52 protein-coding genes and 2 pseudogenes are annotated in these 56870 nt (G+C 57.7%); 31 read left to right on the top strand and 23 right to left on the bottom strand.

The window, feature by feature from the left end; all coding sequences use genetic code 11:
- The first annotated feature begins 135 nt into the window (after positions 1-135).
- Positions 136-939 carry a type 1 glutamine amidotransferase domain-containing protein gene (locus ACEN8E_RS17530; RefSeq protein WP_495589191.1) on the top strand — a complete coding sequence of 268 codons (804 nt, stop codon included), beginning with the start codon at positions 136-138 and terminating at the stop codon, positions 937-939.
- A gap of 233 nt (positions 940-1172) precedes the next feature.
- Positions 1173-2177 carry an acetoacetate decarboxylase (ADC) gene (locus tag ACEN8E_RS17525; protein ID WP_495589190.1) on the top strand — a complete coding sequence of 335 codons (1005 nt, stop codon included), beginning with the start codon at positions 1173-1175 and terminating at the stop codon, positions 2175-2177.
- A gap of 54 nt (positions 2178-2231) precedes the next feature.
- On the opposite strand, the gene ACEN8E_RS17520 is transcribed toward ACEN8E_RS17525, so the two are convergent.
- Positions 2232-2681, bottom strand: a complete 450-nt coding sequence (locus ACEN8E_RS17520; RefSeq protein WP_495589189.1) for a MerR family transcriptional regulator — start codon at positions 2679-2681, stop codon at positions 2232-2234.
- A 236-nt stretch (positions 2682-2917) separates the two neighbouring features.
- On the opposite strand from ACEN8E_RS17520, the gene ACEN8E_RS17515 reads away from it, so the two are divergent.
- From ACEN8E_RS17515 to ACEN8E_RS17495, 5 genes and pseudogenes are all read left to right on the top strand, one after another.
- Entirely contained in the window at positions 2918-3748 is an 831-nt protein-coding gene (locus tag ACEN8E_RS17515) for an alpha/beta fold hydrolase (RefSeq protein ID WP_495589188.1), read from the top strand.
- A gap of 178 nt (positions 3749-3926) precedes the next feature.
- Positions 3927-4237: pseudogene (locus ACEN8E_RS17510) on the top strand (helix-turn-helix domain-containing protein); the annotation flags it as partial.
- A 398-nt stretch (positions 4238-4635) separates the two neighbouring features.
- A complete protein-coding gene (locus ACEN8E_RS17505; RefSeq protein WP_495589187.1) occupies positions 4636-6000 on the top strand; it encodes an OprD family porin in 1365 nt (454 codons plus the stop codon).
- A gap of 80 nt (positions 6001-6080) precedes the next feature.
- Entirely contained in the window at positions 6081-6623 is a 543-nt protein-coding gene (locus tag ACEN8E_RS17500; RefSeq protein ID WP_495589186.1) for a molybdopterin-dependent oxidoreductase, read from the top strand.
- Between the two features lie 33 nt (positions 6624-6656).
- A complete protein-coding gene (locus tag ACEN8E_RS17495) occupies positions 6657-6953 on the top strand; it encodes a hypothetical protein (protein ID WP_495589185.1) in 297 nt (98 codons plus the stop codon).
- A 15-nt stretch (positions 6954-6968) separates the two neighbouring features.
- Here ACEN8E_RS17495 and ACEN8E_RS17490 read toward each other — a convergent pair whose 3' ends face one another.
- On the bottom strand, positions 6969-7727 hold the full coding sequence (locus ACEN8E_RS17490; RefSeq protein ID WP_495589184.1) for a DUF899 domain-containing protein: 759 nt from the start codon (positions 7725-7727) through the stop codon (positions 6969-6971).
- Positions 7728-7811: 84 nt separating this feature from the next.
- Here ACEN8E_RS17490 and ACEN8E_RS17485 point away from each other — a divergent pair, with 84 nt between their 5' ends.
- From ACEN8E_RS17485 to aac(6'), 4 genes are all read left to right on the top strand, one after another.
- Positions 7812-9032 (top strand): helix-turn-helix domain-containing protein, encoded by a 1221-nt coding sequence (locus tag ACEN8E_RS17485; RefSeq protein ID WP_495589183.1) that lies wholly within the window; start codon positions 7812-7814, stop codon positions 9030-9032.
- Positions 9033-9066: 34 nt separating this feature from the next.
- Positions 9067-9699 (top strand): Vgb family protein, encoded by a 633-nt coding sequence (locus ACEN8E_RS17480; RefSeq protein ID WP_495589182.1) that lies wholly within the window; start codon positions 9067-9069, stop codon positions 9697-9699.
- Positions 9700-10055: 356 nt separating this feature from the next.
- Entirely contained in the window at positions 10056-10604 is a 549-nt protein-coding gene (locus ACEN8E_RS17475; protein ID WP_007982140.1) for a cupin domain-containing protein, read from the top strand.
- Between the two features lie 243 nt (positions 10605-10847).
- The gene (aac(6'), locus tag ACEN8E_RS17470) at positions 10848-11306 is read left to right on the top strand and encodes an aminoglycoside 6'-N-acetyltransferase (RefSeq protein ID WP_495589181.1); all 459 of its coding nucleotides are present in this window, start codon (positions 10848-10850) and stop codon (positions 11304-11306) included.
- A gap of 75 nt (positions 11307-11381) precedes the next feature.
- Here the strand turns inward: aac(6') and ACEN8E_RS17465 are convergent, their stop codons facing one another.
- Positions 11382-12290, bottom strand: coding sequence for an alpha/beta fold hydrolase (locus ACEN8E_RS17465; RefSeq protein ID WP_495589180.1), 909 nt, complete (start codon positions 12288-12290; stop codon positions 11382-11384).
- 182 nt (positions 12291-12472) lie between these two features.
- Between ACEN8E_RS17465 and ACEN8E_RS17460 the strand changes: the two genes are divergently transcribed.
- The 3 genes from ACEN8E_RS17460 (at position 12473) to ACEN8E_RS17450 (ending at position 15727) form a co-directional block, all read left to right on the top strand.
- Positions 12473-12901 carry an anti-virulence regulator CigR family protein gene (locus ACEN8E_RS17460; protein WP_495589179.1) on the top strand — a complete coding sequence of 143 codons (429 nt, stop codon included), beginning with the start codon at positions 12473-12475 and terminating at the stop codon, positions 12899-12901.
- Between the two features lie 121 nt (positions 12902-13022).
- Positions 13023-13523 carry a hypothetical protein gene (locus tag ACEN8E_RS17455; protein WP_495589178.1) on the top strand — a complete coding sequence of 167 codons (501 nt, stop codon included), beginning with the start codon at positions 13023-13025 and terminating at the stop codon, positions 13521-13523.
- Between the two features lie 284 nt (positions 13524-13807).
- Positions 13808-15727, top strand: coding sequence for a tyrosine-protein phosphatase (locus tag ACEN8E_RS17450; protein WP_495589177.1), 1920 nt, complete (start codon positions 13808-13810; stop codon positions 15725-15727).
- Positions 15728-16618: 891 nt separating this feature from the next.
- Here the strand turns inward: ACEN8E_RS17450 and ACEN8E_RS17445 are convergent.
- On the bottom strand, positions 16619-17566 hold the full coding sequence (locus ACEN8E_RS17445; RefSeq protein WP_495589176.1) for an AraC family transcriptional regulator: 948 nt from the start codon (positions 17564-17566) through the stop codon (positions 16619-16621).
- A gap of 258 nt (positions 17567-17824) precedes the next feature.
- Positions 17825-18277: a hypothetical protein gene (locus tag ACEN8E_RS17440; RefSeq protein ID WP_495589175.1), complete on the bottom strand. Its 453-nt coding sequence runs from the start codon at positions 18275-18277 to the stop codon at positions 17825-17827.
- 320 nt (positions 18278-18597) lie between these two features.
- On the opposite strand from ACEN8E_RS17440, the gene ACEN8E_RS17435 reads away from it, so the two are divergent.
- A complete protein-coding gene (locus ACEN8E_RS17435; RefSeq protein WP_495589174.1) occupies positions 18598-20319 on the top strand; it encodes a SulP family inorganic anion transporter in 1722 nt (573 codons plus the stop codon).
- A 58-nt stretch (positions 20320-20377) separates the two neighbouring features.
- On the top strand, positions 20378-21196 hold the full coding sequence (ppk2, locus tag ACEN8E_RS17430) for a polyphosphate kinase 2 (RefSeq protein ID WP_495589173.1): 819 nt from the start codon (positions 20378-20380) through the stop codon (positions 21194-21196).
- Between the two features lie 49 nt (positions 21197-21245).
- Here ppk2 and speF read toward each other — a convergent pair whose 3' ends face one another.
- A complete protein-coding gene (gene speF / locus ACEN8E_RS17425) occupies positions 21246-23429 on the bottom strand; it encodes an ornithine decarboxylase SpeF (protein ID WP_495589172.1) in 2184 nt (727 codons plus the stop codon).
- A 442-nt stretch (positions 23430-23871) separates the two neighbouring features.
- On the opposite strand from speF, the gene ACEN8E_RS17420 reads away from it, so the two are divergent.
- Positions 23872-24654: a DeoR/GlpR family DNA-binding transcription regulator gene (locus tag ACEN8E_RS17420; RefSeq protein WP_495589171.1), complete on the top strand. Its 783-nt coding sequence runs from the start codon at positions 23872-23874 to the stop codon at positions 24652-24654.
- A gap of 159 nt (positions 24655-24813) precedes the next feature.
- Here the strand turns inward: ACEN8E_RS17420 and ACEN8E_RS17415 are convergent, their stop codons facing one another.
- The 7 genes from ACEN8E_RS17415 to ACEN8E_RS17385 all read right to left on the bottom strand — a co-directional run bounded on the left by ACEN8E_RS17415 (position 24814) and on the right by ACEN8E_RS17385 (position 31134).
- Positions 24814-26109, bottom strand: coding sequence for an NAD(P)/FAD-dependent oxidoreductase (locus ACEN8E_RS17415; protein WP_495589170.1), 1296 nt, complete (start codon positions 26107-26109; stop codon positions 24814-24816).
- A 470-nt stretch (positions 26110-26579) separates the two neighbouring features.
- Complete coding sequence (chrA, locus tag ACEN8E_RS17410; RefSeq protein ID WP_495589169.1) at positions 26580-27935, bottom strand: chromate efflux transporter; 1356 nt, start codon at positions 27933-27935, stop codon at positions 26580-26582.
- 44 nt (positions 27936-27979) lie between these two features.
- Positions 27980-28468, bottom strand: a complete 489-nt coding sequence (gene moaE / locus ACEN8E_RS17405) for a molybdopterin synthase catalytic subunit MoaE (protein WP_495589168.1) — start codon at positions 28466-28468, stop codon at positions 27980-27982.
- Between the two features lie 3 nt (positions 28469-28471).
- Positions 28472-28723 carry a MoaD/ThiS family protein gene (locus ACEN8E_RS17400; protein WP_495589167.1) on the bottom strand — a complete coding sequence of 84 codons (252 nt, stop codon included), beginning with the start codon at positions 28721-28723 and terminating at the stop codon, positions 28472-28474.
- The gene (gene moaC / locus ACEN8E_RS17395; RefSeq protein ID WP_495589166.1) at positions 28720-29226 is read right to left on the bottom strand and encodes a cyclic pyranopterin monophosphate synthase MoaC; all 507 of its coding nucleotides are present in this window, start codon (positions 29224-29226) and stop codon (positions 28720-28722) included. The genes ACEN8E_RS17400 and moaC overlap by 4 nt, the downstream gene beginning before the upstream one ends.
- 43 nt (positions 29227-29269) lie before the next feature.
- Positions 29270-30097: a formate dehydrogenase accessory sulfurtransferase FdhD gene (gene fdhD / locus ACEN8E_RS17390; protein ID WP_495589165.1), complete on the bottom strand. Its 828-nt coding sequence runs from the start codon at positions 30095-30097 to the stop codon at positions 29270-29272.
- A gap of 146 nt (positions 30098-30243) precedes the next feature.
- Positions 30244-31134 carry a LysR family transcriptional regulator gene (locus tag ACEN8E_RS17385; protein ID WP_495589164.1) on the bottom strand — a complete coding sequence of 297 codons (891 nt, stop codon included), beginning with the start codon at positions 31132-31134 and terminating at the stop codon, positions 30244-30246.
- 284 nt (positions 31135-31418) lie between these two features.
- On the opposite strand from ACEN8E_RS17385, the gene moaB reads away from it, so the two are divergent.
- Positions 31419-31958 (top strand): molybdenum cofactor biosynthesis protein B, encoded by a 540-nt coding sequence (moaB, locus tag ACEN8E_RS17380; RefSeq protein ID WP_495589163.1) that lies wholly within the window; start codon positions 31419-31421, stop codon positions 31956-31958.
- Positions 31955-33160 carry a molybdopterin molybdotransferase MoeA gene (locus ACEN8E_RS17375; protein ID WP_495589162.1) on the top strand — a complete coding sequence of 402 codons (1206 nt, stop codon included), beginning with the start codon at positions 31955-31957 and terminating at the stop codon, positions 33158-33160. Before moaB ends, ACEN8E_RS17375 begins: the two co-directional genes overlap by 4 nt.
- A gap of 297 nt (positions 33161-33457) precedes the next feature.
- On the opposite strand, the gene ACEN8E_RS17370 is transcribed toward ACEN8E_RS17375, so the two are convergent.
- Positions 33458-34357 (bottom strand): bestrophin family protein, encoded by a 900-nt coding sequence (locus tag ACEN8E_RS17370; protein WP_495589161.1) that lies wholly within the window; start codon positions 34355-34357, stop codon positions 33458-33460.
- 5 nt (positions 34358-34362) lie between these two features.
- A complete protein-coding gene (moaA, locus tag ACEN8E_RS17365; protein WP_429373282.1) occupies positions 34363-35361 on the bottom strand; it encodes a GTP 3',8-cyclase MoaA in 999 nt (332 codons plus the stop codon).
- 711 nt (positions 35362-36072) lie between these two features.
- Here moaA and ACEN8E_RS17360 point away from each other — a divergent pair.
- The 4 genes from ACEN8E_RS17360 to ACEN8E_RS17345 all read left to right on the top strand — a co-directional run bounded on the left by ACEN8E_RS17360 (position 36073) and on the right by ACEN8E_RS17345 (position 41122).
- Positions 36073-38397, top strand: coding sequence for an FdhF/YdeP family oxidoreductase (locus ACEN8E_RS17360; RefSeq protein ID WP_495589160.1), 2325 nt, complete (start codon positions 36073-36075; stop codon positions 38395-38397).
- Between the two features lie 127 nt (positions 38398-38524).
- Positions 38525-39946, top strand: coding sequence for a cytochrome ubiquinol oxidase subunit I (locus tag ACEN8E_RS17355; protein WP_495589159.1), 1422 nt, complete (start codon positions 38525-38527; stop codon positions 39944-39946).
- A 17-nt stretch (positions 39947-39963) separates the two neighbouring features.
- The gene (gene cydB, locus ACEN8E_RS17350; protein ID WP_495589158.1) at positions 39964-40980 is read left to right on the top strand and encodes a cytochrome d ubiquinol oxidase subunit II; all 1017 of its coding nucleotides are present in this window, start codon (positions 39964-39966) and stop codon (positions 40978-40980) included.
- The gene (locus tag ACEN8E_RS17345) at positions 40967-41122 is read left to right on the top strand and encodes a DUF2474 domain-containing protein (protein WP_495589157.1); all 156 of its coding nucleotides are present in this window, start codon (positions 40967-40969) and stop codon (positions 41120-41122) included. Before cydB ends, ACEN8E_RS17345 begins: the two co-directional genes overlap by 14 nt.
- 531 nt (positions 41123-41653) lie before the next feature.
- Here ACEN8E_RS17345 and ACEN8E_RS17340 read toward each other — a convergent pair.
- Complete coding sequence (locus ACEN8E_RS17340) at positions 41654-42505, bottom strand: CAP domain-containing protein (protein ID WP_495589156.1); 852 nt, start codon at positions 42503-42505, stop codon at positions 41654-41656.
- Positions 42506-42732: 227 nt separating this feature from the next.
- Here ACEN8E_RS17340 and ACEN8E_RS17335 point away from each other — a divergent pair, with 227 nt between their 5' ends.
- The 5 genes from ACEN8E_RS17335 to ACEN8E_RS17315 all read left to right on the top strand — a co-directional run bounded on the left by ACEN8E_RS17335 (position 42733) and on the right by ACEN8E_RS17315 (position 47642).
- Positions 42733-43941, top strand: coding sequence for a tyrosine-type recombinase/integrase (locus ACEN8E_RS17335; protein WP_495589155.1), 1209 nt, complete (start codon positions 42733-42735; stop codon positions 43939-43941).
- A 285-nt stretch (positions 43942-44226) separates the two neighbouring features.
- Positions 44227-44451: a helix-turn-helix transcriptional regulator gene (locus ACEN8E_RS17330; protein ID WP_495589154.1), complete on the top strand. Its 225-nt coding sequence runs from the start codon at positions 44227-44229 to the stop codon at positions 44449-44451.
- The gene (locus ACEN8E_RS17325) at positions 44448-45389 is read left to right on the top strand and encodes a phage NrS-1 polymerase family protein (RefSeq protein WP_495589153.1); all 942 of its coding nucleotides are present in this window, start codon (positions 44448-44450) and stop codon (positions 45387-45389) included. The genes ACEN8E_RS17330 and ACEN8E_RS17325 overlap by 4 nt, the downstream gene beginning before the upstream one ends.
- 103 nt (positions 45390-45492) lie before the next feature.
- The gene (locus tag ACEN8E_RS17320) at positions 45493-46680 is read left to right on the top strand and encodes an AAA family ATPase (protein WP_495589152.1); all 1188 of its coding nucleotides are present in this window, start codon (positions 45493-45495) and stop codon (positions 46678-46680) included.
- Between the two features lie 686 nt (positions 46681-47366).
- Positions 47367-47642: a hypothetical protein gene (locus tag ACEN8E_RS17315; RefSeq protein ID WP_495589151.1), complete on the top strand. Its 276-nt coding sequence runs from the start codon at positions 47367-47369 to the stop codon at positions 47640-47642.
- A 561-nt stretch (positions 47643-48203) separates the two neighbouring features.
- Here ACEN8E_RS17315 and ACEN8E_RS17310 read toward each other — a convergent pair.
- Positions 48204-49088 (bottom strand): hypothetical protein, encoded by an 885-nt coding sequence (locus tag ACEN8E_RS17310; protein ID WP_495589150.1) that lies wholly within the window; start codon positions 49086-49088, stop codon positions 48204-48206.
- Positions 49089-49667: 579 nt separating this feature from the next.
- Here ACEN8E_RS17310 and ACEN8E_RS17305 point away from each other — a divergent pair.
- Together ACEN8E_RS17305 and ACEN8E_RS17300 are read left to right on the top strand one after the other, a co-directional pair.
- Positions 49668-50075 carry a hypothetical protein gene (locus tag ACEN8E_RS17305; RefSeq protein ID WP_495589149.1) on the top strand — a complete coding sequence of 136 codons (408 nt, stop codon included), beginning with the start codon at positions 49668-49670 and terminating at the stop codon, positions 50073-50075.
- A 559-nt stretch (positions 50076-50634) separates the two neighbouring features.
- Complete coding sequence (locus tag ACEN8E_RS17300) at positions 50635-50946, top strand: hypothetical protein (protein ID WP_495589148.1); 312 nt, start codon at positions 50635-50637, stop codon at positions 50944-50946.
- Between the two features lie 737 nt (positions 50947-51683).
- Here ACEN8E_RS17300 and hxsC read toward each other — a convergent pair.
- The 4 genes from hxsC to hxsA2 are packed head-to-tail and all read right to left on the bottom strand — an operon-like array spanning position 51684 to position 54877.
- Positions 51684-52847, bottom strand: coding sequence for a His-Xaa-Ser system radical SAM maturase HxsC (gene hxsC / locus ACEN8E_RS17295; protein ID WP_495589147.1), 1164 nt, complete (start codon positions 52845-52847; stop codon positions 51684-51686).
- Entirely contained in the window at positions 52841-54298 is a 1458-nt protein-coding gene (gene hxsB / locus ACEN8E_RS17290; RefSeq protein ID WP_495589146.1) for a His-Xaa-Ser system radical SAM maturase HxsB, read from the bottom strand. The genes hxsC and hxsB overlap by 7 nt, the downstream gene beginning before the upstream one ends.
- Positions 54291-54593: a His-Xaa-Ser system protein HxsD gene (gene hxsD / locus ACEN8E_RS17285; RefSeq protein ID WP_495589145.1), complete on the bottom strand. Its 303-nt coding sequence runs from the start codon at positions 54591-54593 to the stop codon at positions 54291-54293. Before hxsD ends, hxsB begins: the two co-directional genes overlap by 8 nt.
- Positions 54593-54877 (bottom strand): His-Xaa-Ser repeat protein HxsA2, encoded by a 285-nt coding sequence (gene hxsA2, locus ACEN8E_RS17280; protein WP_492642497.1) that lies wholly within the window; start codon positions 54875-54877, stop codon positions 54593-54595. Before hxsA2 ends, hxsD begins: the two co-directional genes overlap by 1 nt.
- A 143-nt stretch (positions 54878-55020) precedes the next feature.
- On the opposite strand from hxsA2, the pseudogene ACEN8E_RS17275 reads away from it, so the two are divergent.
- Positions 55021-55149 (top strand): annotated as a pseudogene (locus tag ACEN8E_RS17275) (carbon-nitrogen hydrolase); the annotation flags it as partial.
- Between the two features lie 165 nt (positions 55150-55314).
- On the opposite strand, the gene ACEN8E_RS17270 reads toward ACEN8E_RS17275, so the two are convergent.
- A complete protein-coding gene (locus ACEN8E_RS17270; RefSeq protein ID WP_495589144.1) occupies positions 55315-55644 on the bottom strand; it encodes a zinc ribbon domain-containing protein in 330 nt (109 codons plus the stop codon).
- A gap of 27 nt (positions 55645-55671) precedes the next feature.
- Complete coding sequence (locus ACEN8E_RS17265; protein WP_495589143.1) at positions 55672-56184, bottom strand: FmdB family zinc ribbon protein; 513 nt, start codon at positions 56182-56184, stop codon at positions 55672-55674.
- Positions 56185-56870: the final 686 nt, after the last annotated feature.

The raw sequence follows: 56870 nt of genomic DNA, 5'->3' as shown, positions 1-56870 counted from the left end.
CTAACGTTAAAGTCAGGTTTAGAGTCAAGCAGAAGTGTGCCAGCGCTGGCAGGATACTTTCAGAGGTGCAGGGGTTGACCTTAAAGTAAGGTTTAAGGTGAGCATGCGCGGACATGAATGACTGTTGGAACCCGGATGATGTTGAAGACCTTTCTTTCTTGTGCGTTGGTATTGATAGGCGGTGCTTTCATGACCTTTTCAAATGCTGAACCGAACGCTTCCACTGCGATTGCGAAGGATCGCCAGATACTGGTGATCATGACCAATCACGCCAGCTATCCCTCACGAACCGACACCACGGGGCTGTGGCTGACCGAGCTGACGCATTTCACCGATGTGGTGGAAGCGGCCGGCTACACGACGGTTTTTGCCAGCCCCAAAGGTGGAGCTGTTCCTTTGGACGAACGCAGCCTCGGTTGGCTCTATATGGACAAGGCCGCCCGTGAGCATTTGCAGTCACCGGCCTTTCGCGCTCGACTGAAAAACACGATACCGGTTGCCGATATCGATCCGTCTCGATTCAGCGTCATCTATTTCACGGGGGGGCACGGTGTCATGTGGGACTTCCCCGCAAATCCGGACCTGCGTCGTGTCGCCGAAAACATCTACAACCAGGGCGGCATCGTTTCTGCCGTCTGCCATGGTGTAGCGGGACTGCTGGATCTTAAGGACGAGCAAGGCCAGTTGATCATAAACGGCAGAAACATCACCGGATTCTCTGATCGCGAAGAGCTGTTTTCAGGCATGAAGAGTCAGGTGCCCTTCTTCCTGGAGGACAGGCTGGTGAGCCAAGGTGCGCGTTACCGCAAGGCCTGGCTGCCATTCACGCCATTTGCCATCACCGATGGAAGGCTCGTGACGGGTCAAAATCCTCAGTCGCCCAAGGCCGTTGCTGAAGCCGTAATGGCCTTGCTCTCCGCCGACACTGCAACTCGCTAAACCTTTGTCGATGACCCACTGAAAACACGGTTGCGAGCGAACTAAAAAATCTGTCTCCCTGGCGCTTGACATTAAAGTTAAGTTTAACGTTAAGGTTTGTTTCGGCAAGCCTTAAAGCCTGCCCTGGCGAATTTCGACTGGCGTGAGCAGCGTGGGTTATCAAGCGCAGTGAGTGCTCAGCGAAGTTCTCTGGTCGACGCCATCAAGCAGATGCAATCACCTGGAGAGAAAGATTGAAACTCGCAAGCGCCGTTTTAACAGGATTGCTTTTCAACACTGTTGCCAACCATGCGTTGGCGGGGATGCCTGAAATGCCCAGCCAGACCGACACCACCATGATCGATATCGCAGGTCACCAGGTGCCTGTCGTCAAGGGCGGCTTGTACGACCGCTTTCGCTCCAACCCTCCTTTGTCGGTGATTGCAGCAGAAGTACCGGGCGTTGATTTAGGCTGGTTCAAAGGATTGGAGAAGAACAAGGTCGACATTGGCTTTGAATCGTACTCGCCAAACTTTTACTACGAGAACAGCCGCGCGACGGCGGTCTATACGGCGGATCTGGAAAAGCTCCGGGAACTCATGCCACCCGAGGTACTGGCAACAGTCCAACCCCTGCAGATCTGGCCAGGCCGAGGCTTGATCGCATTTACCGCGTACACCTATGAGCACTGCGATAACGACGCCTATAACGAAGTCGCTGTGTCGATCATCACCAACAAGCCAGGCAAAGCCAATCTGGGTCCGTTCACGCTGATTGGCCAGTCGATGTCTGGCGACTTCTGGGGCTATGTGCTCAAGCTGCCGGTCAATACAGAGCTTGCACGGGTACGTGGCGTCGTCGGTTACAACCTGCCGAAATGGCTGACGGGCATTGATCGAAAAGAGGATGCCCAATCGGTGGTCTATGACATTACTGATAGCCAGACCGGCAAAGTGGACGTGTCTTTCAAAGCGAAGAAGCTCGATGACCTGTCCGGTGACGTCGATATCGTCACCAGCAGTTTCACCAATCTCGATCACCAAGGCCGGTTAGCCTATGGATATGCCGTTTCCCGCCAGCTCAGCCACGGCTCCAGCAGGAACGAGGATTCGGCAACCCTCACGCTGGGCGACGGCAGCCTGTCGAACTACATCCGCTCCTTGAAGCTGGGGAAAATGATGAAGTACGAATACGTGCCGGCGTTCCAAAGTGCGCTTTACGCGCCGAAGCCGTTAGCGGCACTGGCTAACGCGCACTGATTCAACGATCCGGCAAAAAAAATGTCAGGTTTCACTAGCCTGACAGGCCACGCTTCAGTTGGACGACGCGATATCGCGGCCACGCGGTGCTGCCGCCGCACCTTCCTCGCGCAGACGATGCAATAACAACTGGGTGTTATCCACGCAGCCCATGCCTTCGGGCTTGCTTTCAACGCCCTCGATCACCAGCAGCAGTTGCGCTTTGTTCCGGGCTAGCCGTTGCTGGAGGATTTCGATTTCCTCGACCTTGCGCTTGAGCCCGCTGAGCAGCTCTTCATGCTGCCAGCCGTTCGCATTCATCGGCAGTAATTGTCGGATTTCCTCCAATGAAAAACCCGCGGCCTGGGCGCCCGTGATGATCTCCAGAACCCATTCCGTGTCAGGTGCATAGTCGCGATACCCATTGGCTTTGCGCGCGACAGATTTGATCAGGCCGCTCGCTTCGTAAAAGCGGATGCGTGAAGGCGCCAGCCCACTGATTTTCGCCAGTTCGCCTATTCTCATATTCCCCCCCAAAAAGCCATTGACCTTAAAGTTGACTTTAAACCTAAAGTGATTTGGCGGCCAAGCGGCGCAGATGCAAAGCGTGGCTCAAACGCCATGGAACTCAGGGGTAGGCGAAAACCGGATCGGGACTGTTCCCTCTGAACCGCCTATTGAATGGACAGTACGTCACTCAACAAGGGTCGCGATCAGAACACGATTGGTCATGCCCTCCATTTCATTCGGGAGATGCGAACATGGGTTATGTCACTACGCAGGACGGTGTTGAGATCTTTTACAAAGACTGGGGTCCACGCGATGCCCAAGTGATCTTTTTTCATCACGGATGGCCGCTCAGCGCGGACGACTGGGATGCGCAGATGCTCTTTTTCCTGGCGAACGGCTACCGGGTCATTGCACACGACCGGCGCGGCCACGGGCGATCCAGTCAGGTCTGGGACGGGCACGACATGGATCATTATGCTGATGACGTCGCGGCCGTGGTCAACCATCTTGGGGTGCAAGGTGCAGCCCATGTGGGGCACTCCACCGGCGGTGGTGAAGTCATCCATTACATCGCTCGCCACGGCGAAGACCGAGTGTCGAAGGCCGCCATAATCAGCGCCGTGCCACCCTTGATGGTTCAGACGCCGAGCAATCCGGGCGGCTTGCCAAAGTCGGTTTTCGATGACTTGCAGGCACAGCTGAAGGCCAACCGCGCACAGTTCTACCATGACGTTCCAGCTGGACCTTTCTACGGTTATAACCGCCCTGGTGCAAAACCGTCTGAGGGCATCATCTGGAACTGGTGGCGACAAGGCATGATGGGCTGTGCAAAGGCACATTATGACGGGATCGTGGCCTTTTCTCAGACCGACTTTACCGACGATCTAAAGAGCATCACGATCCCCGTGCTGGTGATGCATGGTGATGATGACCAGATCGTGCCTTATGAAGATTCCGGGCTGTTGTCGGCAAAGCTATTGCAAAACAGCACGCTGAAAACCTATTCGGGCTTCCCGCACGGAATGCCTACGACGAACGCCGATACAATCAACGCCGATTTGCTCGCTTTCCTGCGAGGTTAGGCAACTGGGGGGTGGGTAAAAAACTGCCCCCTATTTTCTTCAAAGCCAAAAAATCGATGCGTTGAAGATTCGACCAAGTGGCTAAAAGTTGAGCTAACCGAGTGTCCGCTATTGGCTGTGGATTCAACCGGTCGATGCAACACAACTAAATTCTGTGTAAGCAGAAGGTGTGTTGCAGATGAAGCAGAGACCTCGGATCTATTACACCGAAAGCCAGAAAAACTGATGTGGGATCACCGGCTGAAAGGCGACTCTCTCCAGCACATCGCCCAACTATTTGATCGAAACCACTCATCGATACAGCGCATCCTGGCGGAGACCGGGGGGATCAGACCCGCTATACGCCGCAGGTCCGGATTGGCGCTGACGTTGGCTGAACGCGAAGAGATTTCGCGTGCAGTGGTGGCAGGTAACTCGATCCGTTCCATAGCCGCGCTGCTAGGGCGAGCAGCCTCTACGATCAGTCGTGAGATCAGACGCAACGGTGGCCAAGGAGGCTAGCCAAGGCGGCTTGCACCGCGGTTGCCGATATCTCACGAAGGTGCCCGTTGTGGCATCAAACGCCTGGTTTGGCTCGCGCGTTTTCAAATTCTGGCACCACCGTTTTATTTTCTGCTGAACGCCGAGGGCGCGCGATTCGGCAGTCAATCGCGTTTGTTAAATTTATTGACTTCAAAGTCAGCTTCTAGAAAGATGCAGGCCGCCAGACCTGTTTCGATCTTCTCCGAGCCTCAATCACGACCACTGATGGCGCCTGCAGACCTGCAGGCTCTGAATTTCGCCAATCGCTATATACAAAAATATATAGCGATTGGCGAAAACGTCGAGTCGCGAGGGGATCAGGACCCTGGACACCTAAAAAAGAGACCCGCACTGGAGTAAACACAATGAAGCTGCAACCCCTGGCCCTGGCCATCACCCTGGGTGGTTTGACCCACCAGGCCATCGCCGCCGGTTTTATCGATGACAGCAAGGCCGCGCTGAGCCTGCGCAATTTCTATTTCAATTCGGACAACCGGGAAAGCCAGGGCAACGTGGGTAATGCCGCCTACAGCAGCCAGGCGAAGGAGTGGGGGCAGGGGCTGCAACTCAACGTGATTTCCGGATTCACCCAGGGCACCGTCGGCTTCGGTCTGGATGCCATCGCCATGACGGGGTTGAAACTGGACAGCGGCGGTCGTGCCGGCAAGGCCGGTATCGAGCGCACGCCAGGCGCGCTGTTTCCCACGGACAGCGACGGCCACGCGGTCGATGAGTATTCCAAGGGCGGCGTGACCGGCAAGGTGCGCATCTCCAAGACCGAGGCGCGGCTGGGGACCCTGCAACCCAGGCTGCCCGTGATCAACTTCAACGACGGTCGCCTGCTGCCGCAAACCTTCGAAGGCGGGCAGATCACTTCGAGCGAGATCGACGGCCTGACCCTCACCGCCGGCCAACTGCAAAGCACCAAGACCCGCAGCTCCACCGACGATATCGATCTGCGCATCGGTGGCGCGACGCGTCCCGCCGGTACCCTGGCCAGCACCGCGCTGGCCGATTCGGACAGCTTCGTCTTCGCTGGCGGCGACTACAAGATCACCAAGGACCTGACCGCCCAGTACTACTACGGCAGCCTCGAAGATTTCTACAAACAGCATTTCCTCGGCCTGATCCACACCCTGGCCATCGGCCCCGGCGCGCTGAAGACCGACCTGCGCTATTTCAACAGCAGCGCCGACGGCAAGAACGGCAATGCGACCGGACGTGCCCAGGGCTACAAAAGCAGCGGTTTCTGGAGAGCGGGTGACACACACGCCGGTGAGGTGGACAACAACACCTGGAGCGCCATGTTCACCTACAGCCTGAGTGGTCATGCATTCAGCGCGGGCTATCAGCAAGTCTCCGGCGACAGCGCGTTCCCGTTCGTCAACCAGGGTGACGGCGCCACCGCCTACCTGATCACCGACCGGCAGATCGGCAAGTTCCTCAGTGCCGGCGAGCGCACCTGGCTGGCCGAGTACGGGTATGACTTCGTCGCACTGGGCGTGCCGGGGCTCAAGACCGTGGTCACTTATCTCAGCGGTGACAATATCGATTCCGCCGCCGGTGATCGCAAAGAGTGGGAGCGCGACCTGCGGATCGACTACGCGCTGCAAAGTGGTCCACTCAAGGGGTTGGGCGTTTCCTGGCGCAACGCCAGCTTGCGTGGCAATGCCAGCAGCGACCTGGATGAAAACCGCCTGATCCTCAGCTACAGCCTGCCGCTGCTTTAAGCACGGCGGAGCGGTCTTCGGCTGCCAGTGCGCAGCCCTGGACCCCAGGGTGATTGGTCAACCACGACAGGAGCATCGCCATGCGTTCAATTTTTTCGACTGTGCAAAGTCTTGTTCGCCCCAGCGCAAAACCCGTGTTGTTGCCAGACGCGGCCATCGATGTGGCCGAGCAGACGCTGCAGGTGGTCGGACAGGTGCAGAACCCGCTGTGCCTGAGCGTGGCCGACCTGCAAGCCATGCCTGGTTATGACTGGGTGACACTGACCAGCAATACCTGCGAGGGCAATCCGCAAAAAGCCCGTAAAAACGGCTATCGCGGGGTGTTGTTGCGGGAAATTGTCCTCAAGGCCGGGTTGCAGAGCGACGATCCCAAAGGCTGGAAACGTGCCTATGTAGTGGCGCGCGCCAGTGACGGCTATGTCGCATTGTTCAGTTGGAACGAACTGATCAATACCGATGTGGGTGATGCGGTGCTGGTGGTGTACCGACAACACTCGTATGCGCAGGCGGCTGACGGCGAGCCAGGCGAGCCCCTTTCATTGGTCTCGGGAAGCGATCGTCATTCCGGGGCTCGTCAGGTGAAGTGGTTGCGCAGCATTGAACTGTGCAGCATCTTTGGCTGACTCGTCGACAACGCAGTACCGAGGAGAATGCCGATGCCAGTCCTCCATTCGCTGGGTCATGATCGACAGCCCTCGGTCGAGCAGGTGTTGGCCGGTGAACAGTGGCCACCCGAATTCGAAGTGGCCCTGAGGGATTTGCTGGAGCAAATGGCCAGCGCCGGTCATGAACTCACGCTGCATAACCTGGGCCGGTTCCTCGGCGACTTTGTGCCGCGATACACGCTTGACCGTGCCGAGGAATGGCAGGAATGGGCGACCCGGCGCTGGTTCGCGCAGACCAAGCCGGCGCTGGTGGACAAACTGGCGGATGTCTTCATCGGCAGCCAGTGACACCGTTGGCACTCATCACTTGTACTCATCATGCCGGCGCCACCATGGCCCGGTTTCATTGCGCCCCCTGGGTGCGCGGTCGAGCCATTGGTACATGCTCCACAATCCGTCCAGGCCTCGGGCGTAGGTGGAATAGGTGTGATAAATCTCGCCGTCTTCCAACACGAACGTGCTCAGCCCCGGCCTGTCGCGGGTGTAGGTCGGCGCGTCGGTGCCGCAGGTCGCGGCGAACTGTTTCACCGGTTCCGGGACCTGGCTGGCGTCCATCGCATGCCCGCCGCGCTGATAGTTGTACTCGACCTGTCCTTCACGCTGCTGCGCTTCGGTGAAGTAAACGTTGAAGTCGGCGGTGAAGTCGCTGTCGGCGGCCGAGGCCCAGGGGAACGTCCAGCCCATTCGGCGCTTGTAGGCCTGCAGTTTCGCCAACGGCGCGCGGGATATCGCCATCAGGGTCACGTCGTGGTTAGCCAGGTGGATGACGAGGGGGTCGAAGCCATCGGCGATGGCTGAGCAGGAAGGGCAGCCGGCCGTGTAGTCGGGGCCGAACATGAAGTGGTAGACCAGCAGTTGCGAGCGCCCCTGGAAGAGCTCGGCCAGGGTTGCGCTGCCGCTGTCGGTATCGAAGCGGTAGGCCTTGTCGAGGCGAACCCATGGCAATGCCTGGCGTTGCCTGGCCACTTCATCGCTGCGTCGGGTCAGGGCCTTTTCCGCTTCAAGCAATTGCAAGCGTGCTGCCAGCCATTGTTCCCGGGTCGCGGTTTTGTGCGTGTTCATCGTTGTACGCTCCTGGTGGAAGGTCGTGATTTAGACTAAACCCGGGTATCGAACGGTGGGAGTGACAAGCGTGGCGGGATTTCGATGGATTCGATGATCACGGCAGCCGCCCAGGCGCTCGCGGCAGGGAACCCGCTGGGCGCACTGGACCGTGTGGCATTGCGCGACGATGCGCCGGCATTGGCCCTGCGCGGTATCGCCATGGCGCAACTGGGCGATCTGGTGCGGGCCAGGGCGCTGGTCAAGCGTGCGCAACGGGCCTTTGCGCCCCGGGAAGTGCTGGCCCGGGCGCGATGCGTGGTGGCCGAGGCCGAAATCGCCCTGGCTTCGCGGGAACTCGGGTGGCCGGTCAAGGCACTCGAAACGGCGCGGGTTACCCTTGAACACCACGGCGACCGGGTCAATGCCGCCCATGCGCGCTATCTGCAAATCCGCCGTTTGCTGTTGCTCGGTCAGCTCGATGAGGCGCAGCAGTTACTGGCCGAGCTCGACCCCGGCCCGTTGCCGGCGGCGCTGCGTGCAACCCATGAACTGGTCTTGGCGGGTATCGCCATTCGACGCCTGCAATCGAACGCGGCACGGGACGCGTTGACGAGGGCCGGGCAGGCGGCCGGTCAAACGGGGATTGCCGCGCTGATGGCCGAGGTCGAACAGGCTGCGCGCCTGCTCGACGCACCCGCGGCCCACCTGGTTGCCCAGGGTGAAGTACGGCCGCTGCTGCTCGATGAAGTTGAGGCGTTGTTCGGTTCAACGTCATTGGTGGTGGATGCCTGCCGGTACGTCGTGCGTGGCTGTGGCATGTCGGTGTCGCTCGCGACGCGGCCGGTCCTGTTCATGCTCGCCCGTGCATTGGCCGAAGCGTGGCCCGCCGACGTTGCGCGGGAAACGCTGATCGCCCGGGTGTTCCGCTTGAAGCTCTCGGATGAATCCCATCGCGCCCGGCTGCGGGTGGAAATCGGCAGGTTGCGTCAAGCGCTCAAGCCATTGGCCGGCGTCATCGCGACGGCGCGCGGTTATGCCCTGCAATCATCGGTCTGTACGCAGGTGGTGACACTGGCGCAACCGTTCGAGGAAAAGTTTGCCGCGGTCTTTGCCTGCCTCGCCGATGGCGAGTCGTGGTCGAGTTCCGCCCTGGCATTGGCGCTGGGTACCAGCCAGCGTACGGTACAACGGGCGCTCGATACACTGGCGGCACAGGGCAAGGTGCAGTGGTTTGGCCGTGGTCGCGCAAGGCGCTGGATGACGCCGCCCGTACCGGGATTCGCGACGACCTTGTTACTCCCGGCGCCGCTGCCCGGTGGCTAGGATGAACGCCACCACCCCCATCGAGGAATGCCAGATGAAACACGCAACTGCTGAAATCATTCGTGAGTATGGCCCGTTTGCCGATGTCGACCATGTGTGCGGCGTCACCTGGGACGGCGAAAAGGTCTGGTTCGCGAGCAACACCAAGATCAACGCCCTGGACCCGCAAAGCGGCCAGCTGCTGAGCTCGATCGATGTCGCAGCCCACGCCGGCACCGCGTTCGATGGCGAGCATCTGTTCCAGATCGCCGAAGACCGCATCCACAAAATCGACCCGCGTACCGGCCGCATCCTCTCGACGATTCCTGCCCCCGGAGCAGGCACCGATTCGGGGCTGACGTGGGCCGAAGGGACGTTGTGGGTGGGCCAGTACCGCGAACGCAAGATTCACCAGATCGACCCCGAGAGCGGCAAGATCCTGCGCACCATCGAATCCAACCGATTCGTCACCGGTGTGACCTGGGTGGACGGCGCGCTGTGGCACGGCACCTGGGAAGGCGATGAAAGCGAATTACGGCGGATCGATCCGCAATCGGGCGAAGTCCTGCAGAGCCTGAAAATGCCCGAAGGCGTGGGCGTGTCGGGACTGGAGTCCGATGGTGGCGAGCGGTTCTTCTGCGGTGGCGGCGATAGCGGTCGGGTGAGGGTGGTGCGTCGGCCTTCATGAGGCACCTGTTGTCAGGTGCAACCTGTGTGGGAGCGGGCGTGCTCGCGGAGGCGCTGTGACAGGCGCCATGGATGTTGAATGTGCGGGCCTCTTCGCGGGCAGGCCTGCTCCCGCAGGTCGTTTTTTCCAGCCGTTTATCGAACCTGCTGAGCATTACGAACAAACGTGATTTAATAGCCGCCTTTCACGTTTCCGGGAGCGGAAAACGGCGTGATCCGCGCCTGCACTCCACCCCTCCATTATCCCTGTGGGAGCGAGCTTGCTCGCGATAGCGTTGGCTCAGTCGACATCAATGTTGAGGCTAAAATCGCAATCGCGAGCAAGCTTGCTCCTACAGGTTGGCGCATAAGGCTGTCATGGACACGGGCTCACGACTCAAATTAGTACGCGAAAGCTACAAACTGTCCCAGCGCGAGCTGGCCCGGCGTAGCGGCGTCACCAATGCAACCATCTCCCTGATCGAACAGAATCGGGTCAGTCCTTCCGTCAGCTCCCTGAAAAAGTTGCTGGAAGGCATCCCCATGTCCCTGGCCGACTTCTTCACCTTCGATCAGCCACCGCGCGAACACCAGTACGTCTTCCGCGCCAGCGAACAGCCCGACCTCGGCCGCCATGGCCTGCGCCTGCTGCTGATCGGCGCGTCCGTGCCGAGCCGGCAGATGCGCCTGTTGCGCGAGCAATACGCGCCGGGCGCCAGTTCGGGTGAAGAGCCGATCGTGCATTCCGAGGGCGAGGAGTGTGGGTTGGTGACACGGGGTACCGTGGAGTTGACCGTCGACGGGCAGGTGAGTGTGCTGAATGCCGGGGATGGCTATTACTTCCCGACGACCTTGCCGCATCGGTTTCGTAATATCGGGGCGGATGAGGCGGAGATTATCAGTGCGAACACGCCGGCGAACTTCTGATAGGGAAAAGTGGCCTGGGAGGCTGCTTTCACTCTGCGTTTAAATAGCGTTTTCTCGCGCTCCGGATCCCAGGAGTTGATCAATTATCAAGGCGTGAAAATGCGGTTGACTGCCGAAGAGTTGGCCTGGAGCGCTATGGCCAGCCCGATTACGTATCAATCCGAAGAATCCGCAGCCGTGCTTGTTTGATCAGAAAGCCAAAAGTTATAAAGCTCGCTGGCTGTAACCCAGAGTGTTCCCTCCATGATCAAGCGCTGCACATTACTAGATCATAACGGTTGGCTATCCCTGCGTGTTGCCCTGTGGCCTGATTCCGCCGCCGACAATGACCATGACAAACAGAAAATACTGAGCGCGCCAGAGCGCTATCTGGTATTGCTCTTCGCTGATGAGAGTGGCAACGCTCTAGGGTTTGCCGAGGCGTCGATTCGAGCCGACTACGTCAATGGTACCAGCACCTCGCCCGTGGCCTTTCTCGAAGGTCTGTACGTCCGACCCTCCAGTCAGGGTCAAGGCATAGCACGGCAACTTGTAGCAGGCATCGAACAGTGGGCCGAAGAAATGGGCTGTACAGAACTGGCTTCGGATGCACTGCTGGATAATCAGGGAAGTCACGCCATGCATGAAGCCTTGGGCTTTGCAGAAACCGAACGGGTGGTTTACTTTTTGAAGCCGTTAGAGGCTATCAAGGTGCAGTCGTAAGCACACAGCAGTCGGTTACCAAGTAAAAAAAGCTGACAGATCTATTTGAAATGTTAGATCTGTCAGCTTTTGACGTCACTTATCGATAAACCCGCGTATCGCCGCAATCGTCTGCGTCGGCGCTTCCTCCATCAGCCAATGCCCGGCCCCCGGAATCACCACTTCGGTGACCTTGTCCGCCGCATTGCGCATGACGATGGCCTCATTGGCCCCGAAGGATTTCTCACCGCCGACCGCCAGCACCGGCATGTTCAGCTTTTTGACCATCGACGCCTCGTTGTCCACGGCATCCTGGCGAATGCTGCGGAACTGGGCGAAGGCGGCGTGCATGGCGCCGGGGCGGGCGTAGAGTCTGGCGTAGTGTTGGCGGGTGCCTTCATCGACCTTGGCCGGGTTGCCGGCGAACTCGTTCCAGAAGCGGTCGAGGTAGAGACGCTCGCGCCCGGCGACCAGGCGTTCCATGTCCGGTCCGCCGAAGTCGAAATGCCACAGCATCGGCGAGCGAACGATGTCGTTCCACGGTGCAATGCCCGGTACCGGCGCGTCCATCACCACCAGGCGATCGGTGTGCTCCGGGTAGCGCGAGGCATAGGCGAAGGCGACCATGGTGCCGATGTCGTGGCCGACGACTACCGAGTGCTCGATCTTCAGCGCATGCAACATGCCGCGGATGTCGCCGGCCTGGGTTTTCTTGTCGTAGCCCGCCGTCGGAATCGATGACAGGCCCATGCCGCGCAAGTCCGGCACCACCACGGTGTGGTCCCGTGCCAGATCGGCCGCCAGCGGTGCCCACATGTCGCCGGTGTCGCCAAAGCCATGCAACAGCACCACCGCCGGCCCCTTGCCGCCGACGCGCACGTGCATCGTGACGCCATCGACGGGGATGTCCTGGGTGTGGAACGAGGCCGGGAACGGTGTGACATCGGCGTGGGCCGCAACGCTTGCGGCGAGCAGGGTGAGGGCGGTCAGCAAGGGGCGGATCATGGCGCTGTCTCCAGGGAGGCGTTGTGAGGTGCATACAATCGACATGCCCCATCCTTCGGCAAACACCTGCAAGGCTTCGATCGGATGAGCGTAGACGGTTTATGGTTCTGTGCCTCGAAGGAACCAACTTCGCCAACAGCGTCTAAATTTCAGGGAATATTCCCGCCACGAAGGAGCGACTCATGTTCAGGTCTCGATCATTGATTGCAGCGCTAACCTGCCTGACTCTGGTCAGTGGCCCGCTGACGGCGCTGGCTGATCCCGGTAACGGCCAGGGCAACGGCAAGGCAAGCCATGGCAACAAAAACAAGAATTCCGGTGGCGGGGACTGGAGCAATGGCCCGAACATCAATCGAGGCAACGTGCTCGAGATCATTGGCGGCAATACGGGCTACTGGAGCCCCGGTCCGGCTTTGCCGCCGGGTATTCAAAAGAACCTTGCCCGAGGCAAGCCACTGCCTCCCGGCATTGCGAAAAAACTCGATGGGCGACTGGTCGGCAGGCTGCCCCACTATGACGGCTACGAGTGGCAGCAAGTCGGTACGGATTTGATCCTGGTTGCGCTGGCCACCGGGGTCATTTATGAAATTCTCGACGGTGCGTTCGATTGACCTGTGGAAGGTCGTCTTCCTGCTGATTCAAGGTGCTGCAGCCGTCTGTCGTGACAACTTGAACTGTGTGAGGGATATCGCGTCATAAGCCACGCGATATCAACCACCTACGGAAGCAATCATGCTTTTTAAAAACAAGAGTCTCGTAGCTGTAATGTCATGCGCCATGATGCTTGCAGCCGCACCGTTACTCCCTGATGGCCTGTCGATCATGGGGTCCGCCTACGCGAAGGAAGGTGGCGGTCACGGTGGTGGCGGAAACGGCGGTGGTAACGGTGGCGGAAATGGCGGCGGAAACGGTGGCGGAAACGGTGCAGGCCATGGCGGCGGCATGGGTGGCGGGCACGCCGGTACAGGTCACTCCGGCAGTAACGGCCGCGGCAACGGGCTGGACAGCGACCATGCCGGCAAATCCGTGCGCGACCATGGCATCAGCGGGAACCATTTCGGCAGTGAGCGCAATGATGATAACGGCCGTGGCACCACGACCTCAGCCATCGCCCATTCCAAGGATACTCGCGGTCTTGCCAAGTCAAGGGCCATTTCGGCTTCGAAACCAGGCGATCACAACACCAAAGGCTTGAGTAAAGCCGGGCTGTCGACCTCGAAAAAAACCCATTGAGTTCGCGGTTGTAGAAATCAGTTTTGGAAAAGCCCAAAACCCGCCGAAAGGCGGGTTTTTGGTATCTGGCATTTGATCACCGGCCATTGCACCGCTCGCTTTCAACCTGGCACATCATTCATTTCCGGCACCCGGTTCGGCTGCGCAACAGGCGTAGCACGGACAGAAAACGAGCCACCCGGACACATCGCGCAGTGATTTGCGTCCGTGGGCGATTTGTCATGTTCAGCGCCATTTCAATGTAGATATTAGTCAGCCCAATGCGATTTCAATGAGGCTGCCCTGTGTTCCAACGACTTGTGTGTTCGCTGTCTGTCTTGAGCCTGTCCATCGCTGCCGCCCAGGCTGCCGAGACGGTCCCCCTCAACACGCCACGCCTGAAAAGCATCGACAACTTCCGCGATGTCGCCGGTCTTGCCACCGCGTACACCACGGCCAATGACGGCACCCTGCGTGGCGGGGTGTTTTACCGCTCCAACGCGCTGACCCCGTCGGCGGCGGATCTGGCGACCCTGAACGGTCTGGGCATCAAGGCGGTCTACGACCTGCGCACGCCCAGCGAGATCGCCGCCACGCCCGATACGATGCCCACGGGCGCGACCTACACCAACATCGACATCATCGGCGGCTCCACGTCCGGGGCGAACGTTACCAACGTCGCGTTCCACAGCGCCGCCGAAGCCACCGCCATGATGCAGGACACCAACCGTGATTTCGTCAGGAACGCGGGGATGCGCAGCGAGTTCAACCAGCTGTTCAATGAGCTGGCCGCGGTCGACGGCGCCGCGCTGTTCCATTGCACCGCCGGCAAGGACCGTACGGGCTGGACCGCCGCTGTGCTGCAAAGCATCGCCGGGGTCGACGATGCCACCATCATGAGCAACTACCTGGCGACCAATGACTACACGGCTGCGCGTATCAAGGCGACCCTGGCGGCGATGCCACCGGCCATGGCGACCATCTATGCGCCGCTGATCGGTGTGGAGGCCAGTTACCTGCAAGCCGGGCTGGACCAGGTGACCGCGCAGTACGGCACGATGGATAACTACCTCAAGCAAGGTCTCGGCCTGTCCCAGGAAACCATCTACGTGCTGCGCGGCAAGATGGTGTTCTACAACAGCTTGCCTGGCGCGGCGGACCTGGCCGGCAACGCCGCGGCCGGCGCGCAGTTGTTGCAACAACTGCAGAACAGCAACCTGTCGGGCACCTACAGCGCCTACAACTATTACCTGCAGTCGGCCATCGACGCGCGCAGCCTCGGGGGCGTCGAGTCCACCGTCGGCGGTCAGGTGCATGCCGACGCTGCCAGCTATCTGTTGCGCCAGGGCGCAATGATCGAACAGGCCGCTGCGCCCTTCACCAGCGGCATCGACCTCAAGGCCGGGCAATACCGCCTGTGGAGTACCGCGCTGGCGGGGTATCTGGGCACCGACGGCTCATCCCAAGCCTCCAGCAGCAACGAGCATAGCCAGGGCATGATGATTGGCCTGACCCAGCGCTTTTCCGAACAACTCAGCGCCCATGCCGGTTTCGGCTACAGCAGTGGCAATGTCGGTGGCGCCGGTGGCGAGGCCGATACCGACCTGACCTTTTTCAGTGCGGGCGCACGCTTCGCACCCAACGGGCTGGAACGTGGCCTGTTCGTGGATGCCGATGCCAGCGCCGGCTACCTGGATTACGAGAGCAAGCGCGAACTCGGTGGCGGACTGGGCACGGTCAAGGGCGACAGTCATGGCAACCTCACCGGCGCGACCCTGGCACTGGGTTACCGCGTTCCGGTGAACGGCGTGACCCTCGAGCCAAGCCTCGGTGTGCGGGTCAGCCACGTCAACCTGTCGGGCTTCCAGGAAAAAGGCAGCGAACTGGCCCTGGACGTCGATGGCATCCACGAGACCCGCAAAAGCGCGGTGGCCAACCTCAACGCCTCATTTGCGCCGGTCGGCCTGGGCGCCTGGCAAGTGGTGCCGGGTGTGCAAGTGGGTTACGAGCATGTGCTGGGCGACCCTGAAACCGACAGCGAAGGGCACCTGCTGGGGCTGGACATTGAACAGCAGGCCGCCTTCGACAACCGTGACCAGTTCACCGGTGGCGTCAATGTCATGGCCAACCTGGGGGCTTGGAGCGTGGGTGCGGAAATTGGCGCCAGTGGTGGCGGCGACAGCCATGGTTTCAATGGTGGCCTGAAGGCGAGCTATCTGTTCTGATGGGGGCCTTGTGGGAGTGGGCCTGCTCCGGGCGGCGTTCCGATGATGACGGTCTGACTGAGTACATATCCATTATTTGGGTAACGGCGACTGGCGGTTTCGCCCTTACGGCGACTCACTTTTTTTACAAGCGCCTAAAAAAAGTAAGCAAAAAAACGCTCGCCCCGAACGTACGGCCCCTCGCTTGGGCTCGGGGTTCCTTCGCTCCGGCATTCATCCGGGGGCATTGCCCTCCGGTCGGCTTCGCGCGACCTACATGCAATGTGTTCGACTGCGTCGAACGGCGCTGCGCGCCAATCCCCGGATGAACGCCTCCACTCAGCCTGCCGAGGGGGCGGGTGGATCAAGATCAAGAGCGGCAGGCGAGCTAACGCTCGGCCTGCTGAGTGGTGAAAAGCTTGGGTGTACGCAGACCCATTGTAGGAGCGAGCCTGCTCGCGATGGACGTCAACGATGACGCGGGCTACCTGAATCCCCGCGGTGTCCCGGTGTTTTTCGCGAGCAGGCTCGCTCCTACAGGGGGAACGCGTTCAATTGCGATCAGGCCGGCCGGTGGGCCGCCTAGCTTTAGCTTTTGATCTGCTTGCCCCCTCGAGAGGCCGAGTGGAGGTTCTGCGCAGTGGGTAACCCGGCATGGATGCCGGGTTAGCCGCGTACGGCCATGGATGGCCGATCGCGGCGGGCCCACGGAGCAGGACCGGAGCGAGGGAATGCCGAGCCTTGGCGAGGCACCGAACGAAAGGGGCAAGAGCCCTTGGTTACTTGGGGCTTTTCCAAGTAACCCGCTGTAAAAGCGGAACCCTAAGTGGCCGTGACCGCAGCAACGGATATGTACACAAAAAACGTCGCCAGCCACACAGCCTTCGCGAGCAGGCTCGCTCCCACAAACCCTCAATTGACCGCCATTGGCCGCGTTCGCACACCCTTTCTCACATCGGCGGGACTGATGCCGTAGGCACTCTGGAAATACTGGCAGAACCGGCCGACATTGCTGAAGCCGTGCTGCAACGCCACGTCGGTCACCGAAGGCGACATTCCCTGGGACAGCGCAGCAAAGGCGCGCTCCAGGCGTACCTGACGCTGATAGGCAACGATCGAAGTGCCCATGAAACGCTGAAAACCCTCCTGCAAGGCGCGTAGGCTGACGTTGCTCAGTTGCGCCAGTTCCGTGCCGCTGGCCAGATGGTCGGGGTGCGCCTGAATGTACTCGACGGCCAGCTTCACATGTCGCGGCGCGATCAGCGGGGAAGGGCGCCGAAGGGCTTCGGTGAAGTTGTGCGGCCAGGTTTCCAGCACCGCATCGACCAGCATTTCGCGCAGACGCGAAGGCATCAGCGAACCGGTGTTGATCAGCAGGTCGAACTCGGTTCCCGTGGCCAGGTCCACCAGGGCCTTGATGCCCTGCAAGGCGGGTACGTTCAAATCCACCACGGGCTCGAAACAGACTTTTTGCAGGATCGGCTTGCCCAGCAGCATCGACAGTCGTTCGGTGATCAGCGCCCGGCTGATCGAGATCCCGTGCTGCGCATGATTGTCGACGAAGCGTGCCGAGCGCACCTCGGCCTTGTCGATGGCCAGCCCGACCTGGGCAAAACCGGTCGACTCGGTGACGTGGTTGAAGATGATCTTGCCGGCGGTGGGAATCACGAAGGTGATTTCATCCAGAGGGGCGGGAAAAGCCACCGTGAAGTCACCGCGATAGTGCATGCGACGGAAACTGACACCTTCGTGCCTGCCGTAGACCCCGCCGATGATGATGTTTTTCGGCGGCGGCGGAGAGTCGGAATAAAGATTGCCGAACAGGTTGGAGAACAACGCGCCAAAGTCGTCGCAACTCATGTCGTTGGATCTGATGATGATTTGCTTGCGCGTCGTGCTTGAGTACACCTGAAGTGTCACCTTGAGCGGAGGGGCAAAGCCCCGGTACAGGGAACTGGCGATCGGAGATCGAGCGGATGCGGTTCGGGGAAGCGCCAAGACGTTATCAGTGAGTAATGACAGGTATGTGACCAGGGTTTTTCCCGCTGTCGCCGCTCGCACTGAACAATCGGTGGCACGAGCGGTATCGGCAGGAGGGCTGACCTGAAGTGGCCGTGGCTATTTCACCGGCTCTGCAGACTTGATATCCCCGCAGAAAATATCGTAGTTGCCATCGGTCGCAGCCGTTCGCACGACCACCGAGTATTTGCCGGCAAGCAGGGTTTGCAAGGACACAGGTGCCGACCTCGAAAACGTCCAGCCACGTATGGGTTGGCGTTCGGTGACAACGATGTTGTTCATCGCATAGGCGACAGACCCGGGGCGCTCGCAGCTGCCATTATTGATGAACGAGTAAAGGCGCAAGGGCAGGGAAACGTAGGATGGAGCGCCGCTGATGAAGAAACTGAGCCCGGTCTTGTTGTCCCAGTCCGTCAACGTGACGTTTCCGATCTGACCGGCGTTTTGCCGGGTGGCAACCAAATTGACGTTCACGCCATGGGTCGATGACGTGGCGCAGCCGAAAAGGCTTGCCGCGACCATGAGTGCTGCCAGTGAGATTTTGAGTTTCATTGCCAAACTCCTGAGTTGAAGAACTGCAATGGGAGAATTAGCGGGTATAGCTCAATTATCGCCCTCTGACGTCGTCCGGATAAGGCTTTCCATTTTTGACCGGTGATGGTGGGGCGTCTGTGCCCTTCGCCAGCCACGGAGCAGCGGGACCGCGCAAACCGGCTACATTTGTAACTGGCCGAACCTGCGTGGATTGCCGGCTGGCACACGCGTCTGGATGCCGATGCGGTTTGCAGTGGTTACGCGTGCAGTTAAAGGATTGTGCGGTCAGTTGAGCCCACTCATCATCCGCACCGGACGAATTGTGACTGGAGTGACTCATGAATCAACAAGGCAGCCATCTGCAGGAGCGCAGTCCAGGCGCTCCACAACGGGGTATCTTGCGCAGCCTGTTGATCCCTGAGTGGCTAGGCAGTTATAGGCCCGACTGGCTGCGAGGCGATGTGGTCGCCGGGCTGACGGCAGCGGCCGTGGTCATTCCCAAGGCGCTGGCGTACGCCACGATTGCCGGCCTGCCGGTACAGGTCGGGCTGTACACGGTGCTGGTGCCGATGGTGATCTATGCCGTACTCGGTACCTCACGCCCGCTCAGTGTCAGCACCACAACCACCCTGGCCATTCTCGCCGGCTCCGCGTTGGGCCAGATCAGCCCCGATGGCGATGCCGCGACCTTGCTGGCGGGGTCCGCCACGCTGGCATTGATGGTGGGGGCGATCCTGATCGTCGCGGGGTTGCTGCGCCTGGGCTTCGTCGCCAACTTCATTTCCGAACCGGTGCTGGTGGGGTTCAAGGCCGGCATCGGCGTGGTCATCGTGCTCGACCAGTTACCCAAGCTGCTGGGGACTCACATCGACAAAGGTGGCTTCCTGCACAATCTGCTGGCCACGGTACAGAGCATCGGGCATGCCTCGCTGCCGACCGTGGCGGTCGGCGTGTTCATGGTACTGCTGCTGGTCGGCATGAAACGTTTTACCCCGCGACTGCCGGCACCGTTGATTGCGGTGGCGCTTGGCATCATCGGCATGAGCCTGTTTGGCCTGGAGCGCTTTGGCGTGTCCGCGGTCGGCGTGGTGCCGATCGGATTGCCGGCGCCAACCCTGCCGGTATGGTCGTTGGCCGAAACCCTCTGGCCTTCGGCGATGGGCATCGCGTTGATGAGTTTCACCGAAACCATCGCGGCAGGGCGTGCGTTCGCCCGCAGTGACGAACCCGCGCCACAACCGAACCGGGAGCTGCTGGCCACCGGCGTTGCCAACATCGGCGGCGCATTTCTCGGCGCCATGGTCGCAGGTGGCGGGACCACCCAAACAGCGGTGAACCGCTTGGCGGGTGCCCGTTCGCAACTGGCTGCACTGGTCACCGCTGCACTGGCATTGGGCACGTGCCTGCTGCTGGCACCGCTGATTGGCCTGATGCCCAACGCCACGCTCGCCGCCGTGGTGATCGTGTATTCGGTGGGCCTGATCGAGCCGGCGGAATTTCGCGAGATCCTCTCGGTGCGCCGTACCGAATTTGCCTGGGCCGTGGTGGCCATGATCGGCGTGATGCTGCTGGGCACGCTGCAAGGGATCGTCGTGGCGATTGTCGTTTCGTTGGTGGCACTGGCCTATCAAGTCTCGGACCCACCCGTGCACATCCTCGGGCGCAAGCCTGGCACCAATGTGTATCGGCCGCAGTCCGCCGAACACCTCGAGGACGAACACTTTGACGGGCTGCTGTTGCTTCGGCCCGAAGGCCGGATCTTTTTCGCCAACGCCCAGCGCATCGGCATGAAGATGCACCCGCTGATCGAAGAAGCCAGGCCCGCCGTGGTGATCCTGGACCTGCGCAGCGTGTTCGACCTGGAATACACGGCCCTGAAAATGCTCACCGGGGCGGAACAGCGAATGCAGGAAAAAGGCATTTCATTGTGGCTGGTGGGCATGAGCCCGGGCGTATGGGACATGGTCATCAAGGCACCCTTGGGCCATACGCTGGGCGAGGCCCGCATGTTCCTGAACCTGGAGCAGGCGGTTGAACATTACCAGCGCACTCGACGTTGAATGAATGCGGCCGGGCGTACTCCGGACGCGGTGTGATGCATTGAAGGAGATAACGGGCATGGCAAAGAAGAAGGCGGCACCGAAAAGCAAACCGGCCGAAGGAGAAAAGCTCAAGAACAAGGTTTATCTCGAAGAACTGGAGCGGCTGCATGTCGAGCTGGTCAAGCTGCAGGAATGGGTGCAGCACACGGGCGCCAAGATCTGCATCATCTTCGAGGGCCGTGATGGCGCCGGCAAGGGCGGGACCATCAAGGCGCTGACCGAACGGGTCAGTCCGCGGGTGTTCCGGGTGATAGCGTTGCCGGCCCCGACCGACCGGGAAAAAAGCCAGATGTACTTGCAACGTTATCTGCCGCACCTGCCGGCCGCCGGTGAAGTGGTGATCTTCGATCGCAGCTGGTACAACCGCGCCGGTGTCGAGCGGGTCATGGGCTTTTGCAGCGAAGAGCAGGTGCGCACGTTCCTCACCGTGGCGCCGCGAGTCGAGCAGGCGCTGGTCGAATCCGGAATCATCCTGATCAAATACTGGCTTGAAGTGAGCCAGGAGGAACAGACCCGACGCCTCAAGGCGCGTATCACCGACGGGCGCAAGATCTGGAAGCTGTCGCCGATGGACCTCAAGTCCTATAACCGCTGGTACGACTACTCCCGTGCCCGGGACGACATGTTCAAGTACACCGACACCAAATTCGCCCCTTGGCGGGTCGCCAACTCCAATGACAAGCGGCGGGCACGACTGAACATCATCAGCGATGTGCTGGGCAGCATCCCTTACGAGGAAGTGCCGCGGGAAAAAGTGAAGTTGCCCAAGCGGCAAGCTCCCGGTAACTATCGGGAACCGGTCTATCCGTACAAGTACATTGCGGAAAAATTCTGATCGAGGCGTTGCACAGGAGCCGGCCCACGCCGGCTCCTGCTGCATGCCGTCAGGCCTTGATCACGTACCCGTACGCCCGGGTGCGACCGCCTTCGTGTTTCAGATAGACGCCCTGTAGCTCCGGTGTGAAGCCGGGCAAACGGTTGATGCCTTCTTCCAGGGCCAGGAAGTATTTCAACACCGCACCACCCCAGATCTCTCCGGGTACCACGCAGAGCACGCCCGGCGGATAGGGCAGCGCACCTTCGGCGGCGATACGCCCGTCGGCATCCGCCAGCGCCACCAGTTCGACGTTGCCACGGATGTATTCGATCTGCGCTTGCTGCGGGTTCATGGCCTTTTTCGGGAAGTGTTCCTTGCGGAACATGTTCTTCTGCAACTGCTGCACATTGTGGCTGCGGTACAGGTCGTGCATTTCCTGGCAGAGCTGGCGGATGGTGTAGTTGCGATAGCGCTCCTGATGCTGCGCGTAGATGGCCGGCAGCACCCGGCTCATGGGTGCGTCATCGCTGATGAAGCGTTCGAAACGGGCGATTTGCGCGGCCAGGTGGGTCATCTTCGCCCAGTCTTCAGCCGGGGTGAGCAGGAACAGAATCGAGTTCAGGTCGCATTTTTCCGGGACGATGCCGTTTTCCCGCAGGAAGTTGGCGAGGATGCCGGCATGAATGCCGAAGTCGGTGTAGCTGCCGTCCACCGGGTCGATGCCCGGTGTGGTGAACAGCAGTTTGCACGGGTCGATGAAGTACTGCTTCTCGGCGTAGCCACCAAAAGCGTGCCAGCGGTCCTTCGGATGAAACTCGAAGAAGCGGATGTCATTGGCGATTTCGTCCGTCGGGTAGTCTTCCCATGCGCGCCCTTCGATGGTGGAGGGCACGAACGGCCGGACCATGGTGCAGGCTTCGATAATCAGCTTGCGCGCTTCGATGCCGAACTTCACGCAGTCCTCCCACAGGCGCAGGCCGCTGCGGCCGGAGTGAATGCGTGCGTTGACATCCAGCGAGGCGAACAGTGGGTAGAACGGGCTGGTGGACGCCTGGGACATGAAGGCGTTGTTGAGCCGGTGGTGGTTGCAATAGCGGGCCTGGCCCTTGATGTGCCGGTCTTTCTTGTGCACCTGGGAGGCCTGGGAAAAACCGGCCTGCTGTTTGTGCACCGATTGCGTGACGAAGATGCCCGGGTCGTTCTCGTTCAGGTCGAGCAGCAGTGGCGAGCAGTCTTTCATCATCGGGATGAACTGCTCGTAACCGACCCACGCCGAGTCGAACAGGATGTAGTCACACAGCTTGCCGATGCGGTCGACCACCTGCCGGGCGTTGTAGACGGTACCGTCATAGGTGCCCAGTTGAATGATCGCCAGGCGGAACGGACGCGGCAGTTGCGCCTTGTCCGGTGCGACTTCGGCAATCAGTTCGCGCAGGTAGTCTTCTTCGAAACAGTGGGCGTCGATCCCTCCGATGAAGCCGTAGGGGTTGCGCGCGGTTTCCAGATAGACCGGCGTGGCGCCGGCCTGCAATAGCGCGCCCTGGTGGTTGGACTTGTGGTTGTTGCGGTCGAACAGCACCAGGTCGCCCGGAGTCAGCAAGGCGTTGGTCACCACCTTGTTCGATGCCGAGGTGCCATTGAGCACGAAATAGGTCTTGTCGGCGTTGAACACCTGGGCTGCGTGTTTCTGTGCCAGCAGCGCCGGGCCTTCGTGGATCAGCAGGTCACCGAGCTTGACGTCGGCGTTGCACATGTCGGCACGAAACAGCGTCTCGCCGAAAAAGTCGAAGAACTGCCGGCCGGCCGGGTGCTTGCGAAAGAACTGGCCGCCCTGGTGACCGGGGCAGGCAAAGGTCGCGTTGGCGGCCTCGGTGTAGCGTTTGAGCGAATCGAAGAAGGGCGGCAGCAGGCTCTCTTCATAGGCTTTGGCCGCTGTCTCCAATTGGTTGCCATGGTATTCGACGTTACTGGGGGACAGGTCGAAGATGCCGTTCACTTGCAGCAGCACGTCATTCAGGTACTTGTAGACTTCCCGGGGGCGGGTGCTGGTGCCAGGGGAGGGCACCAGGAAAATCGGCACATCGAAACCGGTGCGCTGAATGACGTCCAACGCTCCAGCCAACACATCATCGACCGACACCACGGCCACGGCGACGTCGGTGAAGTCGGTCTGACTGAGCGGGACTACCTCCCGGGCGTTCAGGAAGCATTCGGGGGTGCCATCGCTGGCGGCGATTTTCAGAGCTTTCATGGGTGGTGTCTCCTGGCGGGCACTCATTTGTCCGCGGCTTTTTTAGAGAACAATTTCCGAGGGAGCCTTCCAGTTCCCCTGATCGGAAATCATGTCACCACTGGTTATAGAGCATATTCCTGATATGTCAGGCTTTTAGCGATTTGTTGGACGAGAGGCCATGGCCCACCGATAGCGGTCAGGCGTGTACCAGTGCAATCGTGAACGAGACTACGATCATGCACGCAAAGGCAAAATTGATATTCATGAAGTTTCCATCCAGAACATGAGTGACGGCGCCATCTTGAACAGGTCACAGGCAAATAAAAAATTCGCTGTAATGATTTGAAAGATCGAAAAAAATGATACCGGGAGGTGTTTTCCCCGCCGGCCGTTTGTGTTTAACCCATGCTTTGGCTAATCTCGCGAAAACACGCAGATACACGCATAAACGGGCGAAAACATGCGCAACAATCATTCTGCTGCCGAACTGCCGTCAGTGCGCCGGCAAAAAATCCTGTTGATCCTCGAACGTGACGGAAAGGTCATGGCCGCGGAGTTGAGCCAGCATTTCGCGGTGTCCGAAGACACCATCCGCCGCGACCTGGCGGACCTGGCCAGCGCCGGCCTGGTGCAGCGGGTGCACGGCGGGGCGTTGCCGCGGCCCAAAGACACGGGCAAGGACTATTTCACCCGGATCAGCGAAATCGATGAGGTGAAGACCCATCTGGCGCAACTGGCGGCGCGACGGGTGCAGGACGGCCAGATCGTGGTGTTCGATTCTGGCACCACCACCTTGCAGATCGCGCGCTCGCTGCCGGCGGACATCGCCATCACCGCGATCACGGCGTCGCCGATGACGGCCATTACCTTGTCCGAATACAAAGGCATCAAGGTGATCCTGGCCGGCGGCCAGCTCAACCCGGCGACGATGTCGGCCAGCGGCCACGAAACCCTGCGGCTGCTGGCGGGCATCAAGGCCGACCTGCTGTTTACCGGGGTCTGCGCGATTCACCCGCAGGTGGGCCTCAGTTCACTGCACTTCGATGAAGTGCCGGTGAAACAGGCGATGCTCGACTGTGCTTCCCACGTGATTGCCGTCACCACGGCGGACAAGCTCGGCGCAGTGGAACCCTTTGTCGTCGCGCCTTGTCAGCGCGTGCATACGCTGATCACCGAGCAGCATGTGGCGTCAGGCAGTGTCGAGGACTACCGGGTGTTGGGGGTTGAGGTGGTGCAGGCTTGATCATTTTTTGCTGGCAGATGTATTGAATGTACCGGCCCCTTCGCGAGCAGGCTCGCTCCCACAGGGACTGAGGTCGGCAAACAACCCTTGTGGGAGCGAGCCCGCTCGCGAAGAGGCCAGCACAAACAACATCCAAGCTGAATGTACCGGCCAACAACCTCAGCGCAGTCGCTCAAGCATCTGGTAGTACCACATGCCGGCCGCGAGCATCGGGTTGCCGAGCAGGTCGCCCATGGGCACGCGGATGTGCTGGCAGGCGGCGAACGTATCGAATTGCTCCAGCTGCCCGGTGATCGCCCGGCCCATGATTTCACCCATGATATGGGTGGTGGCGATGCCGTGGCCGGAGTAGCCCTGGCAATACCAGACGTTGTCCGACAGCTTGCCCAGTTGCGGGATGCGGTTGATCACGATGCCCATCGCGCAACTCCACTGGTAATCGATGGCCACGCCTTTGAGCGCCGGGAAGGTCTGCTCGATGCACGGGCGCAGCTCGGCGGCGATGTCGCGTGAGTCCTTGCCGCTGTAGTTGGCACCGCCACCGAACAACAGGCGACCGTCAGCGGTGAGGCGGTAGTAGTCGAGCACGAAACGGCAGTCGTAGACCGCCAGGTCTTCGGGGTTGATCTGTCGGGCCAGCTCGCCCAGCGGCGCGGTGGTGACGATGCCGCCCATGGCCGGGAAAATCTTGCCCTTGAGCTTGCCCGGTTCCAGCTTGTGGTAGACGTCGCCGGCCAGCAGTACCTGATTGGCCTCGATGTGCCCGTGGGCGGTCCGTACGCCCGGGCTCTGGTGCAGGCCGTCGCCATGGATGATCTCCAGCACTTCGCTGTTTTCGAAGATCAGCGCGCCCAGGCTTTCGGCGGCGCGGGCCTCGCCGATGCACAGGTTGAGCGGGTGCAGGTGCATGTTGCGGGTGTTCTTGATCGCGCCATGGTAGAGATCGCTTTGCAGCAGGTCGCGGACCTGGCTGCGGTCGAGCAGGCTGACCTCATCGCCCATGCCACGGCGCACGGCCTCAGCGTAATCCTTGCGCAAGCCATCCATGTGCGCGGGCTTGTACGCCGCGTGCAGGTGGCCGTGCTTGAGGTCGCAGGCGATGCCGTACTTTTCCACGCGCTGGCGGATGATCTGGTGCCCGCGCCAGCGCAGGTTCCAGATGAAGTCGTCGACCTCGTCGCCAAGGGTGCGGCGCATTTGTTTGCGCATGGCTTCATCGCCCGAGAGGCTGCCGGTGACCTGGCCGCCATTGCGCCCGGTGGCGCCCCAGCCGATCTTGTGGCTTTCGACGATGGCGACCTTCAGGCCTTTTTCCGCGAGCTCGACGGCAGTGGCCACGCCGGTGAAACCGCCGCCGATGATCACCACGTCAACCCGGTGCCGGCCTTGCAGCGTCGGGTAATCGGTGTCCTGGTCGAGGGTGGCGGTGTAGTAGGAATTGCAACGTTGAGTCATGTCAGTGTCCAGGCAGAATGGGGGAGAAGCTCAATGCCGGTCAGTCGAAATACGCAATGTGTGGGAGCGAGCCTGCTCGCGAAGGCGGTGTGCCATTCACCGTTGATGTCGAATGACACACCGCCTTCGCGAGCAGGCTCGCTCCCACAGGTTCTGTGTATGGCTGAGCGGGAGCGAAAGGAGGAGGGTGCTCGCCGATCAGGCGAGCAGGGCGCTATCCGGCGGACGTGCGGAATGACGCAGTTTGGAACGGCGCAGGGCCATGGGCAGGTTGACGATGCGCTTCATGCAATGCCGTCCAGGGCCAGCAGCGAGGTGGCCTGGAGCGAAATGTTCAGCAGGTGCTGTTCTGACGGCAAAGTACGCATGGCGCAGGTTTCCGGCGGCGCAAATCGTCGGTGGCGAGTAGCACAAGCCATCCGGGGATGGCTGGATACTAGGGAGGATTGTGACGCGTGTAAATGCCTGGTTCAGGACATCAGGTGCACACCAAGGCCGATCAACCCGCAGCCGGTCAACACCTCGATCACCCCGCGCTTGAAACGAAGCAACGCAATGCCCGCCACCAGGGCGATCAGCAGCGAAGGCCAGTCCAGTCGTCCTTCGAAGCCTTTGGGCCAAAGCACGTGGTAGGCAAAGAAGCACGCCAGATTGAGAATCACGCCCACCACGGCCGCCGTAATGGCCGTCAGTGGCGCGGTGAAGGTAAGTTCGTTGTGCGTCGACTCCACCAACGGCCCGCCGGCGAGGATGAACAGGAACGAAGGCAGGAAGGTGAACCAGGTCACCAGCGTGGCCGCTATGGCACCTGCGACAAAGACCTGATCCGGACCGAAGAGCTGATGCACGTAGCCGCCGATAAAACCGACAAAGGCGACGACCATGATCAACGGACCCGGCGTGGTTTCACCGAGCGCCAGGCCATCGATCATCTGCGTCGGCGTCAGCCACCCGTAGTGACCGACCGCGCCCTGGTAAACGTACGGCAGCACGGCATAGGCGCCGCCGAAGGTCAGCAACGCGGCCTTGGTGAAGAACCAGGCCATCTGGGTCAAGGTGCCTTCCCAGCCGAAGAGCGCGGTGAGCATGGCCATGGGCAGTGTCCACAAGATCGCTCCGACAATGGCCAGGCGCGCCAGTTTCCAGCCACTGAAACGGGCGTGCTCCGGGGTCGGGGTGTCGTCGTCGATCACCGCCGGGCCGAAGGATTGTTTCGCCGCACCGTGGCCGCCGGTCCTGAACTTTTCCGGTGCCAGCCGTCCGCCGAAGTAACCGATGACCGCTGCACCGAGCACGATCAGCGGAAACGGCACGTTGAGCACGAAGATGGCCACGAAAGCCGCGGCGGCGATGCCCCATAACCAGCCGTTCTTCAGCGCCCGCGAGCCGATCCGGTGAGCCGCCTGCACCACGATGGCCGTGACCGCCGGCTTGATCCCGTAGAACAACCCGGCGACCACGGGCACTTCGCCAAAGGCAATGTACACCCAGGACAGTGCAATCAGGATGAACAACGACGGCAACACGAACAGCACGCCAGCGATCACGCCGCCCCAGGTCCGATGCATCAGCCAGCCGATGTAGGTCGCCAGCTGCTGCGCCTCAGGCCCGGGCAGCAACATGCAGTAGTTGAGGGCATGCAGAAAGCGTCGCTCGGAGATCCAGCGCCGGCGTTCGACCAGTTCCTGATGCATGATCGAAATCTGCCCGGCCGGTCCGCCAAAGCTGATGAAACCGAGCTTGAGCCAGAACAGAAAGGCTTCGCGCAGGCTGATGGACCGGGGCAGCACATCCTGCTCCGTGATCGGGGAGGGCGTGGGGCTCAAGCGGGAACTCCTTGTGCAGAGGCGTTTTGAGCCAATGACTGTAGCTACACCGAAGCGTGTTGGATAGTCGTCTGATGCTGCACATCTACCCAGCGCGCAACGGCTGACCGGTCGCTGTCACGGGCATCGACCCAGCGTGTGCCGCCCGCCACGTCTTCGCGCTTCCAGAACGGCGCGTCGGTTTTCAGGTAGTCCATGATGAACGCACAGGCTTCGAAAGCGGCTTGCCGATGGGGGCTGCTGACGCCGACAAACACGATCGGCTCGCTGATCGACAACGAGCCGATCCGATGCACGATCTCCACGGCCCGCAGCGGCCAGCGGGCCCTGGCGTTGTCGATGATGTTCTGCAGCGAGCGTTCGGTCATCCCGGGGTAATGCTCCAGAAACAACCCGGCGACTGCCTCACCCTGATTGATGTCGCGCACGTAGCCGACGAAGTTGACCACGGCGCCCACACCCGGATCGTTCGCCTGCAGGCTGTCGATCAACCGGCTGACGTCGAACGCTTCACGCTGGACCCGAACCGTCATGTCTCAACCCCCGGTGACCGGTGGAAAAAAGGCGATCTCGTCATAGTCCCCGATCACCTGGTCCGGATGGCACAGCTCCTGGTTCAGGGCACACATCAGGTTGTTTTCACCCAGCACGTTGCTCCACACCTCACCGCGAGCCATCAGCAATCGGCGCACGTCTTCGATGGTCTTGAGGCTGTCGGTCAGTGGCAGCTTTTCACCGCCCAGGTTGAGTTGCACGCGGTAACGGGCGAAGTAGTTGATCAGGATCATTGTGCGTCCTCGAACTTGAAATGACCGGAGCGGCCACCCTGTTTGCTCAGCAGGCGGATGTCATCGATGACCATGGCGCGGTCCACCGCCTTGCACATGTCGTAGAGGGTCAGCGCGGCCACGCTGACGGCGGTCAGGGCTTCCAGTTCGACCCCGGTCTGGCCCTCGACGCGGCACGTGCCGAGAATTTTCACGCTGTCCGGTGTGCAGGCCTTGAGTTCGACGTGGATCGAACTGAGCAGCAGGCTGTGGCACAGCGGAATCAGCTCATGGGTTTTCTTCGCCGCCATGATTCCGGCGATCCGCGCGACGGCAAACACATCGCCCTTGGGATGGCCGTCGCTTTGGATCAGCTTCAAGGTTTCCGGGCGCATCCGCACCCAGGCCTGGGCTTTGGCTTCACGCAGCGTCGAGGTTTTTTCGCTGACATCGACCATGTTGGCGCGACCCTGACGGTCGAGGTGGGTCAGGCCATTGGGCGATACATCTGAAAGGTCTGTCATGGGAGGTTCCTGCGCTTGCCAGCGCGGTGATCAGGTGAAGGCATCATGCCGGGCTGTAAATGCGTGGCGCATTTCGGTGTGGGACGTGAATCAGGTTGAGGCGATGTTTGATTGCCCATTGCACGGTCAGGGCAGTGGGCGCCGAAAGGCTGACCAGTGTGCCGAGCCTGGCCCTGACGGCTTTGTGAATCAGTTCCAGGCTGCAACGACTGGTGACCACGGTGAATCCACTGCGGCTGTCGACGCCGGCGTGTTGCAGGGCACCGATCAGTTTGTCCAGCGCGTTGTGGCGGCCAATGTCTTCGCGGCAGATCAGTGCGTTGCCTTGGCGGTCGAAGTACAGCGCCGCGTGCAACGCGCCGCTGCTGCGGGCCATCTGTTGTGCCTGTTCGATGCGGCCGCGAATGTCGATGAAATGCTCGGCGGGCGGCAGGGGAACCGGATCGAGAATCTGCAGTTTCGGCAGGGCCTGCTCCAGCGCTTCCACGCCGCACAGTCCGCAGCCACTGGTGCCCGCCATTTGCCGACGATGGTGCTTCAGTGCCCAGAACGCGCGGCTGGAGATCTGCACGTCGGCTTGAACGGCCTGGTCGAAATGGGTGAGGCGCAGGTCGTAGATTTCGCTCTGGTCTTCGACGATGTCGTTGCTGACGCTGAAACCTCGGATGAAATCTTCGAGGTTGCCCGGCGACACCATCATCACGGCCTGACTCAAACCGTTGTAGGTGATTGCCAGGGCGATCTCCGAAGCCAGCGCCGCCTGACAGACTGACGCGGTGTTGTCGTATTCGCGAAAGTTCACACTCAGCGGTTTGGGCGCGGGGGCGTTGGTGTCGCTTCGAATATCGGCTTGTTCAACTTGGCATAACATATAAAGAACCTCGAAGCGCTGAATTGAGTTCAGGCTACGGGTAACGTTTCAATGCGTCCAATCGCTTGTTCCGATGCGCCGATTGGTGATGTCTATCAGGTTGGGCAAACATGTCTTTTTCGGTTTTATATAAAACCGAAACTTGATCAGTGAGTCCGGCTGAATAAAGTTCGGGCTTCGGCGAAACACTTCTCGGCAATTGCCGAGCGCGGTTCGGTCTTGCGCATGACCAGGCCCAGGGGGGCGAGCACACTGGCATCCGGCAATTCGATGAACGACAGGTGTTCGATGGGTTCTTCCAGGCCGCTGTCCAGCGGCATGATCGCGCAGCAGAAACCTTCGTGAATCGCCTGCAGCAATTGGTAAGTCGAATCGCTTTCCAGGATCGGCTGCGGGTCCAGTCCACGGCTGCGAAAGCTCAGGTCGATGGATTTGCGGTAGTGCATGCCGTTGCTGAGCATCCCCAGCGGCAGTTCGGCGGCATCCTCCCAGCTCATTTGCGTACCGTCGAAATGGAAGTGGCGGGTGTCATAGAGCAGGCCGACGCGGGTTGCGCCGATCTCGAAAAACTCGAAATAGCTCGGGTTGACGTGATCGAGGTAGCACACGCCCAGGTCAAGCTGGTTGTTGCCCAGGCCCTCGATGATCTGGTCGGAACTCAGGGAAGACAGGCTGTACTTAAGCTCGGGAAAGCTGCGGGACAGGCCCTGAATGTAGGTGACGGGGTTGAAGCTGCTGAGCGGCACCAGGCCCAGGCGCAAGTTGCCGACGAGCTGGCCCCGGCACGCGGCGGCCTCGGCGAAGAGCCCGTCGTGGGCGGCCAGCAGGGTTCTGGCCCACGCCAGCACCCGCTCGCCGGCCTGGGTAAAACCCTCGAAGCGCTGACCCCGGGTGACCAGCACCAGGTCCAGTTCATCCTCCAGGTTGCGCAGGCGCATGGACAGGGTGGGCTGGGTGATGTGGCAGCGCGCGGCAGCCTGGCCGAAGTGGCGGGTCTGCTCCAGGGCGATCAGGAACTTGAGTTGTTTGATGTCCATGACGGCACCTGCTGACGGGGGAGTGAAGGGTAAGTATTGACTCAGGTACGCAAGACACAAGGCGTGGCGGAAAACGTGAGGTGTGGACGATCTCACTGTCTTTGGCGTGCGTCCAATCACTGGTATTTAAGGGGTTATCGATGCGCTCTATCGTCGATGGTGTTTTCCTGTTTTTTATATGATAGAGCGGCTCGATAGTCTGGTTGGTTAGAGTGATTAGACAGTCTTCGTTTTATCGATTTAGTCTCCGAAAGTTATTTAATTCATATCTGACGGAGAATTCCATGAGCGTTAAACCGGATGCGTTGTTTATCCCTTTGAATATCGCCGTGCTGACGGTCAGCGATACTCGCGAATATGCCAATGACACTTCCGGCCAACTACTTGTCAGTCGTTTGCTGGAAGCCGGCCACACCCTCAGCGAGCGCAACCTGCTCAAGGATGACCTGTACAAGATCCGCGCGCAGGTGGCGAACTGGATTGCCGACGACGGCATTCAGGTGGTGCTGATCACTGGCGGTACCGGGTTCACCGGCCGCGACAGCACGCCCGAGGCGGTGGCGTGTTTGCTGGACAAGCAGATCGATGGATTCGGTGAGCTGTTCCGGGCGATTTCGATCCTCGACATCGGTACCTCCACGGTGCAGAGCCGGGCACTGGCCGGGCTGGCCAATGGCACGCTGGTCTGCTGCCTGCCGGGTTCCACGGGCGCCTGCCGGACCGCGTGGGAAGGCATCCTCGCCGAGCAACTCGACGCTCGCCACCGGCCGTGCAATTTCGTCCCGCATCTCAAGCCCGTGCAAGCCTGCGGGGCACGGGGATGAGCGCTGCAGCGCTGATGTCGGTGGAGCAAGCCATCGACCGGCTGCTGATAATGGCCGAAGCACACAGGATTGAAGACAGCGAAGCGGTGCCGTTAAGTGCCGCCCGGCAGCGGGTGTTGGCCAATGACCTGGTGGCGAGCCTCGATCTGCCGCCGTGGCCGAACAGTGCCATGGACGGGTATGCCTTGAATGTCGATGGCTGGGACGGGGAGCCACTGAGCGTGTCGCAGCAGGTGTTTGCCGGACACACCCCCGAAGCCCTGGCACCGGGAACCTGCGCGCGCATCTTCACCGGCGCGCCTGTTCCGCCGGGTGCCAACTGCGTGGAGATGCAGGAAAACACCGAGGTGCTGGATGACGGACGTGTCCGGTTCAAGCAGCCACTGCGCGCGGGCAATAACATCCGTCCGCAAGGCCAGGAGAACGGCGTCGGCGATGTGTTGCTGCGCGCCGGCAAGCGCCTTGGTCCGTTCGAATTGGCGGTCGCGGCGGCGCAGGGCTGCACCCATGTGCAGGTCGTGCGGCGACCACGGGTGGCGTTGTTGTCTACCGGCGATGAACTGGTCGACCCGGGCACGCCACTCAAGCCCGGCAGCATTTACAACAGCAACCGCACATTGTTGAGCCATTGGTTGAGTGTGCTGGGTTGCGAGGTCATCGATGCCGGCATCCTCCCCGACGAGCCACGCCACACTCGGCTCAAGCTCGAACAGCTGCAACACGCCGCTGACCTGATGCTCAGCACTGGCGGCGTGTCCGCCGGTGACGCTGACTGCCTCGGTCAGGTGCTGCGTGAGTGCGGCAAGCCGTTGCTGTGGAAACTCTCGATCAAACCCGGAAAGCCATTGACCGTGGGCCACTTCGGCCACGTGCCGGTGATTGGCCTGCCGGGCAATCCGACATCGGCATTGGTCACGTTCGGTCTGTTGGCCCGGGTTTACCTGTTGCGGATTCAGGGTGTCGAAGACGTCAAGCCCTTGAGCTTTCCGGTCTCGCTCGGCTTTGCCTGGCCCAGACCCGGGAGTCGGCGCGAGTACCTCAGGGCAAAACTCGAAGCCGGCCGAGCGGTGCTGTATCCGAACCAGAGCTCAGGCGTTTTGTTGGGGGCTTCCTGGGCCGATGGGCTGGTGGAAGTGCCGGTAGGTTGCGCGTTGGTGGTGGGCGACATCGCGCGATTCATTCCCTTCAGCGAGCTGTTCTGAATACACCGGACAAACTGTGAATGCCATTCCTGCGGTCGCCTGAAATTCCTGTGGGAGCGAGCCTGCTCGCGAAGAGGCCGGCACATTCAACACAGATGTTGCCTGATCCTGCGCCTTCGCGAGCGGGCTCGCTCCCACGGTTTTGATCTTCAGTGAACGCCAATCTCACGGCCAGCCACAATCCCTGTGGGAGCGGGCTTGCCCGCGATGAGGCCGGCATATCCAACAGAGATGTTGGCTGACCTGACGCCTTCGCGAGCAGGCTCGCTCCCACAGGTTATGCGTTTTTCCTGAATATCAGTTCAACACAAAATCCACCGGCTCCAGTTGTGGCGGCAGTTCCGTCACGCCCAGTGCTGCCAGTACATCACGCTCGATATTGCGCACGATGGCGTCGGTGGGCAGGTCATTTTCATCGCGGCCGAACGGGTCTTCCAGTTCATCGGCAATCGCGTCCAGGCCGAAAAAGGTGTAGCTGACAATCGCGGTGAAAATCGGGGTCAACCAGCCCAGGGGCTCGGCCATGGCAAACGGCAACAGGATGCAGAACAGGTAGATGGTGCGGTGCAGCAACAGGGTGTAGGGGAACGGTAGCGGGGTGTTCTTGATCCGTTCACAGACCGCCTGGGCGTGGGTCAGGCAGGTCAGGTGGTTGGCCATGAGCGTGTAGCGCCAGTCGTTGATCGCCCCGGACTCGTTGAGAGTCGAACACTGCTGGCCGACCTGCATCAGTATCTGCCCGCTGATGTCCGTGGTGTCGCCCGTGGGCATCGGGTGCAGCCAGTCGCCACTGGCGGCCAGTTCGTTCTCCCGGCGCAGCCGCGCGTTGAGGGCATGGGCAAAGCCGCACAGGTTGCTGAGGATGGTGTGTCGCTCATCCGTGTCCTTGATGACCAGGGTTTCACGAATCATCGAGCGCACCTCCACGATCACTTCGCCCCACGCCTTGCGTGCTTCATACCAGCGGTCGTAGCAGGCGTTGTTGCGAAAGCTCATGAAGATCGACAGCGACAAACCCAGCAGCGTGAAGGGTGTTGCACTGACCTTGGAAAAGTAGCTGGGATGCAAGGTTTCAACGAGCACGATGGCCGAGGCAAGCAACGTCACCATCAGGCTGCGCCAGGCAATGCGCTTGGCAATCGAACCCTTGAGGGACGTCAGGACGCCGATCAGGTTGGGTTTGGGTCTCACGATCATAGGGGTCAGCCGCCCGTCATGTTCATGAAGCGAATGACCTGTACCTCGTCGTTCACTTCGAAGTTGTGTCGATAAGGCTTGAGTTTCATCGCCTCGATAATGGCTTTTTCCAGGCGCTCGGGCTGTCCGGGGTGGCTGCGCAGAACAGCCTTGAGATCCACCGAGTGTTCATTGCCCAGGCACAGCAACAGACGTCCTTCCACGGTCAGCCGCACCCGATTGCAGGTGCCGCAAAAGTTGTGGCTGTGGGGCGAGATGAACCCCAGGCGAATCTGTGGCGCCTCGGCCAGGCGCCAGTAGCGCGACGGCCCTTGGGTCGACTCGGCGGAATCAATCAAAGTGTAGCGTTCGGCAATGCGTTCGCGGACCTGGGCGCTTGAGAAAAACGATTCGGCGCGGCTGTGCTCGTCGATGGTGCCCAACGGCATTTCCTCGATGAAGGAAATGTCGAGGTTGCGGTCGATGGCGAAGCTCACCAGATCATTGATCTCATGGTCGTTGCGGCCTTTCATGACCACGCAATTGAGCTTGGTGTTACGGAATCCGGCCTGGTTGGCCGCGTCGATGCCCTTGATGACCTGCGCCAGATCACCGGTGCGGGTCAGTTCGCGAAAGCGTTGCGGGTCCAGGCAGTCGAGGCTGATGTTGAGGCGCTTGACCCCGGCCTCGAACAACGGCTCGGCCAGTTTGGCCAGCTGTGAACCGTTGGTGGTCATGCACAGTTCACGCAGGCCGGGCAGGGCGGCGATCTTCTGGCACAACTGCACCACGCCCGGACGGATCAGCGGCTCGCCTCCGGTCAGGCGGATCTTGCGGGTGCCCAGCGCCACGAAGCTTTGTGCCAGTTGATAAATCTCTTCCAGCGTCAGCACCCGTTGGCGTGGCAGGAACTGCATGTCCTCGGCCATGCAGTACACGCAACGGAAATCGCAGCGGTCGGTGACCGACATCCGCAGATAGTCCACGCGCCGGGAGAATCCATCGATCAAGACACGTTCTGACATGACACCCTCGCTTGGCACGCATTGAATGAATGTTCCGTGTAGGAGCGAGCTCTGCTCGCGATGGTCGTTAACGATTACGCGAGCTTGCTGGCTGAACGTGGTGCTCTTGAGTCCATCGCGAGCAGGGCTCGCTCCTACAAAAAATGCGCCGATAACCAATTTGTTGAGCGCAGATGTAGGAGCGAGCTTGCTCGCAATGGTCGTTAACGATTACGCGGGCTTGCCGGCTTAACGCGGTGCTCTTGAGTCCATCGCGAGCGAGCTCGCTCCTACAGAATTGCGCTGATAACGGATTTGTTGAGCGCAGATGTAGGAGCGAGCTTGCTCGCGATGGTCGTTAACGATTACGCGGGCTTGCTGGCTGAACGCGGTGCTCTTGAGTCCATCGCGAGCGAGCTCGCTCCTACAAAAAATGCGCTGATAACGGATCTGTTGAGCGCAGGCTAAGAGCAATTTCAGGGGGCGTCCAATCACTATTGGCAACCGGTTGATCGAGTGCATCTATGATGAAAAAAGTTACTGCGTAAATGGCTGTTTAAATTTTATAAACCATTGATAATAAACAATAAATATCGACGATAAATATCCTCGATCATGTGGTCATAAATAGCGATTAGACAGTAATTAATCCCTGTTCATATGCTTTCTCCGTCAAACGATCAATGGCCTGAATCAGGTCGTAGCCTGTGTGCATTGTCACGGAGAAGTACCATGACTCAAGTCGACCGCTACAAACCCTATAAAGGTGCCGCCGCCGGTTGGGGCGCGCTGATCGCTGTTACCAGGAACTGGCTGGGCAGTGAAAACGCGCTGAAGAATATTCGCGCCATGCTCAAGACCAACCAGAACGGCGGGTTCGACTGCCCCGGTTGCGCCTGGGGCGAGTCGCCGGAAAACGGCATGGTCAAGTTCTGCGAAAACGGTGCCAAGGCCGTTAACTGGGAAGCCACGGGCCGTCTGGTTGACCCGGCCTTCTTCAACAAATACAGCGTCTCGGCGCTGGCCGAACAGAGCGATTACTGGCTGGAGTATCAGGGGCGCCTGACTCACCCGATGCGCTATGACGTTGCCACCGATCGTTACGTGGAAACCACCTGGGACGAAGCGTTCGCGACAATCGCCCGGCACCTCAACGCGTTGGAATCGCCGGATCAGGCCGAGTTCTACACCTCGGGCCGGGCCAGCAACGAGGCCGCCTTTCTCTACCAGCTGTTCGTCCGGGCCTACGGTACCAACAACTTTCCGGACTGCTCCAACATGTGCCACGAAGCCAGCGCGGTGAGCATGATCGAAAGCCTCGGCGTGGGCAAAGGCACCGTGGTGTTCGACGATCTGGAGCATGCCGATGCGATCTTCGTCATTGGCCAGAACCCCGGCACCAACCACCCGCGGATGCTTGAGCCGTTGCGCGAAGCGGTCAAGCGTGGTGCCCAGGTGATCTGCATCAATCCGCTGAAGGAGCGTGGGCTGGAGCGCTTCCAGCATCCACAGCACCCGATCGAAATGCTGATGAATGGCTCCGAGCCCACCAACACCGCGTACTTCCGCCCGGCACTTGGCGGTGACATGGCGGTCATGCGCGGCATGGTCAAGTTCTTGTTGCAGTGGGAACGCGAGGCACAGGCCACCGGCGGCGAACCGGTGTTCGACCATGAGTTCATCGCTGAACACACCTCGGGCATGGATGCCTACCTGGCCGAAGTCGACGCAACCAGCTGGGAGCACATCGAGCAGCAATCGGGCATGACCCTCGCCGACATCGAACTCGCCGCACGCATGTACGCCCGCGCCAAGCGGGTGATCATTTGCTGGGCGATGGGCCTGACCCAGCACACGCACTCGGTGCCGACGCTGCAGGAGGTCATCAACCTGATGTTGCTGCGCGGCAACGTCGGCCGTCCGGGTGCGGGCCTGTCGCCGGTTCGCGGTCACAGTAACGTGCAGGGCGACCGCACCATGGGCATCAATGAACTGGCGCCCACCGAGTTACTCAATGCCCTGGAAAAACGCTTCTCCTTCAAGCCGCCGCGTGAGCATGGCCACAACACCGTGATGGCGATTGGCGCGATGGAGCAGGGGCGTTCAAAAGTGTTTATCGCCCTGGGCGGCAATTTCGCCCAGGCCACCCCCGACACGCCGCGCACCCACGCTGCGTTGCGCAAATGCGACCTCACCGTACACATCGCCACCAAGCTCAACCGCAGCCATCTGGTCACCGGCCGTGAAGCGCTGATCCTGCCGTGCCTGGGCCGCACCGACATCGACATGCAAGCCGAAGGCCCGCAGGGCGTGACCGTGGAGGACACCTTCAGCATGATCCACATCTCTCACGGTCAACTGAAGCCCAAGTCGAAACACCTGCTGTCGGAACCGGCAATCATCGCCGGCATCGCCGCCGCCACACTGGGCAAGCACCCGATCGACTGGAAGTGGGCCATCGGCGACTACGGCCGCATCCGCAACATGATTGCCGACACCATTCCCGGCTTCGAGGATTTCAACCGGCGCTTGCTGCATCCGGGCGGTTTCCACATGCCCAACGACGCGGCCCGGCGCATCTGGAAAACCGCCAGCGGCAAAGCCCAATTCACCGCGAGCGTGTTGCCGCAGCACCTGATCAGCGAGGGTGTGCGCAACCTGGCCGTCAAGCCGCACCTGATTTTGCAGACCATGCGTTCACACGATCAGTACAACACCACGCTGTACGGCCTGGATGACCGTTATCGCGGGGTGTACGGCATGCGCGACGTGGTGTTCGCCAACGAGCAGGACATTCGCCGGCTGGGTTTCGAACCGGGGCAGAAGGTTGACCTGGTGGCGCTGTGGGACGACGACCGCGAACGTCGGGTCAGCGGTTTCACCCTGATCGCCTACGACATTCCGGCCGGTCAGGCGGCGGCGTACTACCCGGAGACCAATCCGCTGGTGCCATTGGAAAGCTACGGTGACCGTACCTTCACCCCGACCTCCAAGTTCGTTGCCATCCGGCTGGAGCAGGCCAAGGCCAGCAGCCTGATTTCGACTTCCGCCGCATAGCAGCGGGGCGGCCCGGTGCCGCGCCCGCTCACTGCATACCTTTCGACTTGTGTTGGCTGCAGGCCCTCCGGCCTGACGGTGGCCCGGCCGTGCGCCGCCGTTTTTCAGCCGCGATGAGGATATCGACATGTTTAACCTGGAGGCACTGGACCTGGCGCGGATTCAATTCGCGTTCACGGTTTCGTTCCACATCATCTTTCCCGCCATCACCATCGGGCTGGCCAGTTTCCTGGCGGTGCTCGAAGGCCTTTGGCTGAAGACCCACAACGACACCTATCGCGATCTCTACCATTTCTGGTCGAAGATCTTCGCCGTCAACTTCGGCATGGGCGTGGTCTCCGGGCTGGTGATGGCCTACGAGTTCGGCACCAACTGGAGCCGCTTCTCCGACTTCGCCGGCAGCATCACCGGGCCGTTGCTGACCTATGAAGTGCTCACCGCGTTCTTCCTCGAGGCCGGTTTCCTCGGGGTCATGCTGTTCGGCTGGAACCGGGTAGGGCGTGGCTTGCACTTCTTCTCGACGGTCATGGTCGCCATCGGCACCTTGATCTCGACCTTCTGGATTCTCGCGTCCAACAGCTGGATGCAAACGCCCCAGGGCTTCGAGATCGTCGACGGTCGCGTGATGCCGCTGGACTGGCTGGCCATCGTGTTCAACCCGTCGTTCCCGTACCGCCTGGCGCACATGGCGATTGCCGCGTTCGTGGCCACGGCGTTCTTTGTCGGCTCGTCGGCGGCTTGGCATCTGTTGCGCGGCAACGACACCCGGCAAGTGCGCAAGATGCTGTCGATGGCGTTGTGGATGGCATTGATCGTCGCGCCGATCCAGGCCGTGGTGGGTGACGCCCACGGCTTGAACACCCTGGAACATCAACCGGCGAAAATCGCTGCGATTGAAGGCCACTGGGAAAACAACGGGAGCGAAGCGACGCCACTGGTGCTGTTCGGCATCCCCGACATGCAAGCCGAGAAGACCCAATACGCCATCGAGATTCCGTACCTGGGCAGCCTGATCCTGACCCACAGCCTCGACAAGCAGATCCCGGCGCTCAAGAGCTTCCCGAAAGAGGACCGGCCCAATGCGACGGTGATCTTCTGGAGTTTCCGCGTCATGGCCGGGCTGGGCATGTTGATGGTGCTGGCCGGCGTGCTCGGCCTGGCCCTGCGCCGCAGCGGGGCGATTTACCGCAACCGCTGGTTCCTGCGCCTGATGCTGTGGATGGGCCCAAGCGGGCTGATCGCGATGCTGGCCGGGTGGATCACCACCGAAGTCGGGCGTCAGCCATGGGTGGTGTATGGCCTGCTGCGTACCGCCGATGCCGCGTCGAATCACAGTGTCGCGCAGTTGAGCATTTCGCTGGCGCTGTTCGTGGTGATCTATTTCTCGGTGTTCACGGTGGGCATCGGCTACATGATGAAACTGGTCGGTAAAGGGCCGCAGCCGCATCACGGGCATTCCGCAGGCGGGCATTCCGACCAGGTGATCACACCGCGCCGGCCACTGTCTGCCGACGCCGAAATCCTCGAAACCGACGCCCGCGTCAATTGAAGGAAGGGAGTTGAATCATGGGTATTCAAGGTATCGATTTATCGCTGATCTGGGGTGTGATCATCGCCTTCGGCGTGATGATGTACGTGATCATGGATGGCTTCGATCTGGGGCTGGGCATTCTGTTCCCGCTGATCCCGGATGCGAAGGAGCGCGATGTGATGATGAACACCGTGGCACCGGTCTGGGACGGCAACGAGACCTGGCTGGTGCTGGGCGGCGCGGCGTTGTATGGCGCATTCCCGCTGGCCTATTCGGTGATTCTGGAAGCGTTGTACCTGCCGTTGATCCTGATGTTGTGCGGCTTGATCTTCCGCGGCGTGGCGTTCGAGTTTCGTTTCAAGGCCAGCCCTGAAAAGCGTCATATCTGGGACATGGCGTTCATCGGCGGTTCGCTGCTGGCGACGTTCTCCCAGGGTGTGGTGATCGGCACTTACATAGCCGGTATTCCGGTGGTCGACCGGCAGTTCGCCGGGGGGGCGCTGGACTGGCTGGCACCGTTTCCGCTGTTCTGCGGTGTCGGCTTGATCATTGCCTATGCGCTGTTGGGCAGCACCTGGTTGCTGGTCAAGACCGAAGGCATGCTGGAATCGCGGATGCGCCTGTTTACCCGGCCGCTGGCGTGGCTGCTGTTGGCGGTGATCGGCGTGATCTGTGTGTGGACGCCGATTCTCCATCCGGAAATCGCCACGCGCTGGTTTGCCCATGCGCATTTGGCGGTGTTCGGTGGTCTGGCGGTGCTGGCCTTGCTGGCGGTGTTCGGCTTGCTCAAGACCTTGCGCCAGCGCCACACCCATTGGCCGTTCGCCTTCACCCTGATGCTGGTGTTCCTGGGCTACATCGGCCTGGCGTTCAGTATCTGGCCGAACATCGTGCCGCCTTCCATCAGCCTGTGGGCGGCGGCGTCACCGGCGACCAGCCAGTTGTTCATCCTGATCGGGGCGCTGTTCATTTTGCCGATCATCTTGATGTACACGGTTTGGAGCTATTACGTGTTTCGCGGAAAAGTGAGGACTGGCGATGGCTATCATTGATTCTTGTGAACGGGCACCGGTGTCTTGGTACAAGCGCCTGGGGTGGCTGGTGGTGATCTGGCTGGGCAGTGTGGTTGGGTTGGGGGTGGTGGCGGGGGGATTGCGGATGTTGATGCAGGCGGCGGGGATGAGTAGTCACTGATAGCAAGTCATTGAGGGGGGCAGTTCAGTTTGAGGCGTATGTATGGATTGGATTGGGTGAATATCCATTTCTGCGGTAATGGCCGCTGACGGTTCCGCCTTTACGGCGGGTTACTTGGAAGAGCCCCAAGTAACCAAGGGCTCTTGCCCCTGACGTTCGGTGCCTCGCCAAGGCTCGGCATTCCCTCGCTCCGGTCCTGCTCCGTGGGCCCGCCGCGATCGGCCATCCATGGCCGTACGCGGCTAACCCGGCATCCATGCCGGGTTGCCCACTGCGCAGAACCTCCACTCGGCCTCTCGACGGGGCAAGCAGATCAAAAGCCAAAGCAAAAGCAAAAGCGAGGCGGCCTACCGGCCGGCCTGATCGCTATTGAACTCGTTTCTCTGTAGGAGCGAGCTTGCTCGCGAAAAACGCCGGGACACCGCGGGGATTCAGGCAGCCCGCGTCATCGTTGACGTCCATCGCGAGCAAGCTCGCGCCTACAGGTGTCCCGTTGGATGGCCCGTCCGCGACACACTCGGAGTCTTGTCATTACTGCGCCCCAAACATCGCCGTCCAGTAAATCCCCGCATCGCTCTTCGGGTCGGTCGCGTAAGCGGCGCCCAGTTCGCGGAACTGCGGGTTCATCAGGTTGGCGCAATGCCCGGGGCTGGCCAGCCAGCCTTCGACCACTTTGTGTGGCGTGTCTTGCCCGGCGGCGATGTTTTCGCCGATCTGCTGGTAGCCGTAGCCGGCCAGTTCCGCGCGGTCACCCGGGGTGCGGCCGTCGCGGTCCTTGTGGTCGAAGTAGTTGTTGTTGGCCATGGAGCGCGAGTTGCCTTCGGCGGCGCTGGCGAGTGTGGCGTTCCAGGCCAGCGCTGGCGCGGCGGCAAAGGATTGCGGGCCGCACTGGCGTGGCCGGGTGCGTGCTGCGTTGACTTCGGTCAGCAGCTTCTGGCCTTCGGCCTGCGCGTCGCCCAGGCGTGCGCTCAACAACGGCCGTGCGACCACAATGCGCCATTCGCGGTCCTGGCGGCTGACGCCGACATCGACGAATTGCGGGTCGAGGACGATCTGGCAAAAACTCTCCTGGATCGCCTTCATCGCCGAGGCCGCATCGCGAGGCCCGGACAGGCTGATGACCTGCACATTCTTCATGGGATAACCCGCGGTGGCCATGGCCTGCTGCAGATTGCCGATGCTCGGGGCGGTCAGCACCAGGCGCGGGTCGGCCGACAGTGGCGGCAGCTCGGAGGAGACCTGGCCGGAACAGCGTTGCAGCTGGCTGCGGTAGACGTTGATCGATTCGATCAATTGCGATTCGTCTGTTGCCGAGGCGTTGGCGGCCAATACCAGGCCCAGTGACAGACCGGCCAAGCGCATTGCGGATGAGATGAAACCCATGAAAATCCCCCTTGAGCAGTTTGCGCCCATGATGCGCGAAGTTGCCCCATCCAGGGCAACGGATTTATCCAGAGTGTAGTGGGGCGGGTGAAATCTCCGCCGTACTAAGGTTTGCCGTGATTTCGCTACGTAGCTGAAAGCCTTTAAATACGGGGCTTTCAGTTGAATAGTCGTGTCTGTAAGTGTATCGTCGTTCCCATCGAATCCCGAATTTTAAGGGGTAAATTATGGGAAAAATCAGCGGATACCTAACCGCAAGACAAGTCGATTCGACGACCGAACCCGGTCGGTACAAGTGCGCCGATAGCCTGTTTCTGTCGGTAGCCGCTGGCGGTTCGAAAAGCTGGCTTTTTCGGTACAGCTTCGGCGGTAAGCAAAAGGAAATCGGTCTAGGTTCGGTTGGCAAGGTGAAGCTCGCCGAAGCCAAGACGAAAGCCGACAAGGCGCGGGGATTACTGGCCGAAGGTATCGACCCGGTAGCCCACTTTCGTAACGAGCGCGCACGCAAGGCCGGTCGGGTTGCCGACTTGCCGGAAGGTAACGCCCGGTCGTTCGAACAGGCGGCTCGTGAGTATTACGCCCTTCGCAAAGACGGTTGGAAAAACGAAAGACACCGAAAGCAGTGGATAGCGTCGCTTGAGCTTCACGTATTCCCGCATTTGGGATCGCTAGACGTTGCCGTTATCGCGTCGAAACAGATTGCCGCGTCATTGAGTACAAGCGGCATTTGGAAGCGCTCCAACGAAACCGCCCGTCGCATACTCACCCGAATTTCGGTCGTCTTTGACTACGCAATCGCCAAGGAATACCGGGAAGGCGATAACCCGGCGCGCTGGTCGATTATGGAATGGCACCTAGATTCGATACAGGTAACGGAAACACGACACCATGCGGCGATTGATTACCGGGATATGCCGTCGTTCTTTTCCCAGTTGCGAAGCCTTAAAGGCATTGGGCCAATGGCGCTGCAATTCGCCATCCTGACCGCTGGCCGTACCGGCGAAGTCATTGGCGCACGTTGGGAGGAAATCGACGGCGACGTTTGGACGGTTCCAGTCTCCCGAATGAAAGCCGGTCGGGAACATGCGGTGCCGTTATCCGATGCAGCAACCGATATTCTGAATCAACTTCGCAGCCTCGACGATTCCATTGTATTCGTCGGCAGGGACCGCCCAATTAAACCGATTGGTGACGGCACTATGTTAGCTGTCTTCCGGCGCATGAAAGTTCCGGCAACTGTTCACGGTACAGCGCGAAGTGCGTTTCGTGATTGGGCCGGTAATTCGCCAAAGCATTACGACCGGCAAGCGATAGAGTTCTGTCTTGCTCACAGTTTGAAAGATAAAACCGAAGCGGCGTACTTCCGTTCGAATCTTTTGGAGAAACGCCGCGAGATCATGCAGGACTGGGCTAATTACCTCACTGCCGCGCAATAAGAACCCCCGCCAGCGGGCCGCCAATGGCCCGCGCAGCCGCTTTAGAGCCTTACCCTAGGCTACCCCAGCCAGTAAGCATCACAAGCCCCTTACACCTGTGGGCATGAAAGGCCTTAGTGTTCACTTATATATTCAATTAGTTATCCGGTAACTTATCCGAAGTTAGTTAGCTTGCCCGGTGAAAGTTGCATGAAAAAAGTTGTTGACATAAAAGGGTTGTCGGGATCACCGTAAAAACTCTTCTATCAACTAACAGAGTTTATTCTCATGCAACGACTTATTCGTATGCCCGAAGTAATTACCGCAACCGGGATGGGTAAATGCACAATTTATAAACGCATTCGCGCCGGTTTATTCCCGAAACCCATAACGTTTGGCGAGCGTTTCTCCGCATGGCCGGAAAGCGAAGTTTACGCAATGAACGCCGCATTGATTCGCGGCGATAGCGAGGAAAAGTTGTCGGCTTTGGTCAAGCAGTTAGAAGAACAACGTCAACAGGCGGCCGCATGAATATAAATATCGAAAACATCCCGTCCGAACTTAAGGCGCTGCGGCAATGGGTGAACTGGGAGTTCCGCCAAGGCAAAAAGGTGCCGATTGACCCGAAGACTGGGCAAAACGCCAACGTTACCGAGTCCACTACTTGGGCCGATTTCAGTACCGCTGTCGCCGCTTACGACGCGCAATTGTTCCCGAATGATGGCATCGGCTTCGTGTTAACGGCTGGCGACCCCTACGCATTCGTTGACCTTGACGACCCGGAAGGCAATCCGGAAATCATAGAAACTTATATAGAGATTTGCCGCATATTTGATTCGTATACAGAGTGGTCGCCGTCCGGTAAAGGCGCGCATATCATCGCTAGAGGTACTGTGCGGAATGGTCGTAGAGTCGGCACGATTGAACTGTATCCAAAATATCGTTATATGACGATGACCGGAAATACAATGGCCGGAACAAATCCTGCAATTGAATACAGACAAGACCGCATTAACGATTTGTTCGTGTGGCTGGGCGGAAACAAAGCTAGCGGTAGGGATCACACAATTAACAGGCCGCAAACTAAGTCGGATGACAAAGTAATGTCTACCGCATGGACTGCCAAAAACGGCAGCGGCGAGAGGTTTCAAACACTTTGGCGCGGCGAATGGGACAAATACTTCACCGAAAAGTACGGCCGTCCCAACCATGGAAAGTCGCCTTCGGAAGCCGATTTCGCATTAATAAATATGCTTGCTTTCTACACGCAAAACCGGTCGCAAGTGCGACGGCTATTCAACTGTTCGGCACTAGGCCAGCGGGAGAAGGCAAGGCGAGACGATTACATAGAGCCGATGATTACGGACGCAATAGAGTGCGTGGAGCGGAATCGGCCTCGTATAGATTACGAAGAGAATCGTCGGCTATGGGTTGAGTATGCTCGGAATTTGAAAAAAAGCGGCGGCTGAATAAGCCGCCGTACTACGTGGTAAGTCAATGGGTTCCGGGTCGCATCCCCTACAAGGTTAGACCGTTTCCACTAAACATCAACATTTGGTGGAGCATTTTAGTATGGCAATGCTAGAACCGCCGTTTAACGCATTTGATTTTGATCCAACAAGCCGGGCGCTTGCAGATTGGGAATTTATAGAGATTGCAAAAAACAGTCAAACATCTTGGAAGCGGTTTAGCGAAAGATTGGCCGTCACTAAGGAGAAGCCGCCTCGCAAGTTTGCTACGGAATTTCTAGCCCCTATCGGTGAAGTAACGTTACTGGCGGCGGATGGCGGCATTGGTAAATCAATGATTTCGCTGGCGTGGGCGGTTACGTTCACGCTAGGCATAAAATTCTACGGCATTCGGAACTCACAAGGGCCGGTCATATTCTTTACTGCCGAAGACGACGAAGACGAATGCAACCGCCGCGTTGACGCATTTTGCAAAGCGGAAGGTCTGGATAATATGCCGCTACTTGATGCGAACTTGCTAATTATTGACGCTTGTGAAGACCCGATATTAAACGTTAACCAGTGGGGCGCGGGCGGAAACTTCGCCGCATTGTCGCAAGTTATTTCCGATTGGGGCGCAAAACTGGTCTTTATCGACAATGCGACGACCGTATTTAACGGCGACCATAACGACATGGGTGAAGTGTCGAAATTTATTACCGAACTTCGCAATGTCGCACGCAACAACGGATGCGCCATCGTTTTGCTTGCGCACGTCAATTCGGATGCCGCTAACAAGGGCGGCACGAAAACGTATTTCGGTTCGACGGCATGGCATAACCGCGTGCGCTCCCGAATCTTTATGTGGATTGAAGATAAAGATAAAGAAAGCGGCGGCATTATCCACTTTCGACACGAAAAGCATTCGTATAGCAGGCAAGCGCCGGAACTGGTGTTTCGTCGCAATGACGACGGTTCGTTACGCCGGTTTACGTCGAAACAGCGCACAGAACAGGACGAACAACAATTTAACGAATATACCGAACAGCTTTTCGCGGATGTTCAGGCGCTATATAATACCCCTAAAAACTACTTCGTACAGGCGTTGACCGGTAACAATTCTGCATTTCAGAAAATGAGTAGGCTATTCCCCGACAGGTATCCCAGTAATAGTAATAAACCAATACGCGACCAGTTTACGCGGGCGGTTGACAAGTTGGTATCGACCGGAAAGCTAGGCGAATCGTCGCATTTTGATAACTATCGAAAGCCGGTAAAAACCTATGTACCGAATCATCTTTTGGGCCGGTAGCGCTTTGCGCTTCGGTGCGCGTCACCTACCTAAGCGCACTTAAGCGCAACACCCACACCCAAGTGCGTTTACTCCCGCACTTAGGGGGTATGGGGGAAGCGAAGCGCAAGGCGTAAACGCAGGGTAAAGTGCAAACGACGGCCGATGAATGCGGCGATTAAATGCGGTGATTAAATCCGATGATACGATTAACGATGACCCTAAATTTCCACAGGGGTAGGTTTAATTCTTTCATCGGAACGCTTATCGAAATCGCTCGGATAGGTTGTCGGCTTACCCTGTATGTCTACAGGGGTAGTTTGATTGGTAAAAGCAACTACCTCCCCCCTCCCTGTCGATTCAGTCGGCCCATCAAGGCACCGGAAACGCCGCCAAGTGCGCTGTCAGGGATTAACCCTGGCCAGCCTACTGCTAAGTTGTTTTAACGCTCAGAAGCGCACTACAGGCGGCTTCATGAAGTTAAGGCTGCCACACAAAATAAAACCTAACTCTGTGGACATTTAGGGTCACATAGAATGAATATACCTAATATTTATCCGATAACTTATCCGATCACTTACTTTTGCAAATTCGCCACTCGCAAACCCAAACAAGTAGGTGAAAAAATACAAAAGCCATTGCGCAAACTTAAATAGCGGCCTTTAATGAGATTACGCCGAACTTGTAACTTTCTTGGGGCTTATCGAATGAATTCCGCAACCCATAACGGCTGGCCGTCCGAAACTAAAGCGCCGGAACCTGAATTGGATAACGACAACGAAGACTTGCCGCATTATCGCGCACGGCTTCGTAACTCTGACGATGTAGCAAAGGAAATCGGTCGGCTCTATCGGATGGCGCGTCGCAAAACAATTCCAGTCGATGACGCAAGTAAGCTCGGAAACTTACTTTCTATTCTTAGTCGGATTTTGCAGCAAAGCGAAATCGAAAAGCGGCTTGATAGACTGGAGGGTAAGGACTAATGATCGGATATCTAAACCGAATTCGACGATTAGAACAGAAGAAACACCAAGAGTCAGAGTTAGCGGCCATCCCTTTAAGCTCGCAAGTGTCGCATGTTGTCGTTATCCGGGCCGGTACAAACGAACTGTTACGGTCGGCTTATTTCGGAATGGTTAAGCAATCACGGACGAATCAGATAGGCCCATGCTGTGTAATGGTCGTAACTGATTTCGGTAGCGATGATGAATGGGAACGAGCAGCTATAGCACAACAAATCAAACTTACGTCCGGTAAGCATCAATCAAGGGTACACAATCATGGCTAAATTTCTTGTAGGTAACCTGAACACAACTCGGTTTCTGGACCTGGCTTCGACCAATGCAGGTCGCAAAGCTACCTTGGCGACGCGTCGAAATTCCCGACCGCTACTCAAGGCTATATAACGGCCGCAATAAAGGCGCTTAGCGATGGCGTCGCATCTGCTTTGGTCGGTTGCTGCCGATAGCGATTTGTGGACGCTCTCTCCTCGGCGATCGTTTAAATGCACACTCGGCAGTGTCAGTTGGTTCGGCTTGTTATACCTATTTGGCCTCGTTAATAGTCGCTTCGAACAGCCCAGCGGCATTTGATAAGCAGCGAATATTGTATTTCAGCTCTAAATTGAAGTTGTTTTTAGCTGTGAAGGACGAGGTGACTGTAGTATTTCCATTCGGATGCTCTGTAATTGCCAAATCCAAGAATCTCGAAAATTCTACTGTGCTTGGGTGGGTTGCATTTTTTCTTGCATATTCTTCGCACTGTTGCGTTGCAAAATTTTTGTCCACGTGCTTGGTTGCAGATAGGTTGTTACCCTTTTCAACGTCTGATTTTGAAAAGAATGCATTGAATGTATTTGCATCCTTGCCGCAAGTCACATAAAAAACTGGGTCTTTGGTGGATCCTTTGCTTGATGATATGTCGGCTGAGGACGGGGATATTTCTTTGCAATTTTTGTTTTCTTTGTGGATCTTGTTGACCCCTGTAATTATTATTTCTTTGTATTTGGCTGTCTTTTTATTCCAGGAAAAATCTTCCTCTGTAAATTCTTCTTCGCCAGCGGCGTTCTTTTTTTGGCCGCGCAGTGCTTTGCTAGGGATCCAGCCGATATGAGAGTCTTTTAACCACTCCGGGTCAATGACACCGATTTTAGACCAGCCCGAATCGCTACATTCTTCTTTGATGGTTGTTGAGTTATCTATTGTTAGATATTGAGTTGAGCCTAGCGCGGCAGTTGACTTTTCGTTCACCAGTTTCTTGCCTTTTCCACCAGGTGCTGACATTAAGTAAATTTCGGAGCCGCTCACTTTATATGTTTGGCCTGTTTTTTGGCTTTGCGGTCCGCAGGGCAGTACATCTGAAAGTGCTGTGCCGCTTGAAATCAAAGTCGCGAAAGCAAGCGAGGTTAACGCTGGGTTCTTAAAAGTCATGTAATTAGCTCCTTTTCTGTAGAAGCCTGGCTGTCGGTGGATGAAGCTTTGGCCAGTATTTGTGCTTATTTACCAGGATGCAAAATTTGTGCAGAAATTAGTGGCGTGGCTCTGCACTGATACTGCTGCGGAGGGAATTCTTTTGGTGCACGATGTTATGACCGGGTTGAGGCTAGCACTTGTAAAGGCAGGCATCAAACCACTCCACATTGTTGGCGCGTATCCGAAAACATCTACAGCTGATCAACCACGTGCTACATCTACAGCTGAAATTCTCGAGTACCTTTGAGTGATGTCTGCTGAGCGGCACCCTCGGTACTGCGGCATTCTGAAAGCATCGGACACCAAAGCATCCGACGTTTCTGGCCATAACCTGGGCAGACTGAATCTCCCTGGGTTCCGTCGACAGATTAAAGCGGCAGCTATGGGCGGCTCAGGCGGTCCCAGCAAGCAGCTACGGGCCGCTCTCTGCCAGTTAAGATTGAGGAGCGGTATTCAGGGCGAGCGCAAGCGCTGGTAAAGTCCAGTGCTTAGCAAGCCGGCGATACAATCCACAACACGATTTGAAAGGAGGGGACCATGAAGAACCTCATAGGAGGAGCTGTACTGCTGATATTGTTCGGTTGCGCTACCTCACCCATAACGGCCGAGAAGGCCGACCCAGTCCCCAGCAATAGGCTATATGGCTACCAAGCCGAGTCGGACGGCCCTGCGCGCCTAGTGATAACCCGTGACACCGGTTTTATTGGCAGTGCCTGCAATACAAGAGTACTGATCGACGGTCGATTGGTGGTACTAATCGGACCCGGCGAAACCGCCACATTCCACGTTCCCGCCGGCGGGTTTATCCTCGCGGCAGAAGGCAACGCTGCCTGCTACTCGGGTCTCAAAGAACGGGAAGTCGTCATTGAAAGCGGCAAAACGAAGCGTTACAGAATCTCCATCGATACCTCGATGAGCATGGACATCTCGCCGACAGCCATATGAACCCAAACGAAATGGCGCCAGGGGCAATTCCGTTTTCTGCTGAATCCGCAGTAGGTTGATAGGAAATCAGAGGCAAGTCGGTCTGGTTTGCTAGGGGCATTAGGCTGGCTGCTTTTGGCCGGTTTCTGCCTGCCACGACCGGCTGAAACCGACCCTTTCCGGCCAGTCGTGGCAGGTACAAACTCGTTCGCGCAGCCTCGCTGCGGCTACATACCCTGAGAAGGACGCGAGCACATCGGATTAATATCACTTCTTCTCATATGCCACATCTATCGCATTTCATTTCTCTGGTCATTGAGCGCATGCGAAAGGCTTAAACGATATCGCAATATCTTTACCTCATGGCCAAAGTGAGTCGTCGCATAACTTAGGACGTGCTCGAGATTTTTAGAGCGATACGCCCGTCTAACGAACCGGCAGCGTTGTAGCTATTTCGTACGGCATAGGAGTTGATCTCGTGCACTTTTATTGAGTAAGCGTGTTGCGCTCGGCTCTATAGGCTCCGATGTGCTATACTGCGATAGCCTAATTTACAGATCATTGAAAAACTCCCCTAGCCATGAAGAATCCCCAATATATCCATCCCGTCACCAAGCAACCTATGAGCTATGCAGAACTCATTGTAATGCTTGAGCGTACGGCTATGGATCGTAAAATGGTAACGTACATGGAGTCCGCCCTTCTGTTACGCAAAGATTCCCGTAGAGCTGAACTGATGGTTGCGTATTCAGCCTCCGCTCTCCAGGGACTGCTAGCTCAAGGTGCCAAGTACAAAGGTTTGGATGCAATGGAAGATCTTGTAGCACAAGCTGATGAAATCGCCCGTTTTATGACCGATAAAACTATGAAAGGGGAGTTTTATCGTGAATAAATATATTATAATTCTGAATTTCTGCACATCCTGAAGTTACTAGTCGGGTAGTTAAACATCCATTACAAAAAACGACGCTTGAAAGAACTGAACGGTACGAGATTGGTACAAGTGGAATGGGTAGCCGCTGCAAGTCTTGGTCTTAAAAGCTTAATGGTTAGTTAGTCCAATCCATTGCCGAGAACGCAGAGTATTTTATATCGTGACTGGCAGCAATTAATCAAAGTACGGCGGCTAGGACAGCGTTTCCACCTCCGAAAAGCACAATGGACTCCACTCAGCGGCCAATAAATTTTCCGCAGTAGGTTCTTCCTTCAAAGCTTATACATTTAACTTCAAGCCGATTCCATAATCGGTTTTTAATGTTTCGTGTAATTTGTCTCTCATTTGCCATCATATTGTCCGCCTTACTCATGCGCATCGGTCTTGCAGGAAAAAGCAAATATCTCTAGGAGTTTATCGGACCGAACCGACAGGCTGCTTTTGGCCGTTTACTGCCCTTTGCGAGAGGCAGAAAACGACCCAGGCTGTGTGAAAACGCATGCGCCGTTTTGAAGTCTGCGTTGCTACGTAAAATCTGCCAGCGTTTGGTTAACCAGCAGACCGGAAAATTGCGTAGGAACGCGATTTTCGTTCCAGTCCTGACTGTCAAACCTGCTCTAAAACGTTTTCACACGGCCTGGACCCATGGCGGACATGCATCGGGGCGCTATGCGCTCACTGTTTTGATGCCGAGGTTAGAATGGGACTAGGTTCTTGCTGTAGCCGAATTTAACGCCTGATGCGAAAAAACCTCCGCATTCTCGCTGTTTTGTACAGCTTTGGCATTCAGGCGCGTACTCGTTCTTCCAGTCGCTGATTGATTTGCGGTAGTAGGGTTGAATGTCCGGATTCACCAAGCAAAGCTGATGGTTGTAAACCGAGATATTCATGCCGTACTTGGCAAGAATGCCAACTGACTTGCTGAGAATGTCTTTGTATTCGATTGGGTCGATCCATAGCTCATCGAGATTGGCCCGGGTGAAGCCCATCATCTCAAGGCCCATCAGCGCCACATGGTCAACAAACAGCAGATTGCGTGCGATGAACTCACACAGTTCAGTAAGGCGCTGCACCGATAGCTTGTGAATGACGACTCGGATCTCAACCTTCTGACCCAAACGCTTCAGATTGAGAATGCCCTGAATGGTTTCATCGAATGCGCCTTGGGCCTGGACGATGTAGTCATGCAGTGTCGGATCGTCTGAATAGAGAGGAATGCCGATCATCGCGTCGGGCAATTCAATCCGCGCATACTTTTCAGCGAACGCCGGATCTTTGAAGCTGCGTCCGTTCGAGAGAATGTGGATTGCGGTTCTTGGCAGATAGCTTTTTGTCAGGCTAATGATCTTAAGGAAGCGTTCCCGATTGGTCGTAGGCTCGCCGCCAGTAAACCCCAATTCGCGGGTATCTTTTGGAATGAGGGGGATCAGGCTCTCGATTTCGTCAAGTATCCAAGAGTCATCAACAGCCTTAGGCGGTTGCGAACACATAAGGCAGTAATGATTACACTGCTCGGTAACCAGGATGCTGTTGTGAGGTGACGATGCTCGAAACAGCACGCTAATGCTCTGACGATCTGCTGAAAGCCGGATAACGTCACCATTACCGATATAGCTGTAGTCATTCGGAAGGATCGAGTAGTCAGAGTCGGAAGGCAGTATCTCAACAAGCAGCCGATGTTTATCAAGCAGAAGATAGTGGGCGAATCCTCGGGGGATCTGCTGATCGGAAACCAAATAAGCCATTTCCCGTCGCAAGACTTCAGGCAGATTCCGACTGGTCGACACCTTGAGCAGAGTGAGGTCCCTATGAACATTAACCGCATGGATACGGATAATCTTTCCGCCGAGTTTTAGCATCGGTTGGCCCAACCCATAAAAATCCGTTTTGTTTGCTCGTCACTTCCCATCAGCTCAATGAGATGCTTGAAAATCGCCATATTTCGCTTGCAGAAGGAGGACTCTGGCTTTCTTGCTACCACGTCTTTGTGAATGGCGTGATGGTAGACGGGCTCAGCTCCACAGTAAGGTTCGAATGCACAGTCAGAGCACATTGGAGCGCTTAAGGTGAAAGAGTTTTCAAGTGCATCCAGAAGCTGATCAGAGAGGATAATCTCCTCATACGAATGCTCAAGAATGTTGCCCAGACGGAACGTATGATCACCCATTTCGGCAAGCATACGACTTTCATCTGAGGCGTAGACCGATCCGTCGTAGTTGAACACGATGGCTGCGATACCAGCACCGGCAGGGTTCATTAAATCAACAAACCCAGGTTCCCCTGAAGTCAGCATTTTTGTCAGCACGAGCGAAGAATACTGCTCTACAAATCGGATGCCGGATTTGTTTAGTTCAATGATGTACTGAAGACCTTCCTTATAAAACTCAAGCCAGCGCTCCGTGTCATATGACATGAATTTTTTGGTCTTGATCGCAAAGCCGTAGGGGGAGAGCGTGCGGAGGAAGATGCCATCAAAGCCTAGGCGCAGGTATTCATCAATGATGTCCCGCGCTCGTGGCAGGCTCTTGTCTGTGGTTGTCATCAGGGCTGACACTTGGTCATAGCCGAGGGCTGCACGGGCTTTCTGCAAACCTTCTTCGAAACGCTGATGACTATCTCGGCCTGGTCGTGGGCGATTTGCATTATGCAGATCCAATGGCCCGTCAAGCGAAGATGAAAGCACAATGTTGTGCTGCTTACAGAAGTCGAGCACGTCATCAGTCAGTAGTGAAAGCGTGGTCGCAATCACGAACTGTAAGTCACGTCCTTCCTTGACGTTACGTTTTTTTGCCTCAAGAACAACATACCTCACCATCTCGAAGTTCAGCAGCGGCTCACCACCCTGAAACTCAATTTTGATGGCTGAATTGGGAGACCTAAAGACGAAGTCCAGCGACTTGTCTGCCATCTCTGTGGTCATGTCAAATTCGCCTTTGCTCTCCGACTGCCTTGAAACCTGGCAATAAGGGCAGCTATGGTCGCACCGAAGAGTCACTACAAAGATATGCAGATTGGTGAACTCGGCCAGCCTAGACAATCGCGTGCGGATCTTGAGTGCCAGAAGCTGAAGTGGCGCTTGCTCGTTGGTGAAGCGAATGAACTGTTTGGATCGAAGCGTAGGGATCAGCTCTGATGAGAGCGGAAGCGTCTTGCTAATGATCGGTTCAAGCATCGGCACCGGTATGACAAGAAATTCGCCTGCCATGTTAGTGATGACGTACTCGTCGTCATTCAGGCGGTCGAACTTAAAGGGCAGCAGCTCATAGGGACGTTGCTGCGCGTAGAACTCCAGCTTTTGAAATTTACTCACTGATCAGCCCGGTTTTTGAAAAGGCCAGTCCGAGGATCAGGTTCTTGATAGGCTGCGTTTCAACTGCCAATCGGTGGCGCAGCTGATAATCGAGCACATCTTTTTTGAACTCTTGGATGGCAGACAGAAAGGCCGGCTCGTCCAAGCCGATATTCAATGACAAGACACAGATAAACCGTCCCTCTTCGGAGGTGATATCGACCGTGAGGGTGTTGATCGATCGATAAGCAGCTTTCTGCAACACCTGGGCGTCATAAAGCCGTTCATCAAAGACGAGCGTATGAAAGCAAGCCATTATCGACCCGAATAGTGGGAGCTATGGGAGCTGTGCGAAGAGTGGGAGCTATGGGAACTGTGGTAAGCCATCAGTTGCCCCTGATCCCCTCGCTTGAGAATGAAGGCGAACAGATCATTGCCGCCGCGAACAGAAAGGTTCTCGTTTTGAGCTTCCGCTTGAAATGTGTTCTTGGCTTCTGTGGTGGGCTCGACGACTTCATGAGAAGTTATAGCGGAAGCCTGCTCTGTAGCTATGGCTGCGGCCAAAGTGGCCATTGGTACCAGAAAGGAGCGTTTTTTCATCGCAGAATTACCCTATATTGTTTGTGGTTTTAGGGAGTCTCGCTGACGCATATCCATGATGTCAATGTGAAATCGACTGGTGGCCTTTTACTCTCCCATAACCCGACAGACGCCACGCTTTTCCGTATCGGAGATTTAAGGGCGCGGCAATGATCGATGCTCAAGGCTTGCGCGCCGTGTACCGCAAAGAGTTTCCTGAGTGGGTGCGACTTCCGGCGCTGGTTGGTGCTGATTTGCTCTGCTTGCCGGTCAACTGGCGGGAAGAAAAAAGGGGGATTAATTTTCCAAAAGGTGACGGAAAAATAGATCCGCCCCCTATTTGTTCAATAGGCTGCTTTTGGCCGATTTTTGCCTATCACGACCGGCTGAAAACGACCCTAAGCAGTTATTCGCTAGCGTCCAAGTGAGAGATACTGATCGATTTTTCTGGTAACCATTTATTTTGGCCGAGTAAGCAATACAAATAAGCCAAGAATGATGTCACCAAAAACCCAAAGGCCAATAATCATGAAAAATCCAAGACCTGTGCCTATAGCGGCTCCAGCGTGTTCTGCACCGGAAGCGGCTGAATCTACAACAGTCGTTGCGACTCGCATGCCGGCAATAAGCCACCATCCCATGAGGATATTGAATAGCACAAAAGTGTACTTTATGAGCTTTCCAAAAAAGCCTCTTTTGGGCTTTCTTAATTGAGCCCCGCACTTTGCACAGTTAAGAGCAGTATCGCTAACTTCGGCAGAACATTCTGGGCAGGTTATAAGTGCCATTTTACTTTCCTTACGTAGACAGGTATTTTATTGGCTTGCTATGGAAAAATCTTTAATAAAGCATGAGGATGAATTCGCTTGGCTGTGAATGAATCCCATGTTGAATTTCAAATAACGACCTTTCGATTTTGCTTTTATTACTTCATATATAGTTCTGTTGTTTGAGTCGATTTTCGTTTTACTTTTTGCAAAGTGGTCGCACTGTATCTCGATATCTTTTATGTCTATGGCGCTATTGTTTTTTATTATAAAATCCGCCTCCATGATCGAGCCGAGACTTTTTCCCCATGTGTACTCTAGACTTAATTCGTTGGATAGTTTCTTTTTCATGGTTGCTGGGCTTTCGACTTCTTCTTGAGGCTTTGGTTTGGTTGGTGAGTTTATTGCCCCAATGAGAATTAATGCGCCAAAAATAATTCCGATCCATTGAATCGCACTGATTTTTTTCACTTTTTTTCCGCAGTCAGGGCATTTTGTTGCGACCTTTGAGATCGTCTTGCCACAAGACTTGCATTTTTTATAAAGACTTTCACTAGACATTATTGTCACCTCGATGAAGCATTACTCACCGCTTTTTGAAGAGGTCCATATACGCATTGTTATGCGTGGCAATTAATCTGATCTGCAATCGTTTCCCTTCCAGCTCCAGCGGGAAATTGTTCCGTTGGAAACCTCAAAGGTTGTTTGGCATCCCATGCTATAAGTTTGTGCTGGGGTGCCTCCTGAGGTTGTGGTGGTCGCACTGTAGGTGTAGGGGTTGTAATTTGTTGTGTATGTTGGAGGTGTGCCGGGAACGTAAACTTGACGGGAGCTTGAGTAGGTCAAGTATTTTGTGCCGCTACCTGTCTCATAGACTTGTTCAGGCGGTCCCCAGCTTTGTATGAGATCACCCTCAGGCGAGCCAACCCAAGAAGCTAGCTTGGCTTCATATTTTTCGGTAGTTGCGCATCCGGCTATCAGAGCTGCACAACAGACTAAGAGAATTTTAGGGGTGTTCATGATGCCTAGCCTCGCCAGAACTAAATGGGATTGCCTCCTCAGATAAGCACCGGCTGAGGTCAGCCTATATTCATTTAGCTGATCTCGCATTGACCTGGGACAATACAGCAGGAGAATTTCACGAAGAGAGCCCAATTTTGCAGACTTCCACAATTTCCTTGGCCGCAGCTCAGCTCACAGGCCGATGGCATCGCCGAGGCGCTGACTAGCCTGTACGCCATCGCATT

The sequence above is a fragment of the Pseudomonas sp. Pseusp9 genome, from assembly GCF_059491265.1.
This window is presented reverse-complemented; position numbering and strand designations above follow the sequence as displayed.

Coding starts and splice junctions, on each gene's coding strand:
- ACEN8E_RS17530 (WP_495589191.1), top strand. CDS start 136: ATGATGTTGAAGACCTTTCTTTCTTGTGCGTTGGTATTGATAGGCGGT.
- ACEN8E_RS17520 (WP_495589189.1), bottom strand. CDS start 2,681: ATGAGAATAGGCGAACTGGCGAAAATCAGTGGGCTGGCGCCTTCACGC.
- ACEN8E_RS17515 (WP_495589188.1), top strand. CDS start 2,918: ATGGGTTATGTCACTACGCAGGACGGTGTTGAGATCTTTTACAAAGAC.
- ACEN8E_RS17505 (WP_495589187.1), top strand. CDS start 4,636: ATGAAGCTGCAACCCCTGGCCCTGGCCATCACCCTGGGTGGTTTGACC.
- ACEN8E_RS17500 (WP_495589186.1), top strand. CDS start 6,081: ATGCGTTCAATTTTTTCGACTGTGCAAAGTCTTGTTCGCCCCAGCGCA.
- ACEN8E_RS17495 (WP_495589185.1), top strand. CDS start 6,657: ATGCCAGTCCTCCATTCGCTGGGTCATGATCGACAGCCCTCGGTCGAG.
- ACEN8E_RS17490 (WP_495589184.1), bottom strand. CDS start 7,727: ATGAACACGCACAAAACCGCGACCCGGGAACAATGGCTGGCAGCACGC.
- ACEN8E_RS17485 (WP_495589183.1), top strand. CDS start 7,812: ATGGATTCGATGATCACGGCAGCCGCCCAGGCGCTCGCGGCAGGGAAC.
- ACEN8E_RS17480 (WP_495589182.1), top strand. CDS start 9,067: ATGAAACACGCAACTGCTGAAATCATTCGTGAGTATGGCCCGTTTGCC.
- ACEN8E_RS17475 (WP_007982140.1), top strand. CDS start 10,056: ATGGACACGGGCTCACGACTCAAATTAGTACGCGAAAGCTACAAACTG.
- ACEN8E_RS17465 (WP_495589180.1), bottom strand. CDS start 12,290: ATGATCCGCCCCTTGCTGACCGCCCTCACCCTGCTCGCCGCAAGCGTT.
- ACEN8E_RS17460 (WP_495589179.1), top strand. CDS start 12,473: ATGTTCAGGTCTCGATCATTGATTGCAGCGCTAACCTGCCTGACTCTG.
- ACEN8E_RS17455 (WP_495589178.1), top strand. CDS start 13,023: ATGCTTTTTAAAAACAAGAGTCTCGTAGCTGTAATGTCATGCGCCATG.
- ACEN8E_RS17445 (WP_495589176.1), bottom strand. CDS start 17,566: ATGAGTTGCGACGACTTTGGCGCGTTGTTCTCCAACCTGTTCGGCAAT.
- ACEN8E_RS17440 (WP_495589175.1), bottom strand. CDS start 18,277: ATGAAACTCAAAATCTCACTGGCAGCACTCATGGTCGCGGCAAGCCTT.
- ACEN8E_RS17435 (WP_495589174.1), top strand. CDS start 18,598: ATGAATCAACAAGGCAGCCATCTGCAGGAGCGCAGTCCAGGCGCTCCA.
- ppk2 (WP_495589173.1), top strand. CDS start 20,378: ATGGCAAAGAAGAAGGCGGCACCGAAAAGCAAACCGGCCGAAGGAGAA.
- speF (WP_495589172.1), bottom strand. CDS start 23,429: ATGAAAGCTCTGAAAATCGCCGCCAGCGATGGCACCCCCGAATGCTTC.
- ACEN8E_RS17420 (WP_495589171.1), top strand. CDS start 23,872: ATGCGCAACAATCATTCTGCTGCCGAACTGCCGTCAGTGCGCCGGCAA.
- ACEN8E_RS17415 (WP_495589170.1), bottom strand. CDS start 26,109: ATGACTCAACGTTGCAATTCCTACTACACCGCCACCCTCGACCAGGAC.
- moaE (WP_495589168.1), bottom strand. CDS start 28,468: ATGACGGTTCGGGTCCAGCGTGAAGCGTTCGACGTCAGCCGGTTGATC.
- ACEN8E_RS17400 (WP_495589167.1), bottom strand. CDS start 28,723: ATGATCCTGATCAACTACTTCGCCCGTTACCGCGTGCAACTCAACCTG.
- moaC (WP_495589166.1), bottom strand. CDS start 29,226: ATGACAGACCTTTCAGATGTATCGCCCAATGGCCTGACCCACCTCGAC.
- fdhD (WP_495589165.1), bottom strand. CDS start 30,097: ATGTTATGCCAAGTTGAACAAGCCGATATTCGAAGCGACACCAACGCC.
- ACEN8E_RS17385 (WP_495589164.1), bottom strand. CDS start 31,134: ATGGACATCAAACAACTCAAGTTCCTGATCGCCCTGGAGCAGACCCGC.
- moaB (WP_495589163.1), top strand. CDS start 31,419: ATGAGCGTTAAACCGGATGCGTTGTTTATCCCTTTGAATATCGCCGTG.
- ACEN8E_RS17375 (WP_495589162.1), top strand. CDS start 31,955: ATGAGCGCTGCAGCGCTGATGTCGGTGGAGCAAGCCATCGACCGGCTG.
- ACEN8E_RS17370 (WP_495589161.1), bottom strand. CDS start 34,357: ATGATCGTGAGACCCAAACCCAACCTGATCGGCGTCCTGACGTCCCTC.
- moaA (WP_429373282.1), bottom strand. CDS start 35,361: ATGTCAGAACGTGTCTTGATCGATGGATTCTCCCGGCGCGTGGACTAT.
- ACEN8E_RS17360 (WP_495589160.1), top strand. CDS start 36,073: ATGACTCAAGTCGACCGCTACAAACCCTATAAAGGTGCCGCCGCCGGT.
- ACEN8E_RS17355 (WP_495589159.1), top strand. CDS start 38,525: ATGTTTAACCTGGAGGCACTGGACCTGGCGCGGATTCAATTCGCGTTC.
- cydB (WP_495589158.1), top strand. CDS start 39,964: ATGGGTATTCAAGGTATCGATTTATCGCTGATCTGGGGTGTGATCATC.
- ACEN8E_RS17345 (WP_495589157.1), top strand. CDS start 40,967: ATGGCTATCATTGATTCTTGTGAACGGGCACCGGTGTCTTGGTACAAG.
- ACEN8E_RS17340 (WP_495589156.1), bottom strand. CDS start 42,505: ATGGGTTTCATCTCATCCGCAATGCGCTTGGCCGGTCTGTCACTGGGC.
- ACEN8E_RS17335 (WP_495589155.1), top strand. CDS start 42,733: ATGGGAAAAATCAGCGGATACCTAACCGCAAGACAAGTCGATTCGACG.
- ACEN8E_RS17330 (WP_495589154.1), top strand. CDS start 44,227: ATGCCCGAAGTAATTACCGCAACCGGGATGGGTAAATGCACAATTTAT.
- ACEN8E_RS17325 (WP_495589153.1), top strand. CDS start 44,448: ATGAATATAAATATCGAAAACATCCCGTCCGAACTTAAGGCGCTGCGG.
- ACEN8E_RS17320 (WP_495589152.1), top strand. CDS start 45,493: ATGGCAATGCTAGAACCGCCGTTTAACGCATTTGATTTTGATCCAACA.
- ACEN8E_RS17315 (WP_495589151.1), top strand. CDS start 47,367: ATGAATTCCGCAACCCATAACGGCTGGCCGTCCGAAACTAAAGCGCCG.
- ACEN8E_RS17310 (WP_495589150.1), bottom strand. CDS start 49,088: ATGACTTTTAAGAACCCAGCGTTAACCTCGCTTGCTTTCGCGACTTTG.
- ACEN8E_RS17305 (WP_495589149.1), top strand. CDS start 49,668: ATGAAGAACCTCATAGGAGGAGCTGTACTGCTGATATTGTTCGGTTGC.
- ACEN8E_RS17300 (WP_495589148.1), top strand. CDS start 50,635: ATGAAGAATCCCCAATATATCCATCCCGTCACCAAGCAACCTATGAGC.
- hxsC (WP_495589147.1), bottom strand. CDS start 52,847: ATGCTAAAACTCGGCGGAAAGATTATCCGTATCCATGCGGTTAATGTT.
- hxsD (WP_495589145.1), bottom strand. CDS start 54,593: ATGGCTTGCTTTCATACGCTCGTCTTTGATGAACGGCTTTATGACGCC.
- hxsA2 (WP_492642497.1), bottom strand. CDS start 54,877: ATGAAAAAACGCTCCTTTCTGGTACCAATGGCCACTTTGGCCGCAGCC.
- ACEN8E_RS17270 (WP_495589144.1), bottom strand. CDS start 55,644: ATGGCACTTATAACCTGCCCAGAATGTTCTGCCGAAGTTAGCGATACT.
- ACEN8E_RS17265 (WP_495589143.1), bottom strand. CDS start 56,184: ATGTCTAGTGAAAGTCTTTATAAAAAATGCAAGTCTTGTGGCAAGACG.